We start from the raw sequence: 57,671 nt of genomic DNA on the forward strand, positions 1-57,671 counted from the left end.
ACTCTCCATTGTAAGTTATCTATTTTATACACTGTCTATAAAACCGCCTCTTCGGCAAATCCCATAAACCTTCCCTCGTCTTTCTCAGGTTATTATTTTTTTCGCCTTACATCACTTCAAAGAACTTTTTCTTAGGCTTTCCTAAGAGTTGTCGAGGACTGTTTCCCCGAAAGCGAGTGCAAATATCGGGATTTAATTTTTGTTTCAAAACTCAAATCGAAAAAAAATCAAATTTTATTTTTCTCCCTTTACACTCTATTTCAAATTCGTCTGAGTCTTTTCTCAAATGGGAGTGCAAACATAGGGCTGTTTTGCTAAATTCACAAGCTTTCACCCTGACAAAATCACAAACTTTTTGCTGATTTTTTACAGCTATTTAAAAATCAGGACTTTGATTTTTTAAACAAGGGCACAGTACTGCAAGGTTCTCCATACATAATCGATTTTGCCCTGCTTTGAACCAAGGAAACTATCCGCCCGTAAGCAAAAAGTGGAATAGGAAAATCTGCACATCCTTTTACAATTACCGGCCTATCTTGGAAAGAATTCAAGTCCAATTTGCTCAAACACTCTTCAGCAATCATAACTTCTAACGTTTCCAAGCTCCCAACTGCATATCCCTTGGCTACCCCTGTAAGGTAAGTTGACACAAGCATGAAAGCCCAGTTTGGAACTATGGCATCAGCAGAACATAGAATTGCCACCCATTTATTTTCATAAATACTCCAATCTATTTCTTTCAAAGCCGAACGGAAATCTTTTTCCCGTAAAACCAAACCCTGAAATAGAAATGGCTCCAAATCAAACACCACTCTTTCTTCTTTAGGATAAATTTCCTCTAGATCTAAAGAAATTATGGCACTTTGGGCTACTCTATTAACTATCTCACTCATGACAACAACAATGGGTTTTTCTTTGATTTGAGAACTTTAAACTCTTTTAGATAATTAGGAGTGAAATAAGCAAGATCTTCAAATTCACTTTTTTGATATTTCAACCAAGCAATTTCTCCTACCTCCACTGCGGAAATACTTTTTTCTATAAAAACAGCATTCTTATTAGAAATGATTTCTCTCACTTTATCTACTGCATCTCCGATAAAATAAACCTTCCCTCTGTCCAAAAACTCCGAGTAGGAAAGTTCGTTGATTTCTTCAGCTTCCAGAAACTTGATTGAATTCTGGTCCTTATCGAAAATCTCCCTGTAGACTTCCATCCTTCTCGCATCAAGCATGGAGACGATTACAGCATCATTTTCTAATTCAGCGCCGACACCTCTGGCCTGTGCGGCTAAAGTACTGACACCTAACAAAGGTATTCCGAAAGCAAAAGCAAGTCCTTTGGCTGTCGATACACCAATTCTGAGTCCAGTATAAGAACCCGGCCCTTCTGAAACTGCGATCGCTCCTAATTGGGATGTTTCAAGATTTGAATCTTTAAGCAAGTCCTCAATTAACCCAATTAATTGCTCTGAATGAGCACCAGGCTGATCTATTTCTTTTACTCCTAGCAAAACCCCATTTTGATGAAGTGCTACCGAGCAAACTGGCGTGGAAGTCTCAAGCGATAATATTAAAGCCATTTTATTTTGAAGAGGCAGTAAGTGTTTGCTCCAGTTTATTTGGCACTGAAAGAAAATCAATAGCTGCTTTGACAGCTGGATCCTCCACTAAACCCGCTTCGATCATTCCTTCTTGGAAATAGTATCTTGAAACGATTTCTTCGGAAAGGATTTTTCGAATTTCCTTCTGGTTAGTTATTAAGTCCTGCTCTTTACTATGATTGACTTTTTTCTTTATTTCCTCAATCTGACTTTTGATATCATCGTAATACTCCTCTTTCTCGGCATACTTGGTCAGATCATTCACTGATTTCTCCAAATATGTAGTATAGTCGTATTCTTTCCCTTCAAGCCAACTTACAAACTCCTTGTATTCTTCATCAGAAATGGCAAAGTGAGAAGGATCTGTAATGGTTGGATGAGAATATGCATACGCTGTCGCAAAATCAAAAATATGATTTCTAGCAACCAGACTATACGAAATCGGAGCATACGTAACTGTCGCAACCAATTCATCCGGTTCAATTCCTGCACCATCCAGTACCACTCTACCGTTTTTGGTTTTGAACTCTTTTCGTAGTGAATCAGGTACAGTTGTCAATTCGCCATTTTCTCTTGTTTGAGTATAATCAATCGCCTGAATACATCTTCCACTTGGAATGTAGTATTTGGCTGTAGTGATTTTCATCTGCGCATTGTAAGTCAAAGGAATCGTAGTCTGAACCAGACCTTTTCCAAATGATTTTCTTCCTATAAGCACAGCTCTATCATAATCCTGAAGTGCTCCTGCTACAATCTCAGAAGCTGAGGCAGAATTTTCATTGATCAAAACCACCAATGGAATATCCTTATCTAAAGGAGTCTTCGTGGTTTTATAGGTATAATTGACATTTTCGAGTTTTCCGATAGTCTTTACAATGTCTTTGCCCTTTGGAATAAATAAGTTGACAATTTCTGCTGCCTCGTTTACTAAGCCTCCCGGATTATCTCTCAAATCTAAAATCAGACGATCTACCCCTTGCCCTTTGAGATCCAGAAAAGCATTTCTGACTTCATTCGAAGCATTCGTGGTAAAATCACTTAGTTTGATATAACCAGTATGGCTATCTACTTTTCCATAATAAGGAACATTCTTAATGACAATTTTTCTTCGAGTCAAATTAAAGTCCAGCGTATCTTCTCCTCTTTTCACCTGAATAAACACCTCAGTATTTGCCGGCCCTTTTAATAAAGAAGAAACATCAGAGGTAGCTTTATCAACTACAGAAACTGTGTCAACTTTCAGCAATTGATCTGCAATCTTTAAACCTGCCGATTGTGCTGGAAATCCAGTATAGGGCATGATGATGATATTTCCTTCTCCCCTATTTCCGATCAAAGCACCAACTCCACCATATTCTCCAGTGGTCATTACTCTAAAATCAGCAGATTCTTCTTCCGGTATATAGGTAGTATAAGGATCTAATTCTTCAAGCATGGCATTGATGCCAATTGTGACCAATTCATCTGGATCTATTTCATCCACATAATAGGAATCTAGCTCCCTAACCAAGGTGGCAAAAATGTCAATGTTCTTTGCCAAGGCAAAGAGCTTGTCATTCTTTACTTTGAAAGCAAAAAATCCAGAGAGGACAATTGCTCCAAGTCCAAAAATGAGGAGATATCTTTTCAATGATTTATTCATTTCCTATAGTATTTGAATTGAGCACTTTTAATATACGCTGAAGTGCAAGGATAATTTTAGCTTGAATTTCTTGAAATTCCATGCCTACTGGGCCAACATAAATCAAACCCAATACCAATGAAGGATTTTCAAGTTCAGTGAGTAGGCCTTTATTAAGCCGATAGGCCTCTTTCATCCTTCTTTTGATGAAGTTACGATCTACAGCTTTCTTGATTTTCTTCTTCGAAACGGAGAAAAGTACCTTGGGGGTTCCATCACCACCCTCCTTTTTAACAAAAAATTGGATCTTGAACGGGAATAAAAAAAAAGAGGAACCTTCGTTAAAAAGTTCCTTGATCTCTTTTTCGGCGTGAAGCCGCTCACTTTTTGGAAGTTTATAATTCATCGCAAGGAGTATAACCGTATGTGAACATACGAAAACTACCTTAAAGAATTTTACTTCTTCAATGTCTTTTCAGATGACACAGTTAATTTGTGTCTTCCTTTTGCTCTTCTGGTTTTCAATACTCTTCTACCGTTAGCAGAAGACATTCTTTCTCTAAAACCGTGCTTATTTTTTCTTTTTCTGCGAGAAGGCTGGAATGTTCTTTTCATGATCGAATATCTTTATCTTTTTTGCTTCCTTGACTTCCTCTATGAGGAATAGGCCTCAAAAAGGACTGCAAAGATAAGTAGCATTTTCTTAAATACAAACCTACCTTATACATTTGTTGGACACATACTCGATATCCATGTACAAATATACTATTAGCTGCCCAAATCCAACCTCTCAATTTTTACATCTTGAATTGGAGCTCACTGCTCATGAGAGTGGTGAAATCGCTTTGCAACTGCCTGCATGGCGCGCAGGCCGCTATCAATTAGCTAATTACGCACAATACATACGGGGATTTCAGGTTGTTTCGAGTGATGAAAAAAATATTTCTTTCACTAAAAAAAGTAAAGATTGTTGGACTTTCCTTGGTGCCAAAAATGAAAAATATCTAGTGAAATATGATTTTTTCTGCGCAAGAATGGATGCAGGAGGAGCCTGGATTGATGAGGATCAAGTCTATATAAATTTTGTCAATTGTTGTTTTGAGATAAAAGGACAGGAAACTGAGCCGATCGAATTATCCTTCAACTTACCTGGTTTCGCATCACATGTATGTACTATTCCGGCTAACCAAGAGGGAACACGAATCGCAAGAGACTTTCAAATGCTGGCCGACTCCACACTTTTGGCCACTAATGAAGTAACACACTGGACATACCAGGCAAAGGAGACACTATTTCATATTTGGATCAAAGGGGAAGTGCATTTTGACCAAGTAACTTTCCTGAAAAACTTCCAAAAGTTTACTGAAACTCAAATCAGAGACTTTGGGGAATTTCCAGAGGAAGAATACCATTTCATTTTCCAACTCTTACCCTATAGACATTACCACGGTGTGGAGCATCAAAAAGGGACGGTGATAACATTCGGTCCAGCTGCAAGCCTTTCAGAACCTTCTCAAATGGAGGATCTTTTAGGAGTGAGCTCACACGAACTTTACCATGCTTGGAATGTCTGTAGAATTAGACCTGAAGAACTTTTACCATATGATTTTTCAAAAGAAACTTATTCCCAAGCAGGTTGGATTCTGGAAGGAATTACCACCTATATGGGGGATTTGTATTTACTCAAATCTGGTGTTTATTCCCTAGAGATCTTTTTGAAACAAATTGAAACTACACTTCAGAAAGAGATCCAGAATGAAGGTTGGAAAAACCAGAGTATTATAGAGTCAAGCTATGATTTGTGGCTGGATGGATACCAAGCAGGCATTCCAGATAGAAAAGTCAATATTTACTCTCATGGTAGCATTATTTGTTTTTGCCTAGACATCATGTTATTGGAAAACGGAAGTAGCTTCCCTGAAGTGATGCGAGCTGCTTGGGAAAAGTTTGGGAAACCAAAAATTGGTTATTCCCAAGAAAGTTTCTGGAAGCTGATTTTGGATCATACTCCAGAAAAATCAAAGTTTCAGAATTTTTACGATCGATTTATTTCAGGAAAAGAGGACTTGCTTTCTTACCTTTTTTTTGAAAAAATAGAATTGTTGGGAATTAAAGTTAATCAAACGCCAAACCCAGATCCGCTAGCAGCTAATTTGGGGATTCTTTCTTCTGAAGATAGGATAACTAAAATCCATCCTTCCTCTCCTGTCTATTCAGATCTAATGCCTGGGGATGAAATCAAATTTGAAATGGAAACAAATTCCATCCACATTGCGGCTAAAAGAATCAATGGAAACTATTTTCATTTTTCCTATGAAAGCATGGGGGATTTTTACCCTTCTCTTTCACTTGAGGCAGTAAGCACAAATGATTTGCAAAGAAAATGGTTAAAATAAAAGGGGCAAAAGCCCCTTTTATTTTAAAAATCTGATTCAGTTAAAGTTGGATTGATTTCCAATGAACTGACTTTGGCTTCCAAAGGAACAGGGATCATTGGAGATTTAATCGTCCAGGTCATAGGAATTAAAACTCCTGATTTTTCCTGGTAATCACTGTAATAAGTGTCTCCAGCTTTCTCATTTTCATTCTTGATTTTGAGACCTGAATCCACAGCATAGTAATTGGTTACTTTCGCGCCAGAAGGATTTGAAATAATTACTTTATAAGCTGGAGTTCCGTCTACATCTTTGATTCCATCCAAAGCAAGTGAATATCCCATAGCTGTATAATGTGCTTCAGGGATAAAGAATGCACTCATTTTTGCTTCTTCCAACTGCTCGTCATTCATTTCTATGGTCTGTCCGCCGGCAGAAGTAACTCCTTTGCCATCCATAATAGTAGAGCTCTGCATCACATTACCCATCATTTTGGTCTTCTGTCCAAAACGCATATTGGCATCATCAAAATTCAATTCAATTTCTAGTGCATTTCCCATCACATCTGCTTTCATGACAACTTTTGCAGTCTTGATTGCTTGGGCTGCAGCTTCACCACCGATTGCTCCAAGGTAATTATCAATGACTTTTTCAGCAGTCATGCTGGCATCGGTCATTTCGATTTCTTTGGCAGGGTTGCCCATGTTGTCATACATGCGAACCTCTCCAAATTGAGCTAGTTTATCTTTGATTTCAGAACCATTCCCAACTGCCGTGATGTACATTTTATCTGGCTGAATCAAGTCAGCAGCAGTCTTATTGATGTCTTCAACGGTAAAAGAATTCAATTTCTGAAGGTAAGTAGCATAGTAATCTTTAGGCAGATTATATCGCTCTGTATTCAAGGCAAAGTTGGCAATCGTTGCAGGGCTTTCCAGAGACCTACCGAACGAGCCAGTCAAATTTGACTTAGCCATCGCCAATTCCTCTTCTGTCACACCACCTTTGACTAATCTATCCAGCTCATAAATAAACTGAACAACTGCTGAATCTGTCACTTCGGTACGAACTGAAGCGTTGGCAGAAATCCTACCGATCAACTTATCCGGAGAGATGGAAGAATAAGCGCCATAAGTATAGCCTTTGTCTTCTCTCAAGTTCATGAACAATCTGGAAGAGGATCCTCCACCTAAGATCTGGTTCACCAAACGGCTGGAGATGTAATCTTCATCCCCAACTTGAAGTTCAACTGGCTGAACGATGTTAATTATTGTCTGAACAGATGAGCTTCTATCTACTAGGCCAACTATATCAGACTCTGGTCTTTTTGGCTTTTCGTAAGTGAAAGTCGGCACATCACCAGGCTTCCAAGATGCGAAATATTTTTTGACAACTTTTTCAGCCTCTGCCTTATCCATGTCACCAACAATTGCCAAATAAGCGATATTTGGCTTGAAGAAGGTCTCGTAATATTTCTTTACATCTTCTACGGTGATGTTATTGATAGTCTCTTCTGTAGCAACTTCACCATAAGGATGATCTTTTCCATAAACCATCATTCCTGTCAAGCGGGAAGAAATTGCATTTGGATTGTCTTTACTTTGAGCCAGACCAGTTAAGGTTTGTTTTTTCAACTTGTCCATTTCTTCCTGAGGAAAAACAGGATTGTAAAGAACATCTGCCATCAATTCAAGAACCTTATTCTGATGCTTTTTCAGAGAAGAAGCAAACATGGATGTTGAGCTGGCAGAAAGCGATGCTCCGATAAAATCAATTTCTTGATCTAATTGATCTTTGGTTCTAGTAGTCGTACCAGCAGTCATCATTTCTCCTACAAAGCCTGTCAAACCAGCTTTGTCTCCTTCCAACAAAGGATCTCTTTCCAAAACGAGGGTAAATGAAACTCGTGGGAGTTTGTCATTTTTTACCACAAAAACCTTCAGCCCATTATCCAAAGTAAAGGTTTCTGCTTCACCGATTTTGATTTCAGGAGCCGGTCCTGATTTTGGGAATTGGCTTCGATCGACCTGAGCAAAACTCACGAATGCGACCAGGAAGCTTAAAACAAAAGATATCGTTATTTTTTTCATTTCTTTTCTAAGATTAAGTTGAAAGAATTACTGAGCTGGTTGCTGAGCTTTAGGCAAATAGTAAAGTACTACCCGACCATTTAAATCAAGATATTCTTTAGCTACTCGCTGAATATCTGCCCTAGTCACTTTGCTGTAAGCTTCCATCACCTGATTGATGTAATTGGTATTTCCATAAATCACATGTGCTTCAGCAAGATTTTCTGCTATACCGTCCATGGAGGAATTTCCACTTACGATATTGTTTTCCATGATATTTTTCAATTTCTGGAAATCCTGCTCAGAGATACCTTCATCCTGAACTTGCTTGATCAACTTATCAATTTCAGTTTCCAGATCTTTTGGCTCCACTCCCATGTTGGCGATACTATACGTGATGAAGATTCCACCATCTTCTAGTTCCAATGGAATAGCAGCCACTGCCAAAGCTTTTTGCTGCTTGTCTACCAATTCTTTGGTCATCAAAGAAGAAGCACCACCTGTCAGATAGGTAGAAAGCAAAGACAAAGCATAAGAGTCTGGATGATTTTTTGGAGGAAGATTGTAAGCCTGAATCACCGCAGGAATCTGGATATTATCATAAATGATATCTCTGATTTCTTCTGTCTTTTTCGGTTCGGTCACATTTGGTCTATAAATCTCTTTGGTTCCTTTTGGAATCTCAGAGAAATATTTTCTGACCCATTCCTCAGTTTGCTCATAGTCAATGTCCCCTGCTATTGTCAAAGTAGCATTATTTGGAACATAGAAATCCTTATAAAACTGCTGAAACTCTTCGATTGAAGCTGCATTCAAATGATCCATGGAGCCAATTGGTGCCCACTGATAGGGATGCTTTGAATAAGCTCTCACCAAAGTTTCTGGCAAAATCGTCCCATAAGGTTGGTTTTCGTAGCGTTGTCTTCTTTCTTCTTTTACTACTTCTCTTTGAGTTTCAACACCTGTCTCATCGACTTTGGAATGAAGCATACGCTCACTTTCCATATAAAGCGCCAATTCCAATTCATTGGAAGGCAAGGATTCATAGTAATAAGTAATGTCATTGGATGTGTAGGCATTTAATGTTCCTCCACGTCCTTGGATGATATTCATGTATTGCCCTCTCTCGATATTTTCTGAACCTTCAAACATTAAGTGTTCAAAAAAGTGGGCAAATCCAGTTCTTTCAGGATTTTCATTTTTGGATCCAACGTGGTACAAAACCGAAGTCACTACTATCGGAGTACTTGGGTCCTGATGCATGATCACGTGTAATCCGTTGTCTAAATCAAATTCTTTGAATTCGATTTTCTTTTGGGCAATTGCGGGCATGCTAAGCATTCCGGCTACTAAGCCTAAAACGGTAATTTTTTTCATATTGAAAAGATTGGGTTTTAATTCTACGTTTAATAACAATCGTATTTTGCTCTTAAAGGTTTGAAATGTTCATATTTGAACAATAAAAGAGACTTTTTTTAGTTGAGGGACTCAATTTAAAATTTTCCTCCTAAAAAAGTAATATCTATCCGAATTCCTCTTGTCCTTCATGTTAAAGAACATCAAAAAATCCGGGCCTAATTAAAAGACCCGGATTGTAATTTATGGTTTTAACCTTGCTAAAATATCTTTCGCCTGATGCCATTCAAGCCTTGGGCCGAATTGGCTGACAATTTTTGAACTTGCCATAGAGGCTAATTTTCCGCTGGAGGCATAACTATGTCCATTGGTAATTCCATACATAAATGCTCCAGCAAACATATCTCCAGCACCATTTGTGTCAATCGCCGTGGTAGCATATGGTTCGATATCAATAAAGGTATCTCCATCAAAAATCATCGCGCCATTTTTTCCTTGAGTGATCACAAAATGCTTCGCCACTTTCTTCAGTTCTTCTCTTGCTTCCAACAGATTATCTTTTCCGGTGAAAATCATTGCCTCTTCCTCATTTGCGAAAAGTAAATCCACACTTGCCCCGATTACTTCAGTCATTGGTTCTTTGAAATATTTGACCATCGCTGGATCTGAAAACGTTATAGCAACCTTTACCCCGTTTTCTTCTGCAATTCGCTTGGCATGCTTCATCGCTTGCTTTCCATTCTCTGAAGTGATCAAATATCCTTCGATATACAAGTATTTAGAATCCTTGATCGCTGCTTCATTTACATCTTCATTGGAATAGGTTTGGGTGATTCCTAAAAAAGTATTCATGGTTCTTTCTGCATCCTCAGTTACCATGACGAGACATTTGCCTGTAATTCCTTCAGCTAAATTGTTTTCATTTAGATTATGGCTTACTCCGGCATTTTTCATGTCAGACATGTAAAAATGGCCAAGTTCATCATTGGCAACTTTGCAGGAATAGTAACTCTTTCCCCCAAATTGGCTTATTGCAATCACCGTATTTCCAGCAGAACCACCGCATTGCTTTTTGGCTTGTTCTGTATCGATTACTTTCATCAATGCATTTTGTCTCTCTTCATCTACGAGAGTCATCAGGCCTTTTTCCACTCCGTTATCCGTGAAAAACTGATCTTTCACTTTAAACTCTATATCTACCAAGGCATTACCGATACCTGTTACGTCGTACTTTTTCATTTTTTATTCTGTATTGGAAATTATTCTGTATTGGAAAATTTTAAAATTGAAATATTGGAAAATCGATTTCAGTGGTTGTCGACACTTCAACATTCAGCATTCTTAATTCGAGATTTTAGAATTAGAAAATTAAGCTAACCACTACCATCAATCTCGTACCCCGATAGCTATCGGGGCGTACTTCGTCAATCAAATATCCTATGTCGTTCGAATGGTTTCTCCCGATCAAACAGATAGCGATAGGTATGATGCGTTTTGTAAATTTCTGCCAATAACTGCTCACAAACACGCATCATCTTTGGGTTGAAATCTCCTATCCAGTTCATTTCGATAGTTTTGTATGGAAAAGAAGATTTACCACTCATTTTGTCATAGGTGATGATCATGGCACTTTCCACGCCTTTTCCTTGATGTTCTGGCACCACTCCAAAAACTAAACCGAGCATTTTATTAGGTGGTGAAAAGGTCTTATACCAAAGAAACTTTAGCTTCCCGATTAAGTCCATTTTGCCATTTACATGCTTGAAGATCTGATTGATTTCTGGAATCTGAATAAAAAACGATACCGGTTCTCCTTTGTAAAAACCAAAGTAAATCAATCGCTCATCAATGATTGGCTTCATTTTCCCGAACATCAACTGGGCTTCCTTTAATGCCAGCGTTTTGCCCATATGTCTAGCCCAAGCTTTATTGTAAACCGTCATAAAGTATTCCGGAGCTTTTTCCTTAAGCTCTTTCCCTTTGATATAACGGAACTCGTAATCCGGATCGGCCATGATTTGATTGGCACGCTTGATCATCTTTTCGTCAAAACCCACGTTCTGAACAGGACGCATATAGGTAAACTGCTTGAAATAAAGCTTGAATCCGTAGTTCTCAAAAAACTCCTGGTAATAGCCAAAATTCCAAGGCATGTTGTAGTTCGGTTCGGAAAATCCGTCAACTAGTAATCCCCACCATTTGTCGCGCTCCCCGAAATTGATTGGCCCATCCATCGCTTCCATTCCTTCGCTTTCCAGCCAGGTCTTTGCCGTATCAAAAAGCAAAAATGCTGCTTCTTGATCCTTGATGCATTCGAAAAAGCCAAGTCCTCCTGTTGGCTGCTTTTCTTTCATTTTCGGATTTACAAAAGCGGCAACTCTTCCGATGGTCTCTCCTTTATCATTCTGCAAAAGCCAGCGCTTAGCTTTGGCTCCATTTCTAAAAAGCTTATTGGTTTCGGGATGAAAAAGTCCTTCGATATCAGCATCCAGCGGCCTAATCCAGTTTTTCTCATTTTTATAAAGCCTTACAGCCATCTCAATAAATTCCTTTTGATGGGCTGCAGTGGTTACTTCGATCAAATTCATGAGATTATTTTTTGTTCTTCAAATGCCTCATGGAATCCCGCAAGTGGCATACTCACCCCTGCGTCGGTCTTCAAATTAGTGCTCGATTTCATTCAGGGGATTTTAGGCTGCTAAAATAGGTAGATCAGTTGAAAGGGCAAAAAACCCTATCATTACTAAAAAGTTTCCAGTCTGATTAATTTAAATTCGAAGCGGGTTTGAAAATCCTTGAGTTTTAATTTGATCTAATCAATTATAATACTTCTGTATAAAGGGATTAAATTTTTGATAGGCAGATTCTAAGGAATCGTGATTTGCATCTCCAAATATTTTAGTTCTAGATGAGTTAGCATTTCTGAACCCAGCCTCAGATTTTGGCGCAGGTTTGAATTCCATTTGATCAATTAATTCTCCGTCAAAACTATAAAAATTCCAAGTGCCTATCTTTTCTGATCCTTCGATTCTTCCTGACGAAGAAAGCCGATCAGAATTTGGATAGTAATAGCTCCACCTGCCGGTTATTTCTCCTTTAGAAACCTTCCCTTTTGCAATTACAAAACCTTGTTCATCAAAAAAGGTCATTTGCCCATTTCCTTTTTTGACCAGATTAGGATCTTTCAGCCAATTACCTTGCTGTTGCGCAGTAACTGATATAAGCTTTCCTGCTTTGTAGTTTTCAGTTTGAATTTGTCTACCTGTCGCATCAGATACTATCCATTCTCCTTCTTTCAAGCCTTTTTGATAATTGCCTTTTCGGAAGTAATCTGGTATAATCTTCATTTGCTCCAACCAAGTCCCAGAAGGTAATCCCTCTATAAAACTACCTTGAAATTGTATTTTTCTATCGGCATCGTAGCTTTTCCATTCCCCAGTAGGAATTCCATTTTTGAAAGCTCCCTGTTCTTTTAACTCCCCATCTGGAAAATATGCTTCATACAATCCATCAATTTCACCTCCAGAATAAAAAATCTTAGTTATTAAAGTTCCCTCTGGAGTATAAAAAAAGGCTGGGCCATCTACTAACCCTTCAGAATATGAAGTTTTCGATTTTACCTGGCCTGATTCAAAATACTCAATCCATTCTCCTATTCTTTCTCCCGCAGCTAATTGTCCAGTGTATTTTATCTCTCCATTTTCATAGAATTCCTTAAAGTCATTTTCCAATTCTCCATTTTCAAAAATTGCCAGTATTTTAATCGAGCCACTTGGATAGTTTTCCTGAAAAATACCTTCAGGTAAGTCATCTGAAAAATTGATTACAAAAAGGGGAAATTCTTGATTAAATTCTTTTTCAAATAGCTGAGGATCAGCTGGGTCAAAAATCGATTCTTGAGTTTCTTGAGGGACTTTTTTGGAATAAACTTTCCATTCTCCTGATTTTTTTCCATCCTCGAGATTTCCTACTCCTATCAAATTGACGCTTCCAAAATAAAAATAAGAAGGGTTTTCCTCCGTAATCGAAAATAAGCTTAATGCGATTGAAAAAACTATGTTTAACATGGAGATCAGGTTTAAAAGAATTAAATCAAAAAAGTCTTTTCAGTATTTAAAATACTTAAAAAACATTAATCTACGGCATTTCTCATTGAAAGTTCCCTCCTCTTTAATCCCTTCAACTCAATTTGAAATACTTTCTAAAAGTCAAAAAACTACTTTTCAATCCATTTTTAGAAAAAAAATCCCACTTCCAAAGAAGCGGGACTCTTTCTATTCGACTACATCTCCATATAAATCAAATTCCGTTGCCTCGTTGATTTTCACATTTACAAAGTCACCAACTCTGCAGTAATATTTCGAAGCATCAATCAGCACTTCATTGTCCACTTCTACTGAATCGTATTCGGTTCGACCCACAAAATGGCCACCTTCTTTTTTGTCGATTAAAACTTTGAAAGTCTTCCCGATTTTCTCCTGATTCAATTCAAAAGAAATCTGCTCTTGAATCTCCATCAGGTTATTTGCACGCTCTTGCTTTACTTCCTGAGGGATCGAATCTTCCATAGAGAATGCGTGGGTATTTTCTTCATGAGAATAAGTGAAGACACCCAAGCGCTCAAATTTCATTCGTTCAACAAAGTCTACCATTTCCTGGTATTCTTTCTCTCCTTCTCCCGGATGACCTGCAATCAAGGTAGTTCGGATAGCAATGTCAGGAAGAATGTCTCTGATGCTATGTATCAAGTCTTCTTGTTTCTGACGAGTGGTGCCACGTCTCATTGCCTTCAACACATCCGTGGAACCATGCTGCAAAGGAATATCCAAGTAATTACAGATATTCTCACGCTCTTTCATCACTTCGATGACGTCCATCGGGAAACCAGTTGGATAGGCATAATGAAGCCGAATCCAATCCATACCATTTACGTCAGAGAGCCTACGCATCAACTCAGCAAGGTTTCGCTTTTTGTAAATATCCAATCCGTAATAGGTAGAATCCTGTGCGATCAAAAGCAATTCCTTTGTTCCACCTGCTGCTTTGTGCTCCGCCTCTTTCACCAATTCCTCAATCGGTCTGGAAATATGGCCTCCACGCATCAAAGGAATCGCGCAAAATGAACAAGGTCTATCACAACCTTCTGAAATCTTCATGTAGGCATAGTGAGAGGAATGTGTAAGCAGCCGCTCTCCTACCAATTCATGTTTGTAATCTGCTTTGAATTTCTTCAAAATCGCAGGCAAATCACGTGTCCCAAAAAATGCATCAACTTGAGGAATCTCCTTTTCCAAATCGTCCTTGTATCGCTGTGAAAGACAACCTGTCACATAGACTTTATCCACCAAACCCTGCTCTTTTGCATCAACATATTGCAAAATCGTATCGATCGATTCCTGCTTCGCATTGTCGATAAAACCACAGGTATTGATGATGACAATGTTATTATCATCCGAATTGGATTCATGGCTGGCATTGATTCCATTCCCTTTGAGCTGCGTCAATAACACCTCCGAATCTACCAGATTCTTGGAGCAGCCCATGGTGATAATATTTACTTTGTCTTTCTTTAGAGTTCTAGCTTTCACAGGATTCCTACATTTTGAGGCTGCAAAGGTAAGGAAAAGTAACTGGAATTTTTCTTTTACCGCAAAGTCGCAATGGACTCAAAGAAAAACGCAAAGTATATTTTCTCTGACAATGCAAAGTAATTAAAGAGCTTAAAGCTGTTGAAGAATTTTCAAATGTCCGCTTAGCTCAAATTCTAACCTATTTAAAGCTTTCTGAACTGAAACTTGGATTACTTCTAAACTTTAACGTAGCCAAAATGACTGAAGGAATAAAAAGAGTAGTGAACCGCCTATAATGAAATTTTAATAAAACTAGCCCTGCGGTTCTTCTCTGCGGCCTTAGCGTCTTTGCGGTGAAAAAACATTTAAAACCCAGTAATCTCTTTGAGCAACTTGAAAAATCCTTTTTTCCGATCTGAGTTGATGCCCCAATCCACGGGAACGCTCTGGTACCCTGACTCAAAACCCTCATCCTTCATGCGATAATCGAAAAAGCCCCAAGAAGCATAGGCAGCTGTAGCCGCAGTGAAATTATTCAGATCCTGATCGAAATTAAAGTGATCATCTTCATTGTAAACAATTGGCTGATCAGTATATCCTGGTACTTTTCTGGTCGCTTCAACTTGCGCAGTAATATTATTCGGATCTTTCACACCATTTCCATGGAGTAAAATAAAATCCGAGTATTTCACCACATTCTCTTTTGGAACAGCTCCTCCACCATAACTGGTACTTACCAATAAGCGTCTTCCATTTTTCTCTTTTGACTTGACCAAATTGATCAATTCATGAACTCGCTCTGGCTGTAAAATTTCATGATCATACCGCACATTGCATTCATTGTTCACTTCGATCAATACATTAGAATATCCTTTATTCAAGATCCAATCCACTGCATTTTCAACAGCTAGAATGACTGCTTTCTCATCTACAAATCGCTCATCCTGCCCAAAATAGAAAAAGCCAACAATAGGGACCATTCCCAACTCATCAGCCCGATCCAGAATTTTTTCTAGCCTCAAAAAGTAATCATCTCTTAAATCTCCTTGCTCTGTAAATGCTGAATTGATCCAAGGCTGACTCTGAGAATATCCGAAGGGACTTCCTCCTTGCAGATTAATGGTAAATGAAAGCAAGCCATGAGCCTTCCAATTGGGCATTTGAGAAACAAACTCATTGGTATTTCTATCTGCATCCCATGTTTTGGTATCAGGGTATTCCCAATTATGAACTGTTTCAGGATTAAGATCATCGAATACTCCTTGTACCATCCTTGAGTTCATCAGTAAGCCTTCGATTTTATTTCCCTTCCAAAATCGACCGGCGTAGGTTGGCTGCCCATTGATGAAAAACTGGTTTCCTCGAATTTCAACTTGGGTCTTTCGTTTTCCCTGGGCCATGGAATTAATTGAAAGACATATGCAAAAAAGAGCAAGAATATAGGTTAGCTGGGTTCTCATAGGTTTAAGATAACTCTTTTGGCTTAAGTGATAAATCAAATCACTCAATAAATATTTTTCGAAATGTTATCTAAAAACATTGAGTTTTCAACCTCAAATTCAATGAATTACTTAAAAAATACAGGAATCTTGGTTTCAATATTACCTCTAAATTACCTGCTTAACTTTTTGATAAAAGAACCTTAACGCAGCTTTTAGCAGTAGGCGAATTCCTATGCCTAATTTTGAAACATACAGCAAACACTTTTTAACTCCTTGCATTTATTTTTCAGCCCCGATTGATTTCGGGGCATTTTTTATGCATTTCAGTTCCAAGAAACTTTGGGGAGTTCTTAGCTTCCTTTACCTTAGATAGGAAATCTTTTTAGCATGGAAACAGCCACAAAAAATCAATCTCCTTTGGTTTTCGACCGAAAGAACCTTTCTGACAAAATACTTCTTGAGCTGTACGAATCTCTTCTTATGCCTCGGCGAATAGAGGAAAAAATGCTGATTCTCCTGCGTCAGGGAAAAATCTCGAAATGGTTCAGTGGCTGGGGACAAGAAGCAATTTCCATCGGAGCAGTAAATGCCTTGGAGGCGGATGAGTTTATCTTACCTATGCACCGGAATCTAGGGATTTTTACTGGAAGGAAAATGCCTTTGGAAAGACTTTTCTCTCAATTTCAGGGAAAACTCAATGGATTCACAAAAGGTAGAGATCGTTCTTTTCACTTTGGAAGTATCGAGCATCATGTGGTAGGAATGATCTCCCATTTAGGTCCACAATTGGCGATTGCGGATGGGATCGCTTTAGCAGACAAACTATCAAAAGAACAAAAAGTCACTCTGGTTTTTTCTGGTGATGGTGCAAGTTCAGAAGGAGATTTTCATGAAGGATTAAATGTGGCAGCTGTATGGAAGCTCCCTGTGATTTTTGTGGTCGAGCATAATGGCTATGGACTTTCTACGCCAAGTGAGGAGCAATTTGCTTTCAAAAACTTTACGGACAAAGGACCTGGATATGGCATGGAGGCTATTAGAATCCAAGGCAATAATGTATTGGAGGTTTATCAAACCATTTTGAAACTTGCCGAAGACATCCGTAAAAATCCACGTCCAGTCCTAGTTGAAGCTATAACTTTTCGCATGCGTGGACATGAAGAAGCCTCAGGAACCAAATATGTACCCAAGCAACTCATGGAGAATTGGAGCAAATTGGATCCAGTTGAGAATTATGAAAATTATCTCGAGGAAATCGGAGTCCTCGATGAAAAGACAAAGGAGAAAATCAATAAAAAGATAAAGAAGAAAATCAATGATGGTTTGGACATTGCATTTGCTGAGGATGCTATTTCCCCAAATCTCGAAAATGAGCTAGCAGATGTTTATGCCCCTTTCCAACAAAATGTGCATCCTCCCTCTGAAAATAGCAGCAAAGCAGAAAAGCGATTAGTTGATGCTATTTCTGATGGATTAAAACAATCCATGGAAAAATATCAAAATCTCATCCTTATGGGCCAGGATATCGGCGAGTATGGAGGAGTCTTTAAAATTACCGATGGATTCAAAAAGCAATTTGGTGCGGATCGTGTCAGAAATACTCCGCTTTGCGAAAGTGCTATTATCGGAGCCGGACTTGGGCTTTCTATCAAAGGCTTCAAAGCCATGGTCGAAATGCAGTTTGCAGACTTTGTTTCAGTGGGATTTAATCAAATCGTAAACAACCTTGCCAAGATCCATTATCGTTGGGGACAGCAGGCAGATGTGGTCATTCGGATGCCAACCGGTGCAGGAATGGCAGCTGGACCCTTTCATTCTCAATCCAACGAGGCTTGGTTTTTTCATACGCCTGGATTGAAAATTGTCTACCCTTCCAATCCATACGATGCCAAAGGCTTATTAAACGCTGCAATTGAAGATCCAAACCCTTACCTCTATTTTGAACATAAAGGAATGTACCGATCGATCAGTGCGGAGATTCCTGATGAATATTATACTGTTGAAATAGGAAAAGCAGCTTTAGTGAAAGAAGGAACTCAAGTATCGATTGTTACTTATGGAATGGGCGTCCACTGGGCTCAAAAAGCAGTTGAGGAATTCGGGATTTCGGCAGACATTCTGGATTTACGCACACTTTTACCTTGGGACAAGGAAGCCGTAAAGAAGACGGTCAAAAAAACGGGCAAGGTTATTTTCCTCCAAGAAGATTGCTTGACCGGGGGAATTGGAGCAGAAATCTGTGCTTGGATTTCAGAATTTTGTTTCCAGGATTTAGACGCTCCTGTGATGCGGGAAGGAAGCTTGGATACGCCAGTTCCATTTGCTCCTAACCTCGAAAAACAGTTTCTACCAGTTGATCGATTCAAAAGAAAATTGCAGGAACTGATCCAATTTTAAACTAGAATTTACAAGGATGACTTCTCAAATTCGTTGTAACAGAACATATTTATACCACTCAAACCTTTCACTATCATGATGAAAAATTCAATTTTTTATTTCCTCCTAATCATTACTTTGCTCGGGACGGGAACCTCAGTTTACTCCCAGAGCTTTATTGGAGGACAAATCGATAATTATTCTGGTGTTCATTCGGTGCTGATGAATCCAGCGAATGTGGCGGGCTCAAAAATGAAATTAGATGTCAATCTATTTTCGACAAGTGCTTTTTTGGGCAGTGATTATTTGAATATCGATCTAAGCGACATCCAAAGTTTCAGAGACGGATTTGATTTTGATTCGGACGTAAGTACCACACCAAACAACCAAAACAACTTCTTTGGAAATATCGATATTCTAGGTCCAAGTTTTCAACTGAATATCGGTGATTATAACAGCATCGCGATTAGTACCAGAGTCAGGACATTTTTCAACCTTCATAATTTAGGAGGGGAACTTTACGAAGTGGCATCCTCAGGAGATGTTTCTGACAACTTCAGTATTTCCATGGAAAATGTCAGTGGAATTATCCATGCTTGGGGAGAAATCGGAGGAACTTATGGAAGGATCTTGATTGATGAAGAAAAACAGAGATTGAAAGCTGGGGTAACTTTGAAATATTTATTTGGAGCAGGAGGCGTGTATGGCTCCAGTGGCCAATTAAGTGCTCAATTCGACTCACAGGTTAATTCTTTGACAACTGGCGGCAATCTCAACTATGGATATACCTCTGGCTTTGATTCAGAAGACATTTCGTACTCTGATATTCAATCGGGTTTTGGAGCTGATTTCGGGGTTGTCTATGAAATTTTCGATGTGAGCGACGGTCCATACCAGTCTTCCTACAAACTCAAGCTTGGAGCTTCAGTGACCGACATCGGTTCTATTAATTATGCTGGGACTTATAAAGCCAGATATGATATGAATGCTACAATTGACGCAACCGAATTTGAAAACAAAGACTTAGACGAAGTTTTAAATGATAATTACTCCGGCACAGAATCTACTGAAGATTTAAAATTAGGACTTCCTACAGCTATTCAATTGTTTGCTGATTATCATATTCGAAATAAATTTTACGTCAGTGCCCAAGGCGCTATTTCCATGAAAAAAGGGAATGAAATACCTGTAAGTAATATCATCAATGCTTTTACAGTGACCCCTAGATTCGAAGCTAAATGGATCTCAGTCTACAGCCCTGTCAGCTTGAGACAATATGATTCGAGCATTGCTTGGGGAGTTGGTTTACGGGCAGGACCAGTGATGGTGGGATCGGGATCCATCCTGACCAATTTGATCTCCAATAAATCCAGAAGCACAGATTTGTATGTGGGATTGAAAGTTCCACTTTATAAAAGAAACAGTTAAAAAAAGCTCCCTAGGGAGCTTTTTTTGTTTATAGGGTTTCTGTTAAAGTTGTGCCCTGAGCAGTTCCAAAAATTTCCTATCTAATTTTTCTCCATACCAATCTTCGTAGGCCACATCTTTCCGACCAGAATTCATCACGCCAAAAGCCCCGGAAAATTCCCAGATACCAAACCCGATTCCATTTTCTTTTAAAACTGTCAAAACATCCCCAAACCAGCTAAGGAAAACCTCATGAGGAGTTTCATTGTAGCAACCGCATTCTCCACAATGCACTCCAACACCCTGATCCACCAAAGCTTTCCAAGGAGCATAGTATTTCCTGATTTCTTCGATATCCAAAATTCTTTCACCTTGTATCAAAGGCCAATTCACTGGTGGAACACTTTCTGGATCTTTGTAAACCCATCCTGCTTTGTAATGAGAAATTGGAAAAGGATGATAGCCTCTACAACTTTGTGCAAGGTCCAGATCAGCTAGTTCGGGGACTGCGATTCCTCCTCCACCATTGCCATCAGCAATTACAAGTCTGGATTTCTTCACAGATTTAATTGTATCCAAAGCAGCTTTGGCAACTCTATGGTAATCGGCTACATCCACAAGACCACCGGGGCTATGTTGATCATTAGGATTTTGGCGTTGGAAAGGCTCATTGACCAAATCAAAACTCAATTTCTTCTTGGAAATACCTTTATACCGTTTTGCCCACATATCCCAATGAGCGCAAAATGCATCTTGCGCTTCCTGATCTTTCCAGAGGTTGTAAGGCTCCTCAAACCCTGCATTGATACAAAAACCCGGAGCACGATGTAGATTCAAACTCACATGCAATCCCTTGGAAATACATCGATCCACCAGTTCATCTACCTTTTCTAAGCGACTTTCATCGAAATTCAGAACCTCATCTGGACGGATCGGCCTACTTCTGTCAATATCCAAATAGCTAGGGTAAGAAATGGGAATCCGCACAAAATCAAATCCCCAGTCAGAGATCCATTGAATGTATCGTGGTTTGGTAGGGCGACCAGCATTTGGATCATGGGAAAAGAAATCCAATAGATTAAAACCCTTCCAAGCAGGTAGTTTATTTTGATGCTTGGCTTCTTTTGCTAGAGTCTCAAAGGGGATTGCGCCAGCAAAGCTAATCCCAGAACCTATTAAAGCAGATTTCTTTAAAAAGTTTCTTCGGGTATTCGATGAATTCATGAGCCATTTTGGGTTGTTTAGCTGAAGATAAAAAACTCTAACCACAGAATTCCTCTCCTATTGCCAAGTCAATTAAATTTTCACAAGTAAACTAAACAAACCCACCCCTTTCATCCGTATTCATAGCTAATCCTTTGATTATGCGAAAAACATTACTCATTCTATTTTTATTTATAAGCACCACGAGTGCTTATTCACAATTTTTTATCGCTGGAGGGCATTTGAATGGTGGCTTTCCTATTTCAAGGCTAAAAATGGAAGTAGATAGGTTTGTTTTCCCAACTATTTCAGGGATTCTATTGTATGAATTTTACAATCAACCCTATCAGATAGGACTTGAGTTTGGCTATGGGGTCTATGGGTCCAAACTTGAAAAAAGAAATGATTTATATCCAGGATACAACGATACCTATAGGCTCCGAAGAAACAATAATTATGCATCTGGAATGGCTGTTTTCAGGTATTTGCCTTCCAAAACCAGCAAACTGACTCCTTTCATTGAAATCCAAGTTGGCGCCAATTACCTCTATTCCCGATATAAAATCCGGCCAAGCATTTTTGAAGAGGTAGTGGAGGCTTCCAAAGACATGGAGGATTGGGGGCTAGCCTACAAATTAGGGGGAGGCATCCAATTCCCAATCCGCGGATTGGATGGTGGAAAAATCGAGCTCCGCCTGGCCTATCAGGATGGAAATTCGATGCGATTTTTGACTAAAGGAGATGTGATCTATTTACCCAATAAAGGAAATGGTGAGTTTGAATACAGCCCCCGTCAAAGCCCGTTACAATTGATCACCGCTTCTGTTGGAGTAGTGGTGTATGATGCGTTTAGGTAGTAATCCTAGTAAAGTCAATCAACTGAAGAGATTCCTTTTTACAAGTTTCAATCTTCCAACATTCTGATTTTATAAAACAGATTATAATCCCGCTCCACTTCTCCATCTGCTGCTTTTACAATTAAAGTTCCATCAGATAAACCGAGATTAACTGACCCCTCCACAGGAAGTTCATTGAGAATTCCGATTTGCTGATTTCCTTTCACAACCATGTATCGCGGTTTTCTATACCCAGCCAAATCTTTTTGATTTTCAGGACTTCTCGCGTAATCCTCTCCTTTTGACTGAAATTCCATCAAAACGTCTTCAGGAATAGCTGTGTAAAACATCGCCAATTGATGTTCACCAAAAAATTTCACATCACTAAAGGAAGAATAAAGACGATTATCTCGTTCTGGATCTGGAATTTCCAGATCACGATCTGGATGAGATAATGCTACTGCTGTTTCATTGATTAGTGAGTTCCCATCAAAATCATATAAGAAAAGTTGATTGCCAATGGGAGGTAATACCACTGCTTTTTTCCTTTCCACATCTAATGATAAAAACGGAAAACTCTGCCCAATCCATCGATTGGTACTGCGAGGAACCCAAGCTTCTGGATACAAACTCAAATAGTTAATGGAATCTTGATTGGAATTATAGAAAAACCCAGTCTTTACTTGGCTGTAAAACCCTCCACCGATCTTACCGGGATCCATATCACCAGGATTATACGTGTTAACCTCCTCACCCAGAATAAAAATTTCTCCATTCTCTATCCAAGGGGTAAATGACTGACGAAAAAAGGAGATAAAAATTCCTGCCCCAAATCCTTTAGCTGGACCATTTATCTTTTCTAACTTCTGAAAATCCTTGTCAAAAACATGGAAATCCATAGTCCCTGATATTTCCTTAAAAATAAATCGATCTTTCCCCAAAAACCTTCCTTCAAGAAAAAACTGAATCTGATTTGGTCCTTCCCCTACAAGCTTTACATCTTGAATAATTTTACCTTTCCCGTCAACCAATAAGACTTTTTCTCCACGCTGTTCCTTTACTAAATATTGATCTAAGTCTGCTTGATAGTCTAATAGGACTACGTTTTCGAGTACATCTACCATGATAGAATCATAGACTTCAAATTGAAGTTCTTGATTTGGATCAATCTTAATTGATTCTGAAGATTTTTCTGAACAGGAAAAAAGTAAAGTTCCTAAAAGTATAATTGATGATAGAAAAGCAGATTTACTCATAAATAAGAATTAAGGTTTTACTGCTTAGTCGGAATACCGAAATATTATAGGACAAGGAAGAAAAAGTTTTTTTTCCTAAAGCAATGGAAAGCAGGTGAGCTACCTGGTTATAAATTCTCACCCATTTTCTAACCCAAGTTCTCTTTTTCTCCTCCGAAAGGAAAACCATTTTCTCTTATGCTTTGCGACTTTGACTTGATTCTTTTTTTCTTTGGGAGCTTTCTTCCACAACAACACAGGCAAAACCCAAAATACACCCAGCATACTGAAGACCAATCCACCAATTGTACCGATGGCAAGTGAGAACCAGAAAATCTCATTTTGCCCCTCCATAATAAATGGAATCAATCCAAAACAGGTAGACATTACTGTAAGCAAAATAGGAATGGCTTTGCCAGCTACTGACTTGAGGACATTTCGGTTATATAATCCCTGCCCCCTATTGTTCAGATCATTGATAATAAAAATCCCAGCATTCACTGCCAGCCCTCCCAACATCACAAATGCAGCATAGCCGCCTTGGTCAAAGTAAAAATCGAATAGTGAGAAAATCAGAAACAGGCCTATGAAGCTGATTGGGATGATGACTATGATATAAATCGGCTGCTTAAGATTCTCAAATAAAACAGAGCAGATCAGGAAGATCCCGATGATCAAAAATCCCAATAAACTGTATTGTCTTTTCGCTTTGTCAAAGCTGTAATAGTACGAGCTCTTTTTGGCTTCATACCCTATCGGCATGATCTGCTTCATTTCATCCAACACCTCATCCAAATACTCAGTGCCAAACTTGTTTGACCCCATGTATTCAAATGACAGAATCCGGATGTACTGTCTATCCTCCTTATTCAAGGCATTCGTGGTAGCCTCTTTGACTACAGTGCCAAAATCCGAAACTTTGAAAATCTTGTTTTCTCCCCCAATCAGACTTTTATTATCGAGATCAAATCGGTTAAAATCCGATGAATTGACTTCTTTAATGACCAAGCCATAATCTTTGTCTTCTAAAGAAAGGTAATTTGAAGTACCCGTTGGCTTAGAAATATCAGCCAAATAACTGATCAAGGTATTTTGATTCATATTTCCCAGAGCCAATTGATTCTGGTCTAGCCTTAGGACAAATTCTTCAGTCTTTTGCTCCCCGTAATTCCGCTCATTATTATTTACTTCCTGGATACGCTTATGTGCCAAAAGCTTTTCAGCGAGAATATTGGATTGCCGCTCCAGTTCATCAAAGTTATAGCCACGCATTTCCACCCGATAAGAGGAATAACCTTCCCCACCGGGACCGGCATAGAATCCTTGGCCTACGCCATGGATTGTCCAATTTGCCCCACTCCAATCAGTGGATTTAACAGAAAGCTTTCCTTTCAGCTGGTAGGGTAAAGCCCCGTTTTCATAAGCCTCATCAAATGTGATAGTGATATTGGCACTTTGACCGGAATAAACTGAAGTAACATATTTATCGATCCCTTGGACACCGGCAAGATACTTTTCAAACTCCCGCATGATGAAATCCATCTGTTCCAAAGTATTCCCAAAAGGCAATCTGGCATTGACATAAAGTCTAGTCTGCTCCGGCTCCCGATAACTGGATTTTTCATAAGTCCCTCTCACAAACATCCGCAATGCTCCACCTAGTGCTTTATCTACATAAGGCCTTACTTCTTCTTGATAAAAAGTATTGCCTATCGTCTTATTATACCATTCGTGTTCATCCCATTTTGCAGGAAGGAAAAATATTGGCGTACCGAAAAGCAATATCAATAGAACGATGAAGGCTTTCCTATGGCTTGCAGTCCAAGCTATTCCTCGCTCGTAGTTTCTGAGGTATTTAACTCTTTTTCGAAGTTTCGGAACTGTCAGTCTTCTACCTTTTTTGACAGACTCACCAAATAAAATCTGATAAAATGCGGGAGTAAAAAACAAGGCAATCAAAAGAGATATACCCAGCATTACCGAAACCACAATCGAAAACTCAGTAAGGTTTTTACGATCTTCCTCTGGAAGGAAAAAGACAATCATCAAAGCGGCTATAGTAGTCAAAGATGCCGCTAAAAGCGCAAGAAATACTTTCCGATTTTTATGCTTGTGAAGATGGTCGATCATAATGATCGCATTATCCACGATCAGTCCAAAACTGATTGTCAATCCAGCAAGAGAATACAAATGGATGTTTACTTCCAAGAAGTAAATCACCATGGCACAAAGACTGAGATTGGCTATAATTCCTAAAAACAGGATACTGAGGTACTTAAGATTTCGATTGATCAAAAAGATGAAAAGAATCAAAATCAAGATCGAAAGTCCTGATCTTTTGTAGATCTTATCCAACTCCTTTTCCAGGTATTCGGTATCATCTCGTTCCAGTCTCACATCGAACCCCTGAGGCAAAAGTTTTGATGCCTCTTCGATCGAAGCTTTTAGGCTTTTAGCCAGTAAAACTTTATTGACACCATCCCTATTGAGGATGGAAATGGTGACGGAGTTATTTCCGTTGATTCTATAATACTGGGTGGGTTCTCCCTCTTCAATGGTCAGTTTAGCTACGTCTCGAAGGCGAACATCTTGCCCATTTACCTGAAGAATCCGTAGGTTTTCCAACTGATCCATGTCACTCAAGGATCGATCTACCTGAATAAATAAGGTTTCTCCTTTGGAATTGAGCAATGAACCTGGATAGCTTCTTCCAAAAGCCTGGGCGATACTTCCATTTAATTGAGCTCTAGACATCCCATAGGCTTGCAGCTTTTTGATATCATAAGTCACAAAAAGCTGGAGATCATTTGCACCTCTGACAAGCACTTCTTCAACTTCCTCAAATTGCGTGACAGCGGGTTTTAGGATATCTTCTGTGATTTTTTTGATTTCGAAAGAAGCAAAAGGCCCGTTGACACTGTAAGTCAAAATCGGAGATTTATTCTCGGTTCTCTGCCCGCCACCTTGAGAAACGGAAGGATAGGAAACCTGTTGATCCAGCTGAGGAAAAACCTGTCTGATCATGGAAGCGACTTCAAAACGCTTCATTTCCATATCAGCCTTTTTGTCAAACTTTAAGGTGATTCTTCCACTTCCAGTATTGGAGACTGAAGTGATTTTCTTTAATTCAGAAAGTCTGGAAAATGTCCCTTCCAAAGGAGAGGTGGCCAACTTCTCTACTATCTCAGGGGAGGAATTTCTAACCGAATAGTTGATGGTTAATTCAGGTGCCTGTTCCACTGGATTCAAATCCACAGAGAGTAATGGAACCACAGCAAAACCCATGATACTCAGCAAAACAAAAACGATCAGGATCCTAAAAGGGGTCATGCGTTTGCTTCTTTAAGTTTTTTCTTTGGCACAAAAAACCAATACGCCAAAGGAACAAAATACAAGGCTGTAATCGTACCGATGGTCAAACCACCAATCACCGCAAATACCAAAGGTCGCTGCAAATCAGCACCCAAACCACTACTGAATACGATTGGGATCAAAGCTAAAATAGTGGTGATCGAAGTCATCAAAATAGGTTTCAATCGAATCTGACCAGCTTCATGCAATGCTCTTTCCAGTCCCTCCATAGGAGAGATCAATTCAATATCTGCATACTTATCACGAAGGCGATTGATAGTGTCAATTTTCAAAATCGCATCATTCACCATAATTCCCAGCATCACGACCAAGCCGATTGCAGACATGACATTTAGTGAGGCACCAAATAGCCAAAGCACCAAAAATGCTCCTCCAATCCCCAATGGTAAGGTAAAGACAACGATCAAGGGCTGGATAAAGCTTTCAAACTGGGCTGCCAAAATGAAATAAAGCAACAGCACAGAGATTGCCAAAATCCCAATCAATTGGATGAGGTTCTCACGGTCTTTAAAATATTGACCTGTCATTTCAATGCCTAAATCTTTTCCATTAGCCCATTGAAACAAATCAGATTTCAGTGCATCCGGGTTTTCATCCAGAATATATGCCGATTGGTAAATCCCTCCTCGATCGGCAGTTATATACTTGTAATGATCTTCGTATTCGTAATCAACAAATTCCTTAAGCTCATAGGAAGCACTGTCAGAGGCAGAGACCGCAGTAGATCTCAATAGGTTTTCAAATCTTGTACCCGGTTCCTTTAATCGGATGGGAGTCACTTCTCCAAATCGCTTGATATCTGTGATTGTAAAGGTCCCAAACAGCTTAGAAATCTGATCCTGAACTTCCGTGACTGGAATTTCATAAGTAGCCAGTTTGTCTCCTTTCAGCGTAAATACTACCGAAGATTCCTTTTGTAGGCCAGGCCCTCTTTCCCAGTTTTGAGCAGGAAACTGACTTAGCCAAGGATCCATTTTTTCCTCAGAAACAGGTTCTTTGGAGGACAGATCTTTCCATCTCACCTCATAATAAGGCAAATTGGAACTGAATAATTGATCAAAAGCATTAGGGGCATCGCCGAGTGTAAAAGACGCCTGAGGGTAATTTGACTTTAAATATTCACTGAGCAGAACCAATTGCTCCTCCTTGGTTTCCTGACTCTCAAAAAGCAAATAGAGAAAAGCCTGCTGGATTGAATTTTCCCCATCGAAAAGCAAAAACTGTCTTACCCCAACTTCAGACTCTGCCTGCTGATAAGTACCATTCAGCATTTTCAGAATACCCTGAACTCTCCCTTTGTTTTCAATTGCTCCAATTGGTTCATTCCATTCTATTTCCAGCGTAGCATCTAACTTTTCAATTTCCGGAAGTCCTTCTGTTTTCAGAAAAAAACTAATCCCCAATCCCAAGGGAATCAATAAAGTGAAAATTAATAAAGCTGTTTTCCTTCCAGAAGAAATGCTTGAATAGCCCTTTTCATAAAGCGATAAAACTCTTTTGAAAAATGGTCCTTCTTCTTTGTCGGTGATTTTTTTGCTTTTACCGAAAAGTAAAAGGTAAAGCATCGGCAATAAGATAAATGCTACTCCCAAAGAAACTGATAAGATCGCTGCCACAGCTACAGCCTGGTCAAAGAACAAAGCTCCTGATATCCCACTTAAGAAAACCAGAGGAACGAATACCGCAAGCGTAGTCATGACAGAACTAATCAAAGCTCCCATGACTTCATTGACACCCTCCACACAGGCTTCAAAAAGTGGCAATCCTTCGTCTCTTTTTCTTGTAATATTATCCAACACGATGATCGCGTTGTCAATCAACATACCGATTCCCAAAGCCAAACCAGAAAGAGAAATGATGTTGATGGAAAGGTCGAAGAAATAGAAAATCAAAAAGCTGATCACCAAAGAAGATGGTAAACTTACCCCGATAATCAGAGGCAAGCGATAATCTTTCATGAAAAGGAACAGTACTGCAAATGCGAAAATCCCTCCAAAAAGCAAACTGGTTTCCAGATTGGAAATAGCGGCGTTCAATAAATTGGATTGATCCTGAGTCAGGTCAAATTCCACTTGCGGATAATCCACGCGGAAGAGTTCCAAAGATTCCTTCAGCTCAGGCATCAGTTCGTTCATCTTAGCAGATGCCTGCTTATGAACTGTAATTACCAGTCCCTCCTGCTCTCCATAGAGGTGATAGCCCAGCATTTCTTTGGTCTCATAGGTGACGTCGGCAAGTTTTTCTAAAGGAATAATTGCGCCGGAACCCGCTCGGATCGGAAGTTTTTTGATATCATCAGGCGTATCCACTCTTGAAGCCAATCTTAGATAATATCTGAATTGACCGTCTTTTACAGAAATCCCCGGAAGGTCACGATTACTGTTTTGGATGGTGCTAATGATATTTTGCTGAGACATTCCCAAAGCTGCCAAAGCTTGATTATTTGGAGATACGGTGATGATCCGTTCTTTTTTACCATTGATATCTACCAATGAAACACCGGGCAATTGTTCAATCCGCTTTTTCAGCACATTTTCAGCCAATTGGCTTACCTCCACTTCATCAATTCCTTCTTTTGGCACCACCTGAACCCTCGCAACCGGAATATCAGATGTATTGATCCTGATCACCTCAGGCCTTCCCAGTTCCTCAGGAAGTGAATTTGTCAAGCGATCTATTTTTTCATTGACATCGATGTATGCCAATTCCATTCGAGTGCTGAAATCAAAAGTAAGTCGGATGGTACCTACCTCAGAACCTGCTTTGGAATCCATTTCTTCCAACCCATTTAAGGTAATAAAACCTTCACGGATAGGGCTCAGAACATTTTGCTCAATGGCTTCAGGGGAGGCATTCGGATAATTTACCTTGACCACAATCTGTGGCACGTCTATCGGAGGTAGAAGGGAAATGGGCAGAGAGCTGAGGACAATGACCGAAAACACGATCAATGCCATAAAAGTCATGAATACCGCTATCGGCCTGGCTAATAAAAATCGAACCATAGCCTATTCTTTTACAACTTGTACAGGAGCCTGATGAGCCAGCTGTAGGTTATTGGAAGTAATCACGGTACTATTTGGTTCAATACCTTCAAGGATTTCTACCTCTTCCCCATTATCCTTTCCAACCTCTACGTAATTCCATTTTGACTCATTGTTTTCAATGGAGAATACAACCGCTCTACCTGATCTGTACACCAAAGCATCCTTTGGCACGACTAAACTGTTACTTTGAGGTGCACGGATAATTGCACGGGCATTCATACCAGGAAGTAAATTTCTATCTGAATTAATGGCAATAGACACCTGAACCAATCCGTTTTCATCTACTTTAGGATTGATACCGATTACTCTTCCTGTGATGGCATTTTGAGCATTTGAAACTGCGTACACTTCTGCTTTTTGATTGGAAGAGATCATTGCAATATCCGATTCCAGAACATTTACTTTAAGTACCAACTGGTTTGTCCCGATGATTTCACAAAGCTCCTGACTAGCCCCTACCAAACTCCCTTCCTTGTATTTCAAGTCAGCAATTTTTCCGGAAATAGGAGCTTTCACTTCGCATCTTTCCAAATTCAATTTGGCTTCTTGAAGCTCCACTTCTGCCAAGAATAATCCGCTTTTAGCTTTCAGCTGCTCGTCAATGATATTTTTCCTTTCCTGATCGGAGGATTCAAAAATTGTTTCATATCCCATTTTCATAGATTCGTATTCAGCATTTGCATTTCGAATAGAAATCTGAGCTTTGTCTAATCTAAACTGGGCTTCTGTAGGATCGAGTCTAGCCAGAATATCTCCTTTATTCACATACTGACCTTCTTTGATATTCAGCTCCTCTAGAAAACCCGCTTGTTGGATAACAGCTGTTACTTGGCTGGATGCTTCGAGCTTACCGGTTGCATTGATGAGATAATCGAAGCTTTTTACTTCAGCCATGGCTACATGGACTTCTGTTGCAGCTACTTCATTTCGAAAAGATTCGGTTGGAGCTTCTTCGACTTTTTCTTCGTCGCTTTTACAAGAAAAAAATGTGAGAGCTAAAAAACCAAGGAGAGTAAATCTGGACTTTATCATCGAGTTAAATAATTTAGATTTAATAAACTAAGAAATTATTCAAACTCAAAAGAAAAAATTATAAAGGGCTGTTAATAAATGTCAATTTCGGCATTAAGTACCAATTTGGCAGAGGTTTATATAAGTTGATTGCTTTTGCTACGGGTCGCAAGCGCATAGTTGGCGGCGGATCTTCTCCAAAATAAGTGATCAATTCTTCAATTACTTCTGGTTCCATCACCTCCAACCTTACGACGGAAATCCCATCGTGGATCATATCCAATTTGGTGGCAGCACCACGGGACAAATCAATGATCCTTTTGGAGTACCGAGGTAGTCGGTCATTAATTTTGACAAAAATCGAAGCCCCAGTATCCACCCGAGTTACTTTCAGGATTGTGCCAAAAGGAAGCGTCTTATGCGCTGCAGTCAAACTGTCCATATGAAAGATCTCTCCATTGGAAGTTTTGCGAAGATGAAACCTTTTTCCATAAAAACTGGCTACTCCCTCCTGAATCAATAAGGAATCACTTGCTGTTTTAGCTTCAGCTAATGTGATTGTCAAAAAACCCAAGAAAAGGAAAATCCACTTTCGCATGTACTAAAATACTTTTTGCCTGCTTAGTCAATAAAAATGCCAATTGATGTCTATTGTTTCAAATGGCTTACAAAGAGACAATGGATTCGAAAATTTAATTTTAAGATTTAACAGATCACATTCTAATCAGATCTTGACATTAGCCAAATTAACTATTTAGAACTTTTTATTTCTTTGAATTTTTGGCTAGAAATCTATTTGATTACCAATAAACCACTTCCGAATTCTTAAATGGTTCATTGTGGCTCTTTAATAAATATGTCTTTCCTTTCAAGGAAAATCTCAAAAAGTAAATATTTATTGATTTATTAATTTCAATCTGTAAAATTTAAAAAGGTCTTCGGCAGGTTGATTTTTAGCTCTGATGATTATTTCATCCCCAACTACTAAATGAAACTTATCTAAATCATCAGTGAACTCATTTAGAGGTATTTCCTTCAATTTTTCAAAACTTGTATCATAAACTTCCAAATAGAATATCGATTCTTCAACTGCTTGCTTGGGGCCTCGAACTATCCTCACATAATTTCTTTTCCCTAAAGCATATAATGGTCCATAAAGCACATCATTACTCCATAAAGAGCCAATGTCATTAGCCTCTTCTCTTGAACCTAGACCACTAACTTTTAAGGGTAATTTCTTTTGGTTTGGATAGTGAAAAGTTTCATACTCATATTCAGAAAAATCATTGGTTAGGATGTTTCCTACCTGAATCAAATTTGTAAAAGGATAGGACACAATAATCCTATTTGGGAAGTCCATTAATATATTCGGAGTATTCGGTCGGTATACTTTAGCCCCTCCAGCTGAATACGATACGGTATGATCTTCCAATAGCTGTTGTTTAAAAGGGACATTCACTTTTTCAAGGCTAAAATCAGAATGATCCAATTTAAAAAAACTAACCTCCTCATTTATGAAGTTTTTCGCCAGGAAATAGCTACTATTATCCAAATCCGAAAAATGATTTGCGTAATTATTGAAGGAAAAATCTTGAATGATTTGATGGGTATTTTCATTCCCAAACAAAGGGTCGTTTAAGAGATTTACACGTTTTAATTCAGAAGGATTCTGGATATAAACATCATTCTGACTGTAAAAAACAAAGCCATCCGCACTTGAATCAAACCAAAAGAAATTATCAACGCCATAAGGTCCTTCCTTTTGGATGCTCTTTCCCATTTTAGCATAACTAAGATCCTCTTGAAAAAATAAAGTATCAATTCTGTCATAATAATTATTGAAAACCAACACCCCATTTTTAAGAGGAATCCCTGTCATCTTATAGGCCTTCATCAAATCAGAAGATAGTCCTGTATCACCGAGATCTAACTCTTCCGGACCTTCGAAGGAAATATTGATTTCCTGCTCAGAGAATTTCTCACTTGAGCAGGAGAATAAACATACAATCAGGAAAGGAATAAATTCTCTCACCATTTGATAAAACTAGAACTTGATTAGTTTGAATTTACAATAATTAGCTTGTCTTTATCTACTTAGAGACAACCAAGGGCTACAGAATTTTTAGCACAGCAGTTCTTGATTGCATGATCTTTAAATAGCCTTGTGATTTTACCTTGCTTCAGTGTTTCTAATAAACGACAATTTTAAATCAGAAAGTCAATTTATGTCAATTGTATCAAATGGCTTGCAGTAAGGCTATCACTGAGGTAACTTAGTTATTCATTTTTAGAAACGATATGATCAAAATCTTACATACAGCCGATTGGCATTTGGGAAAAAGACTTCAGGAATTTTCTAGAATCGAGGAGCAGAAACTCGTTTTGGAAGAAATCATCCAGATTGCAGATCAGGAAGATGTAGACTTAGTGCTATTGGCTGGTGATATTTTCGACACTTTTAATCCAAACCATGAAGCAGTCGAGCTTCTCTATAAAACGCTACGAAAGCTATCCAAAAACGGTGAGCGACCTGTTGTAGCGATTTCAGGGAATCATGACAGTACCCAATTTGTAGAAGCTCCGGATCCTTTGGCCAGAGAACTGGGAATTATTTTTTATAGCAGATATGACAGCGTCATCCCAACTGGGAAATTGGATTCCGGGATAGAAATCACTCAAGCAAGTTCTGGTTTTATTGAATTAAAACTTCCAAAATTCGACTTCCCGATCAGGATAATCTTGGCTCCCTATGCCAATGAGACACTTCTGAAAACTAATCTGGGCGAAGGAGATAGAGAGGCCGAATTCCGTCAAATTTTGCAGGAAAAGTGGAAAGATTTAGCTGATTCCTATTGCGATTCAACTGGGGTTAATCTCTTTATGGGGCATTTCTTTTTTATGAAAGAAGGGGAAAAGCAAGTAACAGAACCTGAATCAGAAAGATCAATCCTTCATGTGGGTGGTACTCAGGCATTATTTACAAAAAACATCCCGCCTCAGATCCAATATGCTGCTTTGGGTCATTTACATCGCTATCATGCTGTTGGCAAAGAACCCATGCCAGTGGTCTATTCCAGTTCACCTCTGGCCTATTCATTTAGCGAGGCAGATCAAGAAAAGAAAGTAGTGATAGTGGAAGCCGCGCCGAATCAGGAAGTCACTTATAAAGCTATTGGGTTGAAGCAAGGAAGACCCTTATACAGGGTAACCTTTGAGAACCTAACCGATACAATTTCTTGGTTGGAGGCAAACCCCTATTGTTTTGTAGAAATCACCTTTGTCACGGAGCATTCTATTGATGCAGCTACCAGAAAAGCAATTATGAAAGCACACGACGGTATCGTCAACCTGATTCCTCAAATCAAAAATCCTGCTGGCTCGGAAAGCTTAAGTTTGAAAGTGGAAGATCTTGGAAAAGACATGAACACCTTATTTCGTCTCTTTTACAAAAGCGAAAAAGGCCAGGAACCCAATGAAGAATTGATGGAGATTTTTAGAGAAGTGCACAGTCAAACAAATGAAGCATGATCCCAATTAGACTGGAAATACAGGGACTTTATTCCTATCGGGAAAAACAAGTAATTGATTTTGAGCAACTCACTGCAGCCGGCTTATTTGGTGTTTTTGGAGCTGTCGGAAGTGGAAAATCTTCAATTCTGGAGGCGATATTATTGGCACTTTATGGAAGCACAGAGAGGCTTTCTGATCGAGGAGAAAAAAACAGCATGCTCAATCTTCAAAGCGAAGAATTACTGATCAACTTTGAATTTCAATCTGGAAAAAATAACACCAAGAAATATTTGGGAAGGTATGCCGCAAAACGGAATCCCAAGAAATTTGAAGAAGTAAAGCCAGCCGAACATACTTTTTATGAAAAAGTAGCAGACTCCTGGGAACCTATTGAGGCTAAAGCCGAGGAAATCATCGGGATGAAAAAGGAGCACTTCAAGCAAACCGTCATTATTCCGCAAGGCAAATTCCGGGAATTCATTGATCTGACTCCGGGTCCAAGAGCAGAAATGATGAAGGAACTCTTTGGCTTGGAACGATTTGATCTCTCTGGAAAGACCGGTTCTTTACTCAAAGTAGTTCGGGAAGAAAAAATAAGGCTGGAAACGCAGCTTGCTGGCTTGGAGGAAATCACAACTCAAATTCTGGAAGAAAAGACCCAAACTCTTCAATCCCAAAAAAAGGAAGCCGAAGAACTTGCATTGAAAGTTCAATTGGGAGAAACGAAACTGAAGCATGAGGAAGGGCTTCTTCAAAAATCGATTCAACTCCGGGAGTTTGAATCCATCTTTCAGACGTTATCACTTAAAAGGCCAGAAATCGAAGAAAAGCGCCAGCTCCATAAAGAATTCATCACAGCAAAAACTTACATCAAACCTTTCTGGGATCAAATAAACGATACCCAAAAGGAATTTGAGAAGTATAGTACGAGCGTAGTGGATTGCGAACGATTCAAAATCCGATACGAATCGGAAGTGAAAGAATTGGAGGAGGAAGAATCCGAACTCAAAGAAAAAAACCAGCAGCGTCCTCAGCGGGAAGCGAAAATAAGAGATCTGAAAAAGGTTTTAGAAATCAAGCGTCTCCAGAAAAACCTTGATGAAGCAAACCAAAAACTGGAAAACTTAAAACCTGAAATCGAAACCAAACGGAATTCGCAGGAAAACTTAGAAAAGGAAATTTTAGATCTTGAAAAGCAGGCGGAAGAACTTTCAAGTCCTGACATAGGAGTATTATCAGAACTCCAGTCTGCATTGAGGGATTGGGGGAATTGGGAAAAAGATAAAAAGCAACTCTCCCAAACCCGTGACCTCTTGTTGGAAGAGATTCAAGCTGTCAAAAACAAACTTGAACTCATAGAAACTAAAATCCCCAAATCTGAAAAAACCTTAGAGACTTGGCTGAAAACCCAGAAGAATTTAATTCTCAAACTGGAAAATGAGCGCGATAAGCTCATGCAAAAACAAGGACTAACAGCCCATGCCCATTTGCTAGAAGATGGTAAGCCATGTCCTCTTTGTGGATCTTTAAATCATCCACATCCACTGGAGTCAGAAGCTGAAAAAGCAGAGATAAAACATAAAAATGAGGAAATAAATAGAGAAAAGGATCAACTGGAAACCATACTTACTTTAATCCAGAATCAGAAGGAAAACCAGATTCATCTAGAAAATCATGCCGCAAATGTGAACTCCAAGAATGCTGATATTCAAAAAATTGAGGTAGCCTTTGACAGTATGCAAAAAATGCTTTCCAGCCATGGGATCTCTAATGAAGAAGAATTAAAAACCAAAGTCGGATCCTTGTCGCAAGCAGGAAAGATGAAGGATAAACTTCAAAACGAGATAAAAACCCTACGCCAAACTTGGTCTTCGCAAAGAACTAATCTTGTTGAAATAGAAAAGTCTTTTCAGGCTGCTCAGTTAAGCCAAAACAGTATTTTCTCATCAATCTCCTCAAAAAAAGAAGAGATCAAAGACCCGACTTTTTGCAAACCTTTCTTCGAAAAAACAGCAGATCAAATACAAGCCACAGTTCTAAAAGTTGAGGCTGATATCGATGAAGCAATCCAATTGCTTGAAGGAAAACAAAAAGTACTCCGCGAAAAAAGAGAGGCTCAAGCCAGTAATTTAGCCAGTCTCAAGAATTTCAAAGAACTCAAAACATCAGCTTCAGATAAGTTGGAAAAGCTTCAAAGTGAATTTGAAGTTCAAAAAGCAGCTCACGGATTCTTGGATAATGATGCCTTAATCCGGCTTTTTGAGCATTCTTTGGATGCGGAGAAAGTGGATCTGGAAATTCGAAATTTTGATCAAAAAATAGCGATTACCGAAAGTAGAATCAAAGAACTCAAGGCTGAAAAGGGAGTCATTGAGTTTGATGAAGCTTTGTTTTCAGCATTGAAGAATGAGGTGACAGAAATGAAGACTTTATCTGAATCTGCCCAAAACAGCTTGCTGCTACTTTCAGAAGAAATCAAACAAATCAAAGTCCAACTGGAGAGCAAAAAGTCTCTTTTGGAAACTTTTGGCACCTTGGAAAATCGAGAAAACAACTTAAAAGAATTAGAGCGATTGTTTAAAGGAAGCGGATTTGTGAAATATGTGAGTTCCATTTACCTCAAAGAACTCTGTAATACTGCCAATGTAAGATTTATGAAATTGTGCAAGAACAGTTTAAGCTTGGAAATCGATGATGACAACACTTTTTGGGTGGTAGATTACCTCAACGGCGGAAGAAGAAGGCTTCTAAAAACCTTATCGGGTGGACAGACTTTTCAGGCTTCCCTATGCCTCGCTTTGGCTTTGGCAGAAAAGGTAAAATCACTGAACCAAGCAGATCAAAGTTTCTTCTTTTTGGATGAAGGTTTTGGAGCTTTGGATAGAAATGCCCTTCGTGTAGTATTTGAGACATTGAAATCTCTTCGCCACGAAAATAGAATAGTGGGGATCATCTCTCATGTGGAAGAGTTGCAACAAGAGATTGGAGTCTATGCTCAAATCACATTGGATCCTGAAAAAGGTTCTCAGGTCAATTACTCCTACTAAAAAAAATCCCGGCACTTGTCGGGATTTTTTTTCAATAAGAAAATCACATTAAAATATTTTTATTGACCCAGTTTATTTCTTCCTCTCGGATGGTATGTTCTGGATCATCGAAAAGCAAAGTTTTTACAGTTGCTCCCATTTCAGTCAATAATGCCGCAGATTCATTGATCCTACTGGCAGGCACGTGGAAATCTCTATCACTACTTCCTATAAAAATGGAAGTACCTTTGAAATCACCTTGGTATTTTTCCTTATTTATTTTTTCACCAATTAAACCTCCGGTAAAAGCAATTACTCCTCCGAGTTTCTGAGCATTTCTAGCTGCGAATTCCAAACTCAAACAAGCTCCTTGCGAAAATCCTATGAAATAGATATTCTCAGGCGTTATTCCAGAATCAATCAATTGATCCCAAGCCATTTTCAAGGTAGAAATCGAATTTTCTAAAGCTGTCCTGTTCTGTAGGTCTGGAGCCATAAAACTATAGGGATACCAGGTATTCCCTTCAGCCTGTGGCGCCAGAAGTGCAAAATCTGACAGATTTAAATAATTGCTCAAGCTAAGAATACTTGCAGCTGAAGCACCTCTGCCATGAATTAATATGGCTGCTTTTTTAGCTTCAGTAATCGGTTTCCCAGCTGATTTGATCTCAGGCATAGTTTTCGGTTTTTAGCGTAACTGGAGTTAGATTTTTCACAATCTCCTCTCTGCTTGGTTCTGCCCATTCAGGTAATTTGATTAATTCACCCAAATGTGCTTCATCTTCATCAATCGCAAAACCAGGTTCATCGGTAGCGATTTCAAATAAAACTCCTCCTGGCTCTCTGAAGTAAATTGAAGTAAAATAGTTTCTGTCTTTTACCTCAGTGGTTTGATATCCATTTTCCATCAACAGCTTTTGGATCTCCAACTGAGAGGCGGAATTGGCTGTTCTGAATGCAATGTGGTGAACTGTACCTGCACTCTGCATTCCTCTGTTTCCTGATGGATTTACTACGATATCCACAATATCCCCAGGCTTTCCTTCTGTTCCATATCGATATCGGTCGCCTTCCTGTCCTATAAACTTATAATTCATAAATCCAGTAAGCAACTTTTCAGTATGTTCTTTGGATCGAAGGTTTAGAGTAGCTCCATAAAATCCTTTGATGGAAAATTCTTTAGGAACCTGTCCATAGGTCCAACCGCTTCTTTCGTCAGAATCATTTGCTACCAACTCTATTCCCATTCCATCATGGTCTTCAAAACGAATCAGTTTTTCTCCAAATCGAACCAATACATCCGATACCGCTACTCCGTATTTTTTTAATCGCCCGATCCAGAATTCCAAAGAATCTGAAGGGATAGAAAATGCGGTGTAGGTCAATTCTCCAGTTCCTTTTGTGCCTTTTCTGGCTCCAGTAAAAGGAAAGGTCGTAAAGATGGTTCCAGGTGTCCCCAGCTCATCTCCGAAATAAAAATGGTAAACATCAGGCGCATCAAAATTGATGGTCTTTTTCACCAATCTCAATCCTAGAATTCCAGTGTAAAAATCAACATTGGCTTGAGGATTCCCAGCAATAGCTGTGATATGGTGTATTCCACTGATTAATGTTTTCATGGCTTTTGGGGTATTTTAAGAAAAAGCTATGAGGACGAATCCCCATAGCTTTCAATTTAGTTGATAGGGATATTTTTAAACTTAGTCTGCCAAAACAGGCTCAGTTTGCTTTACAAGTTGAACACTCAAATGAAGTTTTACTTGGTCACTAACTACTACAGAACCAGCTTCAGTTACTGCTGACCAAGAAAGACCATATTCTTTTCTGTTCACTTTTCCTTCGATTTCAAATCCAGCTTTAGTTTGACCATAAGGATCTGCAGTCACACCACCAAGATCAACTGAAAGAGTTACTTCTTTCGTGGTCTCTCTCATAGTCAAGTTACCAACCAATTTATAATCTCCATCTTCAAGAGCTAATTTTCCTTCGAAAGATAATTTTGGATGGTTGGCTGCATCAAAGAAATCAGCAGATTTCAAGTGATTGTCTCTATCTGTCTGGTTTGTATCGATGCTGTCAATGTCAGCTGTAAACTTAACAGTAGCTCCGTCAAAATTATCAGATGCTGTCTCTAGGCTACCTTCGAATTTTCTGAAATAACCAGTTACTGTAGAAATCACTAGGTGCTTTACTTTGAAAGATACTTCTGAGTGAGTAGGGTCAATAATCCATTTTGTAGTTTTCATAATCGTTTTTTTTTGGTTGTTATAAATTTATTAGAATTGTTAATACATTATATGTCTATACATTTAATAGAGTAAATTTTTTTACCCTCTGAGTTTATCCAAAAGGTCATTTAGCAAATTCACTTCTTCAAGAGTTAGATTCACGAAGTCCTTATTTCCTTGCTCCACTTTTACTTGTAGTTCGGCTAGAACTTTTAATCCTTCTTCAGTAATCAACACATCTACTTGTCTTCTGTCATTTGGACATTCCGAACGCTTAACCAATCCCTTCACTTTCAATTTTTCAACCAAACGTGAGGCGTTGGACATTTTATTCAACATTCTATCCTGAATGGATGAAACCGTTGTGGGAACTCCATTTTGACCTCTTAGAATTCTAAGCACATTGTATTGCTCTGGAGAAATCCCATAAGGCTTAAACAAGGCATTCTGAGAGGTCACCAAGTAGCTGTTTGTATACAATAAATTCACTACAGCCTTGTTGAAAGGATCTTTGAATTGCTTCTGCTGAATCGCTTCTTCTACCTTCACCATAATGATTGCAAGTGTATTTAATGTATATACATGTAAATATAAGAAAAGGTTTCGGATTTGCAAAAAAAAATTTCTTTTGGCGAATTTAATCTCTGGATTTCAGCAGGATAGCACAGCTGAAGCTATTAAAATAAAAAATTTAACTGTGCTCTATCAACCAATCACCGATCAGCCGATTGACTTCTCTTGGCTTTTCTATGCAACTACTATGACCCGCTCCCGGAATAATATGAAGTTTTGATTTCGGGATTCCCATTTGGATAAACTTAGCCTTCTCAGGTTTAGTTGCGACATCCTCATCTCCTACTATTATCATTGTGGGACAAGTAATATATTTCAACTCACCCTCTATTCCTTTTCTTTCGATCACGCCTTCCACAGGACCAGTCACCGATTTTTTATTCCCCATCATTTCTTTTTTCCATCGATCGACTTCCATTTTATTCAATGGATTCATCAACCAACTTTCAGCAAACATGATCGGCATGACCTTGGTGGCTACAGGAGAAAGCACTCCAAACCATTTAACAATACTATTCAGGGTTTTGTATTTTGGTAAATTTTCAACTGGCTCGGCATTCGCTGATGTCTCCAAAAGAACTAAGCTTTTTATGATTTCAGGATGCCTAGCTGCAAGTCGCATTCCGATAAAGCCTCCCATAGAAAGTCCGGCAAAATGAACCGGACCATTTACAAGCTTTTTTATCAGTTGAAAGGCATCTTCTGCCAAAGTATCCATGTCAAATGGGGCTTTCACTTCACTTTGCCCTTGACCTCGGTGATCATAGGCGATTACTCTAAACCTAGCACTTAAAAATTCCACCTGAGCTTCAAACATTCTATGACTCCAAAGAAGACCATGTGAAAAAACAATGGTTTCTTCTCCTATCCCCTGATCAGAATAAAATACATTGACACCATTTACTTTTAATTGAGGCATTTCTTTTAGATTTAAAAATGAGCCGGGTTACCCTATCTTATACTAACAGGATAACCCGGACTTGGGTTTTAATAAAGGAATTTTTACCAGTCTAGACCTGGCTGATGAATTTTAAAAGCTCCCTTTTCTGCTTTTGCTTTTTCAACCATCTTTTTGACGTCTTCCAAGAGCTCTTTTGCATCATACACAATCCCATCTTTCACGGTATATTTCACACCACCCACGCGAATCGCTTTATTATTCTCATCGATTCTGATTGCTCCAGTACCATATAAAACTTTAAGATTTTGAAGTGGATTCTCCTCCACAATTACAAAATCAGCTAGTTTTCCTACTTCCACTGTTCCGATCTCGTTTTCCATTCCCATCAATTCAGCGCCGTACATAGTAGCCGATCTGATTACTTCCAATGGGTGAAATCCAGCTTCTTGCAATAACTCAAGTTCGCGGATATAAGCAAATCCATATAATTGATAAATAAAACCAGAGTCTGATCCTGCTGTCACACGTCCTCCTCGGTTTTTGTATTCATTTACAAAAGTCATCCAGAGTTTGTAGTTTTCTTTCCATTGGATCTCGAGATCTGTGGTCCAATCAAACCAATAAGATCCATGAGATTGCCTACTTGGCTCATAGAATTTCCAAAGAGAAGGCAAAGTGTAAACTTCATGCCATTCAGCCCTTTGTGCTCTCATCAAATCCCTGTTTGCTTCATAAATATTAAAGGTTGGATCTAGGGTAAAATCCAGCTCCAACAACTCATTCATGACTTTATTCCAATGTTCTGAATAAGGAGGAGCAGCTTGCTTCCAGAGTTTCCCAGCCTCAGAAAATCTGTGTTGCTCATTTTGATAATTATAATCAACAGGAAAATCCTGAACAGTTCTATCCGTAAAAAGAGCCTCAGGAAGACCGTACCAATGCTCCATGGAATTCAATCCTGCTCTCGCTGAATTCAAAACATTCCATCTGGCTACATCTACTTGCTGATGGTGCATTGCGGAGCGAAGTCCTATTTTCTTATTTTCAGAAATCGCAGCCTGCATGACTTCTGGTTTTGCACCGAAAAACTTGATACCATCAGCTCCTTTTTCTTTGTTGGAATTTACCCAAGCCTTAGCTTCTTCAGCATTTGTTATTGGCTTTCCTGCACCTTGTCCAAATGCAGTGTACGCCAAAATTCTTGGGGCTGTAATTTCATTATTTTTCGATTTTTCTCGCTGGTCTACCACCCAATCAAGTCCATTTCCTGTGGAAGGATCCCGGATTGTTGTAATGCCATGCGCAAGCCAAAGTTTGTAAACATATTCAGCAGGAGTTCCTTGTCCTGTGCCGCCGATATGCGCGTGGGAATCAACAAAGCCAGGCATCAAATAATGTCCCTCTAAATCATATTCCTTATCCTTTCCTTCCGCCTTAGGTCTTCTGTTTTTATTGATAGGCAAACCTGGATAACCTACTACTTGAATCTGGGCGATTCTATTATTTTCTACGACAATATCTACCGGACCGATTGGGGGAGCCCCCGTCCCATCAATCAGTGTCACGCCTCTAAGAATCAAGCGTCCGTATTGTCCATCCCCCTCAGCTCTAGGAGGAGCGGGTTCTATTTGAGCATTGACTGTGGCACTAAATAAGCCACAAATTACTGCAATTAAGAGTAAGGTTTTTTTCATGGTTGGTGGTTAGGGTAATACTAATTCTGCAATAAGATAAGCCAAAATGAGTGAACAAAAAATCTGTTTTCTGTGAGTTAGGGGCAAAAAAAAGCCCATTGGCGAACCAAAGGGCTATTTTTTTAAAGTGGGTGGTATTATAAATCTTTAAATTTCTCCATGATGTCTTCAGAAATCCCGGTAAAGGAATAACCACCGTCATGGAACAAATTCTGCATGGTTACCATTCTGGTCAAATCAGAGAACATAGTCACAATGTAGTCTGCGCAAGCCTCAGCTGATGCATTTCCAAGTGGAGAAAGAGACTCAGCAAAATTGTAGAAAGAATCAAATCCTCCGATTCCAGTACCCGCTGTGGTTTTGGTTGGAGACTGGGAAATGGTATTTACTCTTACTTTTTTCAACTTACCAAATCTATATCCATATCCTCTTGCAATGCTTTCCAACAAAGCTTTGGCATCTGCCATATCTGTGTAAAAAGGGAAAATTCTTTGCGCAGCGATATAAGAAAGGCCCACGATTGACCCCCATTCTTTCATCACATCCATTTTCTCTGCCACTTGCATCATCTTATGAAAAGAGATCGCAGACACATCGTAGGATTTCATGGCCCAATCATAGTTCAAATCACCATAAGAACGGCCTTTTCTGATATTTGGAGACATTCCGATTGAATGCAAAATGAAATCAAAATCTCCTCCTAAATATTCTTTTGCTTCGGAATATAGCTTCTCAATATCTTCCAAGCTAGTGGCATCAGCTGGGATAACGATGGTATCACATTCTTTTGCAAGGTCATTGATCGCACCCATTCTCATAGCGATTGGCGCGTTAGTCAATACAAATCTTGCTCCTTGTTCTTTGGCTTTAAGTGCGGTTTTCCATGCGATGGAATTCTCGTCAAGGGCTCCGGTGATGATTCCTAGTTTCCCTTTCAGCAAATTTTCTGGCATATATAAATGGGTTGATTTCAAAAATATGGGTAAAAATAGAGAAAATTTGGCATTCAGTCCCTACCAATTCCGATTAGCTCTACTTATCGGCGAAGAAGTTCTCTTGCGCTCTCAAGAGCAGAACTGGTTGGATTTGCTCCACCGATCATTTTAGCCAATTCCAAAACTCTCTCTTCCTGTCCCAATTCCTTGATCTTACTGATGGTTTTTTGAGAGCTATTATCCTTGTAAACAAAATAGTGGATATCTCCCTGGCCTGCCACCTGCGGTAAATGAGTGATACAAATAACTTGGTGCCTAGCTGATATTTCTTTCATCATACGAACCATTTGCAAAGCTACTTCACCTGAAATACCTGTATCGATTTCATCAAAAATCAGCGTTGGCAAGGCCATTTTATCAGCCATGAGATATTTGATTGCAAACAATAGTCTGGAAAACTCGCCTCCAGAAGCGACCTTTTTCAACGGCTGCAGAGAGGACCCCTTATTTGCAGAAAAAAGCAATTCGATCTCATCCAATCCGTTTGGCGTTGGCTGATCTAATGCAACCCGGTCTACTTTCAAGTTTGCGTTTTCCATCCCCAAACTTCTAAGCAGCGATTCCATTTCTTTTTGAAAATCGGGAAAGCAAGCCATTCGCTTTTTGCTCAATGCTTTTCCTGAAGACAAAACTTTTGCTTCAGCATCCTGAAGATTTTTCTTTGCTTCATTCAAGGTGTCATCCAAGTTTTGGAATTGAAAAACCTTATCAGCAAGTTCACTTTCCAAGGCCAACAATTCCTCAACTGTGGCCACTCCATGCTTCTTTTGTAATTGAAAAATCTTACTCAATCGATCTCTGATTTCATCCAATCGATCAAAGTCAACCTCCACCGAAGCCTCTTCATCTCCTAAGGTTTCAGATAAATCTTTCAGCTCAAGCAAGAGACTTTGAAAGCGCTCTTTCAGAGCACTGAATTTATGAGCTAATCGCTCCAAGGAATTCATGCCCTGCTGGATTTGGGTCATTCCTTGTAATACCCCGAATTGATCATCTTGAAACAGATTAATCATTTCATTGATCTTCAGCTTTATTTCCTCCGCATTTTCCAACACCTCTTGGGTAGATTCCAATTCAGCCTGCTCTCCAGCCTGAAGTGACAACGCACTCAATTCATCCAATTGGAATTGATTAAAATCAGCTTCCTTTTGAAGTTCAACAGCTTTTCTTTGAAGATCAGAAGCTATCTTTTGGCACTTTTTAAATTCTTTGTAATCTTTTCTATAAGTAGCTAACTCACTTTGGGTTTGGGCATAAGCATCAACCAGACTCAACTGATAAGCTCCTTCTCCTAGCTGAAGCGTATCATGCTGCGAATGCACATCCATCAACCTTCCGCCTAGTACTTTGAGGGAATCCAGTAAAACAGGAGTATCGTTGATAAAGGATCTTGATTTACCACTTGGACTGATTTCCCGACGGATAATGCAGGTCTGATCATAATCCAACTCTTCCTGATCAAAAAATTCCTTCAGGCCATATTCTCCAATTTCAAAAACGCCCTCAACGATGCATTTTTGTCCTTCAAATAGAAGGACTTTGGTATCTGCTCTGTTTCCCAATAGTAATCCAACGGCACCAAGCATGATAGATTTTCCCGCACCGGTTTCACCAGTGATCATACTGAGCCCACTGCTAGGTTTCATTAGCAGCTGGTCTATCAAAGCATAATTCTGGATACTGAGTGATTTAAGCATGGGTGATTAACTGGAAAAAGACAAAGTTAAAAATCAAGACTAGCTTTTCAGCAACTCATTGTATTTTCTGGCATTGTTTGGATCTACCTCCAATAAAAGTTTGACTAATTCTGTCCTGATTTCAAGAGGAGCATTCTTAAACACCTTTGAAATCTCATCACCTTTGGCATCCATAAAGGAAATTGTCAATATCCCGTTAGGCTGCGCTTTATTCGCTTCCGCAACCAATCTGACTGCCTCAAGCATATTTTCGTAGGCCTTCTCCTGCTCGATTTGGAGAATATCCAAGCCCTGCCGGTGATATAAATAGTATGCTTCGCGAATTGGGCCATAAACAGAAGAAGTGTAGAGATCATTGATTAACCAATAGCGGTTTCTTCTGTCGGTAGGACTTTGCACCCAGCCCGGCCTGCCAGATTGCTGCGCATTATTTACAATGTCGTTCGCTATTTCAAAAAAGTCATCCCCTCCTTTGCTTTCGAAAGTATCATAATCCATCCCCAAAGCGATATGGGCATAGTATCCAAGGAGCGAACTGATATTATTTAAAAAGCTAAAACGGTTAAATTCTAAAGGTTGGGATTCGATGTATTCGAAATTCCAGTTTCTGTCTGCAAAATTAAAAATCAGCGATTCGTAATTCGTCCCATAAACCGGCCTCACAATTTGCACCTGTACGGTGGCATTGTATGATCCAACTTGAGGGACATCATTGATCGTAATCAATAAATTTCCTTTGATTCTTTCTTCTGGACGAAATTCGTCAGTGGTCCATGACCGGCCATTCAAGAACTGCTCAAAGCTGGTTTTCATGGTTGCAAACACCGTGGTGTTCTGGATTCTCGCTCGGTCACTGTTGATAATAACTGTGAAATTCAATTCTTGAGCAACCGCCCAATGGCCAAGGCATATTAAAAACAAGCTTAAAATCGCTTTTCTCATAAAGCTAAAAATAGTGAATTAATCAAGTTTAGACCCAAACCGGAGCCAATTTGATTTGGTCTAAAATCAATGCTGCGATTTTGGATTTATTAGCAACTTCTGAACTGATAGATTTTCCATCTTTCTGAAATATATGAACTCGGTTGGTATCGAGTTGGAAGCCTGCTCCTTTTTCTTTCATTGAATTAAGAACGATCAGATCAAAGTTTTTCTTATCCAACTTTGCATTTGCATTTTCTTTTTCATTCTCAGTTTCCAAAGCAAATCCAATATGGAGTTGCCCAGGTCTTTTTTGCTTACCCAACTCCAATGCTATATCTACATTTTTTACCAGTTCGATAGTAAGCTCAGCATCGCTTTTCTTGATTTTTTCTGAAGCAATTTGTGCTGGAGCATAATCAGCCACTGCAGCTGCAAAAACACAAATATCCATCAAGCCATGAAGCTTATTGGATGCCGAATACATTTCTTTTGCGGATTGTACATCAGTCCAATTGAATTTTGACTTATCTACATCCAAGGTAATCGGGCCAGAAACTACATATACTTCAGCACCTCTGGAATGGAATGCATTTGCCAAAGCCAAACCCATTTTACCGCTAGAATGGTTGCTTATAAATCTAACAGGATCCAAAGCTTCCTGGGTTGGTCCCATAGTGATCAAAACTTTCTTTCCTTTGAAGTCTTGCTCTTTAGAAAAGTGACTTTCTACTGCCTCTAATATATGTTCCGGCTCCATCATTCTTCCTTGCCCATGGAGTCCGCTAGCAAGTTCCCCAGATTCAGCATCCAGAATTATGTTTCCGTAAGAACCAATTTTTGAAAGATTTGCTAAAACAGATGGATGCTGGTACATATCCAAGTCCATGGCAGGGGCTACCATCACAGGACATCTCGCAGAAAGGTAAGTGGCAGTTAGCAAGTTGTCACAAATCCCGTTGGCAAACTTGGCAAGCGTATTGGCACTAATCGGAGCGACTAAAAATAAATCCGCCCACAAACCTAACTCCACATGATTATTCCAGACACCAGTTTCATCCTTTTGAAATTCGGTAAGAACAGGGTTTTTAGATAGTGTAGCTAAAGTCAAAGGGGTAATAAAATCAAGAGCAGAGGCACTCATAATGATTTGCACCTCTGCTCCAGATTTGATAAGTAAACGAGTCAGGTGAGCTGATTTGTAGGCAGCAATACTGCCTGTCACACCTAGAAGTATCCGTTTACCTTTTAAGCTCATAAGAATTACTCAGCTCCCTCTTCAGAAGGAAATCTATGATAGACTTTTCCTTCCAAGAACTCTTCCATTGCCATAGTAGAAGGCTTTGGCATTCTTTCGTAGAATTTAGAAATCTCGATTTGCTCTTTGTTTTCGAAAACTTCTTCCAAGTTGTCAACTGTAGAAGCAAACTCAGATAGTTTATTGTTCAATTCTTCTTTCAATGTAGAAGAAATCTGCTTTGCTCTCTGACCAACCACGTGAAGTGATTCGTAAAGATTTCCTGTCTTTTCAGCGATTTTATCTAAATCACGAGTAATGATCGACGGATTAATTGCCATGTTTTGATCTATTTAAGTTCGTTTATTAATTCTTTTCCGGAGTTTCTAAAGTAGCTTTTTTCTCTGCTTCGATATTTGCATTTCTTTCAGCTACTTTCTTTTTCAACTCTAAATGCTCTTGCATTTCTAGTCTTGCCTCTTCTTCGTATGATTTCACCTCTGCAGTGTAACCACTCTCAGGATACTTTCTATAGAAATTACCAGCAAACCTTAATGCATCTGTCAATCTTTCTTCCTTTTTAAGATACGCAGAGTTTTCAGCATATTTTGTACTTACTTCTACAAGCTTGTAGGCCAACTCTTCATTGTATTTGCTTTCAGGAAAATCCTTCGCAAAATTCTGAAAATTGATAATGCATGCTCTCAAGAAATCACCTGGATACAGACCATCTTTCAATCTGTAATACATGGAGGATTCCTGATACGCTTTTTCTTCAAATCTTCTCTGAAGATCGTCCAACATTTCCATCGCACGCTCATAGCTTGCAGAACCAGGGAATCTGGTTACAAACTGTTGAATCGCAGCTACTGCTTCTTGGCTACTTTGCTGGTCCAAATTATAATCCGGAGCATCTAAGTACAATGAATAAGCATGCATAAACAAAGCTTCTTCTGCTAATGGACTCCTATTATAGGTACGGAAGAAATTATTAAAATATCCTGCTGCTTCGATATATCGCTTAGTCTTGAAATGACAATTGGCATAATTGTAATCTGCCAATTCAGCCTTTTCACTTCCTCTTATGACTGGCAAAACCTTGTCATAGAGAATGATTGCTTTATTGTATTCGCCTTCTTGGTAATATTTATTCGCTCCCGCGTAGAGTTCCTCCCAATTGGTACTTTTCTCCAATTTATTGAAAGGACCACAGGCACTTACTGCCAAGATTACAAATAGGACGATAATGTGTTGTACGCGCATTTTCATTTTCAAGACCGCAAATATACGGGATAATTATTCGGATTCAAATGGTAGTAAGGAGAGTGATTAATGCTTACTTCTTGACAACGAGCTTCTTGGTCACAATATTTTTATTGTCAACAAAGAGTGTGTAGAAGTAAACTCCCGGATTGAAATCAGAAACATTGATTACTAACGAATTTCGATCCGGATCAAGCTGGTACTCCGCTACCGGATTACCAATAAAGCTATTAATTGCGATTTTAGCTTGTGCGTTAGTATTTTTTAACCGATAATCCAGCTGAGCAATTCTATTGCTTGGATTCGGATAGATATCACTTAGTGTAATTTCTTTGTAGTCAAACTCGTCAATCTTTTCATTTGGGTTGGAAACCTCATATTTGGCTCCAATCACAAAGGATTCTCTGATATTTTCAACATTGACAAAGTTCAACTCAAAATTACCTCGAGTAGAAACGATACCCATATCAAAATCCAGATACATATCTGTCATCAATTGACCTGGCTCGAGCGTAACTTTTATTTTGGCTAGTTCTTTCCTTGGATCAAAGCATTGCTCCCCAATGCAGATTTTGACTTGCTGAGAAGAACCAATATTTCCAATGATATTTTTAAGAAAATAAGTTTTGGATTGATTGGATTCGTTCTGAAGAATTACTGTTTTTCGCTGAGTCGAACTCAAATCTCCAGAGAACTCTAATTCTTCACTCAACACGCGAACTTGCTGCGCTTCCGCAAATAGCGGTAGCGTCAGGCAGAGCCACATAAAAAGTTTGAGGAAGTTATTCATGTAAAGTTCTATTCAATAAGCCGCTGTTATGTTCTCAACAGTAATCAATATACGCACAAATTTAGATGCTTGTTAATCAGAAGACAGAAAAATCGGGTTAAATGTTGTTAACCTTGATAAAATTTTTTCTAAAGTTGGACGTTAACAGGTTTTTTTGGATTAATTTCATTTCGAATCAAGGGTTTTAGAAGAATCACTCCCCTCTTTTTTAATTCTTGTTCGATCTCCAAATCTGTCGGCATTCTGATTTCTACCTCAGGAATATCAAATAAATTTTCTGCATCAAGATCTATTTCGACTACAGATCTCCAGCGATTGATCAAGTCCATATCTGGTTTTTCCTCCACCCGCCAAGTAAATCCCTCAAGTCTTGAATTTTCATCATCAACTTTTTGAAAAGGAATAAATCTTCCATCGGGTTTGATTCCATAATTGACCCGCTGGATAGCTCCTTCCTTGAATCGCAATTTGATTGTGGCACTCAAGGTCCTGTTTACTCCTTGGGTGACTGTATCTGATTCCAAAGCAAAATACAGCGACTCTCCATTTCCCTCAATATTCATGACATCAATCTGCCCATCATTAAAATACCCTGTCATTTTCAATCCTTTCATCTGATTGAAATTCATAATGGTATCCTGCGTAATAACGAATGCATTATCCTTCAAAAAAACTCTATCCAGATTTTCATTGGCGATATAAAAAGTCATACTATCTGCCGTAATCTGGCTTTTCTGATTCCACATAACCGGATCTTCATAGAGTAAAATGGTGGAGTCATTGTAATTGTAAACCAATGAATCAGCTCTTCCAGATAGATCAGTTTTTACCAGATTGACAGAATGAAATGCCAAAAGATATTTAGCCGTATCAACCTCGTTGTCCTGAGAAATCAAGGTATCAGCTGTCATGTAAAGCGTATCCGCTTCAAAATATTTCCTCACTAAGGCATTCCCATAAACGAGGCTATATTTTCTTTCTTCCCAGTATTTACCTACATCACCAAAGATTTCCACTTCCCTCTCCTTATTTAAAACACGGACATCTCTAGTGCCTTCATAATAGGCTAAATTTTCATCGTAAAAGAGTTCAATAGCCTTTACACGACTTGTTTCTGTCTCAACTATTCCTTCGTAAAATCTGAATTGCTTTTGTTGAGTGTCGTAAAAACTTCCTTTTTGAGCGTCCAAAGTATTTCCTTCTTTAGAAATCAAATTGGTCAATCCTTTTGTTTCGGCAGTTTTTGGAATCGTCATGTAAACCAAATCATTGGTTTTCATGGTATAATCCGGATTTACTAGCACCACATCATTCTGGAAAGTTATTCTCTCCAAATTGACTTCATACCTTCCTCTTTCACTAGTCAGGACATTGGCTGAGTCGACTACTTTGCCATCATTGTAATAATACGCCACGTTTAACCCGCGATCGTAGTCTAGGTATTCGGTATAAAGGGTTGTTTCCTGATTGGTGAAAACCACATTATTTCTCAGCTTGGCAAGCTTCGTATTTCCATCATACTCAGCATATGAACTCGTAGTAGTCACGGGATCCTCCTGATCTATAATCCGGACGTTCCCAAATAGCTTTGCCTGGTTCAGATTTCTATAGAAATAAGCTGAATCACAGTAAATCAATGAATTTTGATGCCTCATTTTCACATCTCCAATCAACCTTTCAAAACCGTTTGCTCCAAGCAGTTCATCCGCTTGATTGATTTCCAGAGTCGATGATTCCTGAGCACTCGCATAAAACGAGGCTAAAAGTGCAAAGGCAATCAGAACTACTTTTGGGAATTGAACGGTCATAAAATTTTGAATGTGGGCAAAATTAGCAGAAAATGATATTTTTGATCAATGATCGAAGCATTTATCCAGCATTACCAAGATAAGTCTTTATTAGACCCCACAAAGAACTACCTTCTTGCTTGTAGTGGTGGATTGGATAGTGTCTGCTTGGGGAAACTTTTGATTCTTGCTGGGATTCCTTTTGAACTAGCTCATGTAAATTTTCATTTGCGTGGGGAGGAAAGTGATGGTGATGAGGCTTTTGTCAAGAACCTTGCCGACGAATGGGGAAAAACAATTCATATTCATCATGCCGAAACATCCCAACTAGCTGATGAAAAGAAAATTTCTACCCAAATGGCAGCCAGAGAACTACGATATGATTGGTTTGAAGAAGTCCGTGCAAGTAGGGGGTTAGACGGGATTCTTCTGGCACACCATGAAGATGACCAATTGGAAACTATCTTTTTGAATCTATTGCGGGGAACCGGCATAGAGGGAGTATACGGCATGGCAGAGAGAAGAGGTTGGCTGATTCGTCCATTATTACCCTTTTCACGAGTTAAAATTTCTGAATTTGCTCAAGAATATTCTATCGAATGGAGGGAAGACAGTTCTAATAAAAAAACGGATTACAAAAGAAATAAACTTAGAATAGAAGCACTCCCAGCACTTTTAGAAGTTTCAGAAGATGCTCGAAACAATCTTTTCACAAGCTTCAACAGGTTAAAAGACACGGGCAAAGCATTTTCAGGCTTATTTGACAATTGGAAGAAAACCTCCATCATAGAAGAAGACGGGATTCAAACATTGGATTTTAAAGATTTCCTACAAGTTGAGGGAGCGACTTCGCTTCTCTACTTTTGGTTAAGATCTTATGGATTCAATAGTGATCAGTCCCAAGAAATTTACCAAGCCTGCCTTACAGGGGATTCGGGCAAATTATTCGAAACTCCTTCATTTATATTGAACATCGATAGAAGAAAACTGATTTTGGCTCCTCGTGTCATTGACTTCTCACAAATTGAAGTTTCAAAAGATGATTTGGGCTTTGCATTGCCAGAAGGGAATTACGAATTACTGAAAATAAATGCCCCTTGCGAATTAGACACCAGTCGAATCAATGCCATGTTGGACCTAGATCAATTATCCTTTCCTTTGAAGATAAGGTCTTGGGAAGAAGGAGATAGATTTATTCCTTTAGGAATGAAAAACAGCAAGAAAATCTCTGACTTTTTGATAGATTTGAAAATACCGCTGATTAAAAAGCAAGAAGTCAAGGTTTTGGAATCGGGAGGTGAAATAGCCTGGATCATCGGACACAGAATAGCTGACTGGGCCAAACAAACTGCAGCCACGCGAAAAATTTTATACCTGAAAAGAAGGTAACTATGAGGAATCCATTTTCTAAAACCTACACTCCCGAAGAGCATGAAATGTTTGACTTCCTCACTCAAATCAAATTTTTTGAGCGGATGAAAAACAAAGAAATGGCACGTTTTATTCCTGCCATGCACCACCGGAAATACAAACGCGATGAGGTGGTTTTTTTCAGCAAAGATCCTAGTCAGGCCCTTTATTTGGTCAAAAGAGGACAAATCTCCTTGACCATTGACATTCAGGATAATTTTGAGACGATTTTAGAAATCAACAAAGGTGAGGCTTTTGGAGAGAACTCTCTACTAGAACATACCAAAAGAACCTATACAGCAATTATCATGTCTGATGAAGCGGATCTCATTGTGATTCCGCATTTCGCTATTCAGGAAATCTTTGACAGTAATCCTAAAATCAAGGCGAAAATGATGACTTCTTTGGCTGAATATTACAACCAAAACAACCAGAGATTATTCAAATCCTACCGTGAGTCTTTTGGATTTTTCAGTCTCCGACAGATGTTTGAATAAAACTGCTTAACCCTTTTAGCATTCATTCATCAAAAATACCGACCAAGAGATAAAGTATTCATCGCCTGACTTCTATTACTAGGCATAGTTTAATAACTTAGCGTCGCTTTTTTAGAGGCAGTAATTCAAATAAAAATTAATAATATCTCATGAGCAAAGTAACCGTAGTAGGGGCAGGTAACGTGGGTGCTACCTGTGCCGATGTATTGGCTTATCGCGAAATCGCAGAAGAAATCGTTTTAGTAGACATCAAAGAAGGTGTTGCTGAAGGTAAAGCCCTTGATATTTGGCAGAAAGCTCCAATCAATCAGTACGACAGCCGCACTGTAGGTAGTACAAATGATTACAGCAAGACAGCAAACTCTGACGTTGTCGTAATTACTTCAGGTCTTCCTCGTAAACCAGGGATGACACGTGACGACTTAATCGAGACCAATGCTGGAATCGTAAAGTCAGTGACTGAAAACGTGGTTAAACATTCTCCAAATGCAATCATCATCGTGGTTTCAAATCCACTTGATGTAATGACCTATCAGGCGCATTTGACTTCAAAACTTCCTAGAACAAAAGTGATGGGAATGGCGGGTATTTTGGATACAGCTCGTTACAGAGCATTTATCGCTTCTGAATTGAATGTTTCTCCAAAAGAAATCCAAGCGATATTGATGGGTGGACATGGTGACACCATGGTACCACTTCCTCGTTATACAACTGTAGCTGGTATTCCAGTGACAGAATTAATCGATGCCGAGAAGCTTGATGCGATCATCGAAAGAACAAAATTCGGTGGTGGTGAGCTAGTGAAATTAATGGGAACATCAGCTTGGTATGCTCCAGGATCAGCAGCTGCACAAATGGTAGAAGCTATCTTGAAAAATCAAAGAAGAGTATTCCCAGTTTGTATCAAATTGGACGGAGAATATGGAATCGATGATTGTTACCTAGGTGTACCAGTTATTTTGGGCAAAAACGGAATCGAAAAAGTAATCGAGCTTGATCTTAACGAAGAAGAGAAAGCGCTTCTTGAGACTTCTAGAGGTCACGTGAAAGAAGTAATGGCCGTATTGGATAAATTGGGTAAATAAGCTCAGTAGTTTCCAACAGCTAGACCTAAGTCTTCAGAGCGTTTTATCTGGATTCTTAGGTCTAATTTTTGTACCACACCCTTGAAATAATAAAAGACTTGTGAAAATCTGGAAAAGCCTTCTTATTCTTTTATTCATACTCCTGCTGGCAGGTGGGGGATTCTGGGTCTACAAAAATTATTTTTCAATAAGAAAAGTCAACGGGTTAGAGCTTATCAGCCAAGATGCCGTATTTGTTTTTGAAACTTACACAGGGGCAGAAACATGGAATACTCTGGTAAACGATCCGGTTTGGGGGATCTTCCAAACTTTTCCAGCATTCGAAAGAATTTCAACTCAATTAGTCACAATTGACAGCCTATCTGGTGAGAAAGGACAGATAGCCAAACTGATTCAAGATGAGCAGCTGACAATCAGCCTCCACTCCACTGGCATCGAAAATTTCGACCTACTTTTTACCCTGAATTTAAATCCGAATAAAACTTCTGGAATAATTGAGGAAATCAAAACCAAAATACCAGCCGGTTCAAGATTCCAAAACAGGATGTATTCCGATCAGGAAGTCATTGAGTTTTACGATAGTGCCAATGAAAGACTCTGGTCAATTGCAATTCTTGGAGATTTAGTGACTTTTTCTTCGTCCTCTTTTTTGGTCGAACAATCGATTCGTTTTTATATGAATGAAACCCAAGAAGATTTTTTTGATTTGGTTTCAAGTACCTCGATTGATAAAAATGGACCTGGAAGGCTTCTTTTATCAGGAAAAGGAATAGCTGCTCTTCTTAAAGGAGTAGCTGGTAATCGTGAGAATCAAGCAATTTCCGGCTTGGAAGTCATCAATTCGGGGGTAGCCTTGAACTTGGCTTTTCAAGATGGAAGTTTAGAGTTTACTGGACCGATTGTCTACCCTGATCCGATAAACTTCACTCCTTCAATTCGAGCTAATATTACAGCCATTGAATCACTGATTTCAAATAGAACTCTTTCCATTACACAGTTTAATCTGGAAAGCATCTATGAAACCCAAAAACTTGAAAACAGAGCATTCCCTTTCCGATCAACTTTGGCTGGAGAAATACAGCGAAAACTTACAGACAAAGGCTTTTTTGACAACCTAACTGGAGAATTATACCTTCTGGATCTTGAAAATTACGGGGGTTCGGATCATAATCTCGTCTTATTGGCAAATACAGAAAATGCCGCTCCTGCTATTTCCCTTTTAAAAGAATTCCAGATTTCCGAAAACGAAGAAAACTCAGACTTTTATCTGGATTATGAGATTCTCTTTCTTTCAGAAGAAGAATTTCCTGCCCATTTATTTGGTGGTAAATTCCCTGGCTTCGGACAGACTTTTGTCACTAGCGTCAACGATATTTTGATTTTCAGTAATTCGCAGCAGGCCATGAAACTGATTTTGGATGATTTTTCATCCAATAACACTTGGAGAAATTCACCGAATGCTCCGGAAGCAAAATCAGCTTTAAGTGCCGCTTCAGGTTTTTCTCGGATCTATCTCATTGACAAGATTTGGAACAACTGGACCAATTTAACCAATCCGTCTTGGAGTGCTTTCCTTCAAAAATACAGCAACAGCTTCCGCTCATTTCAATGGCTTGCTTTTCGGATCAATGATTATCCAGACAGAACTGAAGCAACCCTGTCTTTACCTTATAAAAGTGACCTGAAGCCTCAAAAAGTAGAAACAGAAGCAATCAGCTTACAGCCGAATAATGCTGTAACATTAAGTGCTCCTTTGATTTACGGACCAGTTTCAGTGACAAACTACCAAGACAATACAGAAGATATTCTGGTTCAGGATGAAAATAACGTCATGCATTTATTCAATGGAGTAGGTCAAGAGGTTTATTCTTATCCATTAGATGGACCTATCGTTTCAAATGTATTTCAAGTTGATTATTATAAAAATGGAAAACTTCAGATCCTTTTAACGACAAAGGATAAAATCTATGGAATAGACCGGCTAGGCAATCTACTTCCTGGGTATCCATTTGATCTAGGAAATGAATATATCTCGGAGTTGAATTTGGTAGACTATTCAAATACCAAAGAGTATCGATACTTTATTAGCACTGAAGAGGGCAATCTGTATTTACTGGATAAAACAGGTGATCAGTTAGATGGCTGGAATCCATTATCCATTGGAGAAAAGACAACCGGAGCTCCGGCCCATTATAGAATTCCTGGCAAAGGGGATTTCATGGCTGCCCTAGGAGAAAAAGGCAACTTATACCTTTTCAATAGAAGAGGTGAAAAGGAAAGAGGCTCGCCTGTAAATATTGGAGAATCTATCCTTTCCCAAGGTATCGTCTGGAGAGATCCTAGATCCAGAAGCTTCCAGTTTGTGACCATCACTACTAATGGAGAAATCATCAAAACAAATTTCGATGGAGAAATCAGCTATAGAAATCAGTTGATTAAGAATGATCGTGATAGCGAATTCATGTTGATTCCAGACCAAAAGGCAAATGATTTTGTTTTTGTATCCCGTCAGTTTAATGAAGTATCTGTACTTGATAAAGACGAAAAAACCTTGATGAATCTCCCTGCTGCAAGCGATGAATTGCTTTACCAGTATTTTGATTTTGGTGGTGAAAGACAGATTTTCGCTCTGACAGATTTGACTCAGGAGTTTAGTTATCTCTATGACATGAAAGGAAATCTTTTGACAACCATGCCTCTGGAAAGCAGCAACGCAATTCAAATCACCTATCAAGCATCCCAAGGTCAATATCTGATCAGAACAATCAATGGTTCTAGATTGACAGAATTCCTGTTGGCGGATTAAGGATTGAGCTATTCTTGGGCTTCCTTCCTTGAATAGCTACCTTGCAAAAAATTTACACCCATGAATTTTAAGAATTTTCTTCTTTTCGTTTTTCTTCTTTGTTTATCCATCCCAGCGGCTAAAGCCCAATTGCTGACTGAGCAAGATGATTTAAGGGAAGTAAGTGAGGAGGTCAATTTGAACTCACCCTACCATACGACTCTGACATTTTTTTATAATCTAGAGGAAGATAATTTTCATCCCGAAAAAGCTGCAAAAACTTTAAATCTAAAGGGTGTAGAAAACCAAAATGGAAATCAACTCAGCATCAAACTGAAGCAGGTTTTCGAAGGAAAAGGAGTGATCATAAGAACCAGTGAAATTCCAAATGAACAGAATTACCGTGATTCAACTTCAAATGGAGATCAGATCTTTTACTTCGATAAACAGCAATTGCCTGGAGTATTTCTAGAAAAAGTTGGTTCTCAATGGAAGTTCTCTGCATTTTCTGTTGGACAAATAAATACATTACATCGCGAGACATACCCATTTGGCACTGCAAAACTGCTGGATTTACTTCCTAAAATCGGAAATCAGGAATACCTAGGCTTCCACCTTTGGCAGTTAGTAGGTTTTTTGATCTTAGTTTTTTTGGTTTTTCTAAGCCACATGCTTTTCACCTTTTTGGTGGACAAAGGGCTTCTCTATCTTTTAAAAAGAACTGGTTACGGATATATAGGTGAAAACTA

General features: G+C 39.0%; 45 protein-coding genes (1 of these 45 running past the window's edge). 12 read left to right on the top strand and 33 right to left on the bottom strand.

Annotated features, from left to right (window positions below):
• Positions 1 to 383: 383 nt before the first annotated feature.
• Genes J0A69_RS00005 through rpmH form a run of 5 tightly spaced genes read right to left on the bottom strand, consistent with a single transcriptional unit; the run spans position 384 to position 3,839 of the window.
• Complete coding sequence (locus J0A69_RS00005) at positions 384 to 893, bottom strand: DUF2480 family protein (RefSeq protein ID WP_206584473.1); 510 nt, start codon at positions 891 to 893, stop codon at positions 384 to 386.
• Complete coding sequence (gene tsaB, locus J0A69_RS00010) at positions 890 to 1,582, bottom strand: tRNA (adenosine(37)-N6)-threonylcarbamoyltransferase complex dimerization subunit type 1 TsaB (protein ID WP_206584474.1); 693 nt, start codon at positions 1,580 to 1,582, stop codon at positions 890 to 892. Before tsaB ends, J0A69_RS00005 begins: the two co-directional genes overlap by 4 nt.
• Position 1,583: 1 nt before the next feature.
• The gene (locus J0A69_RS00015) at positions 1,584 to 3,245 is read right to left on the bottom strand and encodes a S41 family peptidase (RefSeq protein ID WP_206584475.1); all 1,662 of its coding nucleotides are present in this window, start codon (positions 3,243 to 3,245) and stop codon (positions 1,584 to 1,586) included.
• Positions 3,238 to 3,630 (bottom strand): ribonuclease P protein component, encoded by a 393-nt coding sequence (gene rnpA, locus J0A69_RS00020; protein ID WP_206584476.1) that lies wholly within the window; start codon positions 3,628 to 3,630, stop codon positions 3,238 to 3,240. Before rnpA ends, J0A69_RS00015 begins: the two co-directional genes overlap by 8 nt.
• Before the next feature lie 50 nt (positions 3,631 to 3,680).
• Positions 3,681 to 3,839: a 50S ribosomal protein L34 gene (gene rpmH, locus J0A69_RS00025; RefSeq protein ID WP_206584477.1), complete on the bottom strand. Its 159-nt coding sequence runs from the start codon at positions 3,837 to 3,839 to the stop codon at positions 3,681 to 3,683.
• Between the two features lie 137 nt (positions 3,840 to 3,976).
• Between rpmH and J0A69_RS00030 the strand changes: the two genes are divergently transcribed.
• Positions 3,977 to 5,620 (top strand): M61 family metallopeptidase, encoded by a 1,644-nt coding sequence (locus tag J0A69_RS00030; RefSeq protein WP_206584478.1) that lies wholly within the window; start codon positions 3,977 to 3,979, stop codon positions 5,618 to 5,620.
• 23 nt (positions 5,621 to 5,643) lie between these two features.
• Here the strand turns inward: J0A69_RS00030 and J0A69_RS00035 are convergent, their stop codons facing one another.
• The 6 genes from J0A69_RS00035 to rimO form a co-directional block, all read right to left on the bottom strand.
• A complete protein-coding gene (locus J0A69_RS00035) occupies positions 5,644 to 7,689 on the bottom strand; it encodes a M16 family metallopeptidase (RefSeq protein WP_206584479.1) in 2,046 nt (681 codons plus the stop codon).
• A gap of 27 nt (positions 7,690 to 7,716) precedes the next feature.
• Positions 7,717 to 9,045, bottom strand: coding sequence for a M16 family metallopeptidase (locus J0A69_RS00040; RefSeq protein ID WP_206584480.1), 1,329 nt, complete (start codon positions 9,043 to 9,045; stop codon positions 7,717 to 7,719).
• A gap of 222 nt (positions 9,046 to 9,267) precedes the next feature.
• Positions 9,268 to 10,263, bottom strand: coding sequence for an adenosine kinase (locus tag J0A69_RS00045; protein ID WP_206584481.1), 996 nt, complete (start codon positions 10,261 to 10,263; stop codon positions 9,268 to 9,270).
• A gap of 185 nt (positions 10,264 to 10,448) precedes the next feature.
• Positions 10,449 to 11,612 (bottom strand): hypothetical protein, encoded by a 1,164-nt coding sequence (locus J0A69_RS00050; RefSeq protein ID WP_206584482.1) that lies wholly within the window; start codon positions 11,610 to 11,612, stop codon positions 10,449 to 10,451.
• A gap of 228 nt (positions 11,613 to 11,840) precedes the next feature.
• Positions 11,841 to 13,091 (bottom strand): toxin-antitoxin system YwqK family antitoxin, encoded by a 1,251-nt coding sequence (locus J0A69_RS00055; protein WP_206584483.1) that lies wholly within the window; start codon positions 13,089 to 13,091, stop codon positions 11,841 to 11,843.
• 207 nt (positions 13,092 to 13,298) lie between these two features.
• On the bottom strand, positions 13,299 to 14,612 hold the full coding sequence (gene rimO, locus J0A69_RS00060) for a 30S ribosomal protein S12 methylthiotransferase RimO (protein ID WP_206584484.1): 1,314 nt from the start codon (positions 14,610 to 14,612) through the stop codon (positions 13,299 to 13,301).
• A 122-nt stretch (positions 14,613 to 14,734) separates the two neighbouring features.
• Here rimO and J0A69_RS00065 point away from each other — a divergent pair, with 122 nt between their 5' ends.
• A complete protein-coding gene (locus J0A69_RS00065; protein ID WP_206585760.1) occupies positions 14,735 to 14,890 on the top strand; it encodes a GxxExxY protein in 156 nt (51 codons plus the stop codon).
• A gap of 69 nt (positions 14,891 to 14,959) precedes the next feature.
• On the opposite strand, the gene J0A69_RS00070 is transcribed toward J0A69_RS00065, so the two are convergent.
• Positions 14,960 to 15,994 carry a hypothetical protein gene (locus J0A69_RS00070; RefSeq protein ID WP_236032557.1) on the bottom strand — a complete coding sequence of 345 codons (1,035 nt, stop codon included), beginning with the start codon at positions 15,992 to 15,994 and terminating at the stop codon, positions 14,960 to 14,962.
• Between the two features lie 429 nt (positions 15,995 to 16,423).
• Here J0A69_RS00070 and J0A69_RS00075 point away from each other — a divergent pair, with 429 nt between their 5' ends.
• Both J0A69_RS00075 and J0A69_RS00080 read left to right on the top strand, forming a co-directional pair.
• The gene (locus J0A69_RS00075) at positions 16,424 to 18,433 is read left to right on the top strand and encodes an alpha-ketoacid dehydrogenase subunit alpha/beta (protein WP_206584486.1); all 2,010 of its coding nucleotides are present in this window, start codon (positions 16,424 to 16,426) and stop codon (positions 18,431 to 18,433) included.
• Positions 18,434 to 18,508: 75 nt separating this feature from the next.
• Positions 18,509 to 19,840 (top strand): DUF5723 family protein, encoded by a 1,332-nt coding sequence (locus tag J0A69_RS00080; RefSeq protein WP_206584487.1) that lies wholly within the window; start codon positions 18,509 to 18,511, stop codon positions 19,838 to 19,840.
• Between the two features lie 42 nt (positions 19,841 to 19,882).
• Here J0A69_RS00080 and J0A69_RS00085 read toward each other — a convergent pair whose 3' ends face one another.
• Entirely contained in the window at positions 19,883 to 21,043 is a 1,161-nt protein-coding gene (locus J0A69_RS00085; protein ID WP_206584488.1) for a glycoside hydrolase family 5 protein, read from the bottom strand.
• Between the two features lie 140 nt (positions 21,044 to 21,183).
• Here J0A69_RS00085 and J0A69_RS00090 point away from each other — a divergent pair, with 140 nt between their 5' ends.
• Positions 21,184 to 21,879, top strand: coding sequence for a hypothetical protein (locus J0A69_RS00090; RefSeq protein ID WP_206584489.1), 696 nt, complete (start codon positions 21,184 to 21,186; stop codon positions 21,877 to 21,879).
• A 47-nt stretch (positions 21,880 to 21,926) separates the two neighbouring features.
• Here J0A69_RS00090 and J0A69_RS00095 read toward each other — a convergent pair whose 3' ends face one another.
• From J0A69_RS00095 to J0A69_RS00120, 6 genes are all read right to left on the bottom strand, one after another.
• Positions 21,927 to 23,114: a DUF4221 family protein gene (locus tag J0A69_RS00095; protein ID WP_206584490.1), complete on the bottom strand. Its 1,188-nt coding sequence runs from the start codon at positions 23,112 to 23,114 to the stop codon at positions 21,927 to 21,929.
• Positions 23,115 to 23,231: 117 nt separating this feature from the next.
• Complete coding sequence (locus J0A69_RS00100) at positions 23,232 to 26,423, bottom strand: efflux RND transporter permease subunit (protein WP_206584491.1); 3,192 nt, start codon at positions 26,421 to 26,423, stop codon at positions 23,232 to 23,234.
• Positions 26,420 to 29,470, bottom strand: a complete 3,051-nt coding sequence (locus tag J0A69_RS00105; protein ID WP_206584492.1) for an efflux RND transporter permease subunit — start codon at positions 29,468 to 29,470, stop codon at positions 26,420 to 26,422. Before J0A69_RS00105 ends, J0A69_RS00100 begins: the two co-directional genes overlap by 4 nt.
• Before the next feature lie 3 nt (positions 29,471 to 29,473).
• On the bottom strand, positions 29,474 to 30,544 hold the full coding sequence (locus tag J0A69_RS00110) for an efflux RND transporter periplasmic adaptor subunit (RefSeq protein WP_206584493.1): 1,071 nt from the start codon (positions 30,542 to 30,544) through the stop codon (positions 29,474 to 29,476).
• 58 nt (positions 30,545 to 30,602) lie between these two features.
• Positions 30,603 to 31,121: a septal ring lytic transglycosylase RlpA family protein gene (locus tag J0A69_RS00115; RefSeq protein WP_206584494.1), complete on the bottom strand. Its 519-nt coding sequence runs from the start codon at positions 31,119 to 31,121 to the stop codon at positions 30,603 to 30,605.
• A 297-nt stretch (positions 31,122 to 31,418) separates the two neighbouring features.
• The gene (locus J0A69_RS00120) at positions 31,419 to 32,558 is read right to left on the bottom strand and encodes a hypothetical protein (RefSeq protein ID WP_206584495.1); all 1,140 of its coding nucleotides are present in this window, start codon (positions 32,556 to 32,558) and stop codon (positions 31,419 to 31,421) included.
• Between the two features lie 263 nt (positions 32,559 to 32,821).
• On the opposite strand from J0A69_RS00120, the gene J0A69_RS00125 reads away from it, so the two are divergent.
• Together J0A69_RS00125 and J0A69_RS00130 are read left to right on the top strand one after the other, a co-directional pair.
• Entirely contained in the window at positions 32,822 to 34,051 is a 1,230-nt protein-coding gene (locus J0A69_RS00125; protein WP_206584496.1) for a metallophosphoesterase family protein, read from the top strand.
• Positions 34,048 to 37,080 (top strand): SbcC/MukB-like Walker B domain-containing protein, encoded by a 3,033-nt coding sequence (locus J0A69_RS00130; protein ID WP_206584497.1) that lies wholly within the window; start codon positions 34,048 to 34,050, stop codon positions 37,078 to 37,080. Before J0A69_RS00125 ends, J0A69_RS00130 begins: the two co-directional genes overlap by 4 nt.
• Positions 37,081 to 37,123: 43 nt before the next feature.
• On the opposite strand, the gene J0A69_RS00135 is transcribed toward J0A69_RS00130, so the two are convergent.
• From J0A69_RS00135 to J0A69_RS00200, 14 genes are all read right to left on the bottom strand, one after another.
• Positions 37,124 to 37,735, bottom strand: a complete 612-nt coding sequence (locus J0A69_RS00135) for an alpha/beta hydrolase (RefSeq protein ID WP_206584498.1) — start codon at positions 37,733 to 37,735, stop codon at positions 37,124 to 37,126.
• The gene (locus tag J0A69_RS00140) at positions 37,728 to 38,678 is read right to left on the bottom strand and encodes a ring-cleaving dioxygenase (protein ID WP_206584499.1); all 951 of its coding nucleotides are present in this window, start codon (positions 38,676 to 38,678) and stop codon (positions 37,728 to 37,730) included. Before J0A69_RS00140 ends, J0A69_RS00135 begins: the two co-directional genes overlap by 8 nt.
• Before the next feature lie 81 nt (positions 38,679 to 38,759).
• A complete protein-coding gene (locus J0A69_RS00145) occupies positions 38,760 to 39,305 on the bottom strand; it encodes a YceI family protein (protein WP_206584500.1) in 546 nt (181 codons plus the stop codon).
• A gap of 81 nt (positions 39,306 to 39,386) precedes the next feature.
• On the bottom strand, positions 39,387 to 39,839 hold the full coding sequence (locus J0A69_RS00150) for a MarR family winged helix-turn-helix transcriptional regulator (protein ID WP_206584501.1): 453 nt from the start codon (positions 39,837 to 39,839) through the stop codon (positions 39,387 to 39,389).
• A gap of 139 nt (positions 39,840 to 39,978) precedes the next feature.
• Complete coding sequence (locus tag J0A69_RS00155) at positions 39,979 to 40,779, bottom strand: alpha/beta fold hydrolase (RefSeq protein ID WP_206584502.1); 801 nt, start codon at positions 40,777 to 40,779, stop codon at positions 39,979 to 39,981.
• 83 nt (positions 40,780 to 40,862) lie between these two features.
• Positions 40,863 to 42,455: an amidohydrolase family protein gene (locus J0A69_RS00160; RefSeq protein WP_206584503.1), complete on the bottom strand. Its 1,593-nt coding sequence runs from the start codon at positions 42,453 to 42,455 to the stop codon at positions 40,863 to 40,865.
• Between the two features lie 137 nt (positions 42,456 to 42,592).
• Positions 42,593 to 43,408, bottom strand: coding sequence for an enoyl-ACP reductase FabI (locus tag J0A69_RS00165; protein WP_206584504.1), 816 nt, complete (start codon positions 43,406 to 43,408; stop codon positions 42,593 to 42,595).
• 83 nt (positions 43,409 to 43,491) lie between these two features.
• Positions 43,492 to 45,147, bottom strand: coding sequence for a DNA repair protein RecN (recN, locus tag J0A69_RS00170; protein ID WP_206584505.1), 1,656 nt, complete (start codon positions 45,145 to 45,147; stop codon positions 43,492 to 43,494).
• Between the two features lie 39 nt (positions 45,148 to 45,186).
• Positions 45,187 to 46,089 (bottom strand): type IX secretion system protein PorD, encoded by a 903-nt coding sequence (gene porD / locus J0A69_RS00175; RefSeq protein ID WP_206584506.1) that lies wholly within the window; start codon positions 46,087 to 46,089, stop codon positions 45,187 to 45,189.
• 28 nt (positions 46,090 to 46,117) lie between these two features.
• Entirely contained in the window at positions 46,118 to 47,326 is a 1,209-nt protein-coding gene (coaBC, locus tag J0A69_RS00180; protein WP_206584507.1) for a bifunctional phosphopantothenoylcysteine decarboxylase/phosphopantothenate--cysteine ligase CoaBC, read from the bottom strand.
• 5 nt (positions 47,327 to 47,331) lie between these two features.
• Positions 47,332 to 47,646 (bottom strand): DNA-directed RNA polymerase subunit omega, encoded by a 315-nt coding sequence (locus J0A69_RS00185; protein WP_206584508.1) that lies wholly within the window; start codon positions 47,644 to 47,646, stop codon positions 47,332 to 47,334.
• Positions 47,647 to 47,671: 25 nt separating this feature from the next.
• Positions 47,672 to 48,574, bottom strand: a complete 903-nt coding sequence (locus J0A69_RS00190; protein ID WP_206584509.1) for an outer membrane protein assembly factor BamD — start codon at positions 48,572 to 48,574, stop codon at positions 47,672 to 47,674.
• Between the two features lie 67 nt (positions 48,575 to 48,641).
• Positions 48,642 to 49,358 carry a T9SS type A sorting domain-containing protein gene (locus tag J0A69_RS00195; protein ID WP_206584510.1) on the bottom strand — a complete coding sequence of 239 codons (717 nt, stop codon included), beginning with the start codon at positions 49,356 to 49,358 and terminating at the stop codon, positions 48,642 to 48,644.
• A 128-nt stretch (positions 49,359 to 49,486) separates the two neighbouring features.
• Complete coding sequence (locus J0A69_RS00200) at positions 49,487 to 51,166, bottom strand: OstA-like protein (protein ID WP_206584511.1); 1,680 nt, start codon at positions 51,164 to 51,166, stop codon at positions 49,487 to 49,489.
• 48 nt (positions 51,167 to 51,214) lie between these two features.
• On the opposite strand from J0A69_RS00200, the gene tilS reads away from it, so the two are divergent.
• The 5 genes from tilS to J0A69_RS00225 form a co-directional block, all read left to right on the top strand.
• Positions 51,215 to 52,534: a tRNA lysidine(34) synthetase TilS gene (tilS, locus tag J0A69_RS00205; protein ID WP_206584512.1), complete on the top strand. Its 1,320-nt coding sequence runs from the start codon at positions 51,215 to 51,217 to the stop codon at positions 52,532 to 52,534.
• A 2-nt stretch (positions 52,535 to 52,536) separates the two neighbouring features.
• Positions 52,537 to 53,052: a Crp/Fnr family transcriptional regulator gene (locus J0A69_RS00210; RefSeq protein ID WP_206584513.1), complete on the top strand. Its 516-nt coding sequence runs from the start codon at positions 52,537 to 52,539 to the stop codon at positions 53,050 to 53,052.
• 149 nt (positions 53,053 to 53,201) lie between these two features.
• Positions 53,202 to 54,137 (top strand): malate dehydrogenase, encoded by a 936-nt coding sequence (gene mdh / locus J0A69_RS00215; RefSeq protein WP_206584514.1) that lies wholly within the window; start codon positions 53,202 to 53,204, stop codon positions 54,135 to 54,137.
• A gap of 100 nt (positions 54,138 to 54,237) precedes the next feature.
• Positions 54,238 to 56,943 carry a hypothetical protein gene (locus tag J0A69_RS00220; protein WP_206584515.1) on the top strand — a complete coding sequence of 902 codons (2,706 nt, stop codon included), beginning with the start codon at positions 54,238 to 54,240 and terminating at the stop codon, positions 56,941 to 56,943.
• 60 nt (positions 56,944 to 57,003) lie between these two features.
• A protein-coding gene (locus tag J0A69_RS00225; RefSeq protein ID WP_206584516.1) for a mechanosensitive ion channel family protein crosses the window boundary here: on the top strand, positions 57,004 to 57,671 show its 5' end (the start). Its footprint extends 997 nt past the window's final position; 668 of the gene's 1,665 nt are visible here — the first part of the coding sequence; its start codon is at positions 57,004 to 57,006; its stop codon lies beyond the right edge, outside the window.

This window comes from Algoriphagus pacificus, assembly GCF_017254845.1.
Taxonomy (GTDB): Bacteria; Bacteroidota; Bacteroidia; order Cytophagales; family Cyclobacteriaceae; genus Algoriphagus; species Algoriphagus pacificus.

Coding starts and splice junctions, on each gene's coding strand:
- J0A69_RS00005 (WP_206584473.1), bottom strand. CDS start 893: ATGAGTGAGATAGTTAATAGAGTAGCCCAAAGTGCCATAATTTCTTTA.
- tsaB (WP_206584474.1), bottom strand. CDS start 1,582: ATGGCTTTAATATTATCGCTTGAGACTTCCACGCCAGTTTGCTCGGTA.
- J0A69_RS00015 (WP_206584475.1), bottom strand. CDS start 3,245: ATGAATAAATCATTGAAAAGATATCTCCTCATTTTTGGACTTGGAGCA.
- rnpA (WP_206584476.1), bottom strand. CDS start 3,630: ATGAATTATAAACTTCCAAAAAGTGAGCGGCTTCACGCCGAAAAAGAG.
- rpmH (WP_206584477.1), bottom strand. CDS start 3,839: ATGAAAAGAACATTCCAGCCTTCTCGCAGAAAAAGAAAAAATAAGCAC.
- J0A69_RS00030 (WP_206584478.1), top strand. CDS start 3,977: ATGTACAAATATACTATTAGCTGCCCAAATCCAACCTCTCAATTTTTA.
- J0A69_RS00035 (WP_206584479.1), bottom strand. CDS start 7,689: ATGAAAAAAATAACGATATCTTTTGTTTTAAGCTTCCTGGTCGCATTC.
- J0A69_RS00040 (WP_206584480.1), bottom strand. CDS start 9,045: ATGAAAAAAATTACCGTTTTAGGCTTAGTAGCCGGAATGCTTAGCATG.
- J0A69_RS00045 (WP_206584481.1), bottom strand. CDS start 10,263: ATGAAAAAGTACGACGTAACAGGTATCGGTAATGCCTTGGTAGATATA.
- J0A69_RS00050 (WP_206584482.1), bottom strand. CDS start 11,612: ATGAATTTGATCGAAGTAACCACTGCAGCCCATCAAAAGGAATTTATT.
- J0A69_RS00055 (WP_206584483.1), bottom strand. CDS start 13,091: ATGTTAAACATAGTTTTTTCAATCGCATTAAGCTTATTTTCGATTACG.
- J0A69_RS00070 (WP_236032557.1), bottom strand. CDS start 15,994: ATGGCCCAGGGAAAACGAAAGACCCAAGTTGAAATTCGAGGAAACCAG.
- J0A69_RS00075 (WP_206584486.1), top strand. CDS start 16,424: ATGGAAACAGCCACAAAAAATCAATCTCCTTTGGTTTTCGACCGAAAG.
- J0A69_RS00080 (WP_206584487.1), top strand. CDS start 18,509: ATGATGAAAAATTCAATTTTTTATTTCCTCCTAATCATTACTTTGCTC.
- J0A69_RS00085 (WP_206584488.1), bottom strand. CDS start 21,043: ATGAATTCATCGAATACCCGAAGAAACTTTTTAAAGAAATCTGCTTTA.
- J0A69_RS00090 (WP_206584489.1), top strand. CDS start 21,184: ATGCGAAAAACATTACTCATTCTATTTTTATTTATAAGCACCACGAGT.
- J0A69_RS00095 (WP_206584490.1), bottom strand. CDS start 23,114: ATGAGTAAATCTGCTTTTCTATCATCAATTATACTTTTAGGAACTTTA.
- J0A69_RS00100 (WP_206584491.1), bottom strand. CDS start 26,423: ATGACCCCTTTTAGGATCCTGATCGTTTTTGTTTTGCTGAGTATCATG.
- J0A69_RS00105 (WP_206584492.1), bottom strand. CDS start 29,470: ATGGTTCGATTTTTATTAGCCAGGCCGATAGCGGTATTCATGACTTTT.
- J0A69_RS00110 (WP_206584493.1), bottom strand. CDS start 30,544: ATGATAAAGTCCAGATTTACTCTCCTTGGTTTTTTAGCTCTCACATTT.
- J0A69_RS00115 (WP_206584494.1), bottom strand. CDS start 31,121: ATGCGAAAGTGGATTTTCCTTTTCTTGGGTTTTTTGACAATCACATTA.
- J0A69_RS00120 (WP_206584495.1), bottom strand. CDS start 32,558: ATGGTGAGAGAATTTATTCCTTTCCTGATTGTATGTTTATTCTCCTGC.
- J0A69_RS00125 (WP_206584496.1), top strand. CDS start 32,822: ATGATCAAAATCTTACATACAGCCGATTGGCATTTGGGAAAAAGACTT.
- J0A69_RS00130 (WP_206584497.1), top strand. CDS start 34,048: ATGATCCCAATTAGACTGGAAATACAGGGACTTTATTCCTATCGGGAA.
- J0A69_RS00135 (WP_206584498.1), bottom strand. CDS start 37,735: ATGCCTGAGATCAAATCAGCTGGGAAACCGATTACTGAAGCTAAAAAA.
- J0A69_RS00140 (WP_206584499.1), bottom strand. CDS start 38,678: ATGAAAACATTAATCAGTGGAATACACCATATCACAGCTATTGCTGGG.
- J0A69_RS00145 (WP_206584500.1), bottom strand. CDS start 39,305: ATGAAAACTACAAAATGGATTATTGACCCTACTCACTCAGAAGTATCT.
- J0A69_RS00150 (WP_206584501.1), bottom strand. CDS start 39,839: ATGGTGAAGGTAGAAGAAGCGATTCAGCAGAAGCAATTCAAAGATCCT.
- J0A69_RS00155 (WP_206584502.1), bottom strand. CDS start 40,779: ATGCCTCAATTAAAAGTAAATGGTGTCAATGTATTTTATTCTGATCAG.
- J0A69_RS00160 (WP_206584503.1), bottom strand. CDS start 42,455: ATGAAAAAAACCTTACTCTTAATTGCAGTAATTTGTGGCTTATTTAGT.
- J0A69_RS00165 (WP_206584504.1), bottom strand. CDS start 43,408: ATGCCAGAAAATTTGCTGAAAGGGAAACTAGGAATCATCACCGGAGCC.
- recN (WP_206584505.1), bottom strand. CDS start 45,147: ATGCTTAAATCACTCAGTATCCAGAATTATGCTTTGATAGACCAGCTG.
- porD (WP_206584506.1), bottom strand. CDS start 46,089: ATGAGAAAAGCGATTTTAAGCTTGTTTTTAATATGCCTTGGCCATTGG.
- coaBC (WP_206584507.1), bottom strand. CDS start 47,326: ATGAGCTTAAAAGGTAAACGGATACTTCTAGGTGTGACAGGCAGTATT.
- J0A69_RS00185 (WP_206584508.1), bottom strand. CDS start 47,646: ATGGCAATTAATCCGTCGATCATTACTCGTGATTTAGATAAAATCGCT.
- J0A69_RS00190 (WP_206584509.1), bottom strand. CDS start 48,574: ATGAAAATGCGCGTACAACACATTATCGTCCTATTTGTAATCTTGGCA.
- J0A69_RS00195 (WP_206584510.1), bottom strand. CDS start 49,358: ATGAATAACTTCCTCAAACTTTTTATGTGGCTCTGCCTGACGCTACCG.
- J0A69_RS00200 (WP_206584511.1), bottom strand. CDS start 51,166: ATGACCGTTCAATTCCCAAAAGTAGTTCTGATTGCCTTTGCACTTTTA.
- tilS (WP_206584512.1), top strand. CDS start 51,215: ATGATCGAAGCATTTATCCAGCATTACCAAGATAAGTCTTTATTAGAC.
- J0A69_RS00210 (WP_206584513.1), top strand. CDS start 52,537: ATGAGGAATCCATTTTCTAAAACCTACACTCCCGAAGAGCATGAAATG.
- mdh (WP_206584514.1), top strand. CDS start 53,202: ATGAGCAAAGTAACCGTAGTAGGGGCAGGTAACGTGGGTGCTACCTGT.